At 59.7% G+C, this 43,785-nt stretch carries 44 protein-coding genes and 4 tRNA genes; 19 read left to right on the top strand and 29 right to left on the bottom strand.

Annotated elements, in window-relative coordinates; translation table 11 throughout:
- Both BI292_RS18110 and BI292_RS18105 read left to right on the top strand, forming a co-directional pair.
- A partial coding sequence (locus BI292_RS18110) for a DUF748 domain-containing protein (protein ID WP_157831277.1) occupies positions 1-1,887 on the top strand: 1,887 nt, incomplete at its 5' end.
- The gene (locus BI292_RS18105; protein ID WP_101208671.1) at positions 1,887-2,195 is read left to right on the top strand and encodes a DUF2845 domain-containing protein; all 309 of its coding nucleotides are present in this window, start codon (positions 1,887-1,889) and stop codon (positions 2,193-2,195) included. The genes BI292_RS18110 and BI292_RS18105, both read left to right, overlap by 1 nt.
- A gap of 322 nt (positions 2,196-2,517) precedes the next feature.
- Here the strand turns inward: BI292_RS18105 and BI292_RS18100 are convergent, their stop codons facing one another.
- Positions 2,518-2,865 carry a BON domain-containing protein gene (locus BI292_RS18100; RefSeq protein ID WP_092277889.1) on the bottom strand — a complete coding sequence of 116 codons (348 nt, stop codon included), beginning with the start codon at positions 2,863-2,865 and terminating at the stop codon, positions 2,518-2,520.
- A gap of 324 nt (positions 2,866-3,189) precedes the next feature.
- A complete protein-coding gene (locus tag BI292_RS18095; RefSeq protein WP_101208670.1) occupies positions 3,190-3,612 on the bottom strand; it encodes a pilin in 423 nt (140 codons plus the stop codon).
- A gap of 225 nt (positions 3,613-3,837) precedes the next feature.
- On the opposite strand from BI292_RS18095, the gene pilB reads away from it, so the two are divergent.
- Genes pilB through yacG form a run of 5 tightly spaced genes read left to right on the top strand, consistent with a single transcriptional unit; the run spans position 3,838 to position 8,449 of the window.
- A complete protein-coding gene (pilB, locus tag BI292_RS18090; RefSeq protein ID WP_092277885.1) occupies positions 3,838-5,538 on the top strand; it encodes a type IV-A pilus assembly ATPase PilB in 1,701 nt (566 codons plus the stop codon).
- 2 nt (positions 5,539-5,540) lie between these two features.
- Positions 5,541-6,758: a type II secretion system F family protein gene (locus BI292_RS18085; RefSeq protein ID WP_101208669.1), complete on the top strand. Its 1,218-nt coding sequence runs from the start codon at positions 5,541-5,543 to the stop codon at positions 6,756-6,758.
- 1 nt (position 6,759) lies between these two features.
- On the top strand, positions 6,760-7,632 hold the full coding sequence (locus BI292_RS18080) for an A24 family peptidase (RefSeq protein ID WP_101208668.1): 873 nt from the start codon (positions 6,760-6,762) through the stop codon (positions 7,630-7,632).
- Positions 7,629-8,252: a dephospho-CoA kinase gene (coaE, locus tag BI292_RS18075; RefSeq protein ID WP_101208667.1), complete on the top strand. Its 624-nt coding sequence runs from the start codon at positions 7,629-7,631 to the stop codon at positions 8,250-8,252. Before BI292_RS18080 ends, coaE begins: the two co-directional genes overlap by 4 nt.
- Positions 8,249-8,449 (top strand): DNA gyrase inhibitor YacG, encoded by a 201-nt coding sequence (gene yacG, locus BI292_RS18070; protein WP_092277877.1) that lies wholly within the window; start codon positions 8,249-8,251, stop codon positions 8,447-8,449. Before coaE ends, yacG begins: the two co-directional genes overlap by 4 nt.
- 21 nt (positions 8,450-8,470) lie before the next feature.
- On the opposite strand, the gene BI292_RS18065 is transcribed toward yacG, so the two are convergent.
- Both BI292_RS18065 and BI292_RS18060 read right to left on the bottom strand, forming a co-directional pair.
- On the bottom strand, positions 8,471-8,686 hold the full coding sequence (locus tag BI292_RS18065; protein ID WP_092277875.1) for a hypothetical protein: 216 nt from the start codon (positions 8,684-8,686) through the stop codon (positions 8,471-8,473).
- Between the two features lie 63 nt (positions 8,687-8,749).
- Positions 8,750-9,439, bottom strand: coding sequence for an energy-coupling factor ABC transporter permease (locus BI292_RS18060; RefSeq protein WP_101208666.1), 690 nt, complete (start codon positions 9,437-9,439; stop codon positions 8,750-8,752).
- Between the two features lie 133 nt (positions 9,440-9,572).
- Between BI292_RS18060 and BI292_RS18055 the strand changes: the two genes are divergently transcribed.
- From BI292_RS18055 to BI292_RS18035, 5 genes are all read left to right on the top strand, one after another.
- On the top strand, positions 9,573-10,199 hold the full coding sequence (locus BI292_RS18055; protein ID WP_008154887.1) for a DUF1780 domain-containing protein: 627 nt from the start codon (positions 9,573-9,575) through the stop codon (positions 10,197-10,199).
- The gene (locus tag BI292_RS18050) at positions 10,196-10,726 is read left to right on the top strand and encodes an MOSC domain-containing protein (protein WP_101208665.1); all 531 of its coding nucleotides are present in this window, start codon (positions 10,196-10,198) and stop codon (positions 10,724-10,726) included. The genes BI292_RS18055 and BI292_RS18050 overlap by 4 nt, the downstream gene beginning before the upstream one ends.
- Before the next feature lie 54 nt (positions 10,727-10,780).
- Entirely contained in the window at positions 10,781-10,954 is a 174-nt protein-coding gene (locus tag BI292_RS18045; protein WP_092277868.1) for a DUF3094 family protein, read from the top strand.
- A 60-nt stretch (positions 10,955-11,014) separates the two neighbouring features.
- Complete coding sequence (locus tag BI292_RS18040) at positions 11,015-12,313, top strand: NAD(P)/FAD-dependent oxidoreductase (RefSeq protein WP_092277866.1); 1,299 nt, start codon at positions 11,015-11,017, stop codon at positions 12,311-12,313.
- 319 nt (positions 12,314-12,632) lie between these two features.
- Positions 12,633-13,091, top strand: coding sequence for a hypothetical protein (locus BI292_RS18035; RefSeq protein ID WP_092277864.1), 459 nt, complete (start codon positions 12,633-12,635; stop codon positions 13,089-13,091).
- A 138-nt stretch (positions 13,092-13,229) separates the two neighbouring features.
- Here the strand turns inward: BI292_RS18035 and BI292_RS18030 are convergent.
- From BI292_RS18030 to rluD, 7 genes are all read right to left on the bottom strand, one after another.
- Positions 13,230-13,306: transfer RNA gene (locus BI292_RS18030), tRNA-Pro, on the bottom strand.
- Between the two features lie 97 nt (positions 13,307-13,403).
- Positions 13,404-13,479, bottom strand: a tRNA-Lys gene (locus tag BI292_RS18025).
- A gap of 5 nt (positions 13,480-13,484) precedes the next feature.
- Positions 13,485-13,561 (bottom strand) — tRNA-Pro (locus tag BI292_RS18020).
- Positions 13,562-13,570: 9 nt separating this feature from the next.
- A tRNA-Asn gene (locus tag BI292_RS18015) sits at positions 13,571-13,646 on the bottom strand.
- 300 nt (positions 13,647-13,946) lie between these two features.
- On the bottom strand, positions 13,947-16,511 hold the full coding sequence (gene clpB / locus BI292_RS18010; protein ID WP_092277862.1) for an ATP-dependent chaperone ClpB: 2,565 nt from the start codon (positions 16,509-16,511) through the stop codon (positions 13,947-13,949).
- Between the two features lie 131 nt (positions 16,512-16,642).
- Positions 16,643-17,368, bottom strand: a complete 726-nt coding sequence (gene pgeF, locus BI292_RS18005; protein ID WP_101208664.1) for a peptidoglycan editing factor PgeF — start codon at positions 17,366-17,368, stop codon at positions 16,643-16,645.
- On the bottom strand, positions 17,365-18,327 hold the full coding sequence (gene rluD / locus BI292_RS18000; RefSeq protein WP_092277858.1) for a 23S rRNA pseudouridine(1911/1915/1917) synthase RluD: 963 nt from the start codon (positions 18,325-18,327) through the stop codon (positions 17,365-17,367). The genes pgeF and rluD overlap by 4 nt, the downstream gene beginning before the upstream one ends.
- Positions 18,328-18,478: 151 nt before the next feature.
- Between rluD and BI292_RS17995 the strand changes: the two genes are divergently transcribed.
- The 4 genes from BI292_RS17995 (at position 18,479) to BI292_RS17980 (ending at position 22,789) form a co-directional block, all read left to right on the top strand.
- Positions 18,479-19,495, top strand: coding sequence for an outer membrane protein assembly factor BamD (locus BI292_RS17995; RefSeq protein ID WP_092277856.1), 1,017 nt, complete (start codon positions 18,479-18,481; stop codon positions 19,493-19,495).
- 123 nt (positions 19,496-19,618) lie between these two features.
- The gene (locus tag BI292_RS17990; RefSeq protein WP_092277854.1) at positions 19,619-19,852 is read left to right on the top strand and encodes a PP0621 family protein; all 234 of its coding nucleotides are present in this window, start codon (positions 19,619-19,621) and stop codon (positions 19,850-19,852) included.
- On the top strand, positions 19,842-21,446 hold the full coding sequence (locus BI292_RS17985) for a PAS domain-containing sensor histidine kinase (protein ID WP_101208663.1): 1,605 nt from the start codon (positions 19,842-19,844) through the stop codon (positions 21,444-21,446). Before BI292_RS17990 ends, BI292_RS17985 begins: the two co-directional genes overlap by 11 nt.
- Positions 21,447-21,448: 2 nt before the next feature.
- Positions 21,449-22,789, top strand: coding sequence for a sigma-54 dependent transcriptional regulator (locus BI292_RS17980; protein ID WP_101208662.1), 1,341 nt, complete (start codon positions 21,449-21,451; stop codon positions 22,787-22,789).
- Between the two features lie 129 nt (positions 22,790-22,918).
- On the opposite strand, the gene thiO is transcribed toward BI292_RS17980, so the two are convergent.
- From thiO to BI292_RS17945, 7 genes are read right to left on the bottom strand one after another with little or no spacing between them, the layout of a single operon-like run.
- Positions 22,919-24,019, bottom strand: a complete 1,101-nt coding sequence (gene thiO / locus BI292_RS17975; protein WP_101208661.1) for a glycine oxidase ThiO — start codon at positions 24,017-24,019, stop codon at positions 22,919-22,921.
- Between the two features lie 56 nt (positions 24,020-24,075).
- A complete protein-coding gene (locus tag BI292_RS17970) occupies positions 24,076-24,471 on the bottom strand; it encodes a type IV pilin protein (protein ID WP_092277846.1) in 396 nt (131 codons plus the stop codon).
- 14 nt (positions 24,472-24,485) lie between these two features.
- A complete protein-coding gene (locus tag BI292_RS17965) occupies positions 24,486-27,590 on the bottom strand; it encodes a pilus assembly protein (protein WP_101208660.1) in 3,105 nt (1,034 codons plus the stop codon).
- Positions 27,577-28,059, bottom strand: coding sequence for a PilX N-terminal domain-containing pilus assembly protein (locus BI292_RS17960; RefSeq protein WP_101208659.1), 483 nt, complete (start codon positions 28,057-28,059; stop codon positions 27,577-27,579). The genes BI292_RS17965 and BI292_RS17960 overlap by 14 nt, the downstream gene beginning before the upstream one ends.
- Positions 28,060-28,084: 25 nt before the next feature.
- The gene (locus BI292_RS17955; RefSeq protein WP_092277840.1) at positions 28,085-28,798 is read right to left on the bottom strand and encodes a PilW family protein; all 714 of its coding nucleotides are present in this window, start codon (positions 28,796-28,798) and stop codon (positions 28,085-28,087) included.
- On the bottom strand, positions 28,795-29,244 hold the full coding sequence (gene pilV, locus BI292_RS17950; protein WP_101208658.1) for a type IV pilus modification protein PilV: 450 nt from the start codon (positions 29,242-29,244) through the stop codon (positions 28,795-28,797). Before pilV ends, BI292_RS17955 begins: the two co-directional genes overlap by 4 nt.
- Positions 29,241-29,714: a GspH/FimT family pseudopilin gene (locus BI292_RS17945; protein WP_101208657.1), complete on the bottom strand. Its 474-nt coding sequence runs from the start codon at positions 29,712-29,714 to the stop codon at positions 29,241-29,243. Before BI292_RS17945 ends, pilV begins: the two co-directional genes overlap by 4 nt.
- 129 nt (positions 29,715-29,843) lie before the next feature.
- Here BI292_RS17945 and BI292_RS17940 point away from each other — a divergent pair, with 129 nt between their 5' ends.
- Positions 29,844-30,416, top strand: coding sequence for a GspH/FimT family pseudopilin (locus BI292_RS17940; RefSeq protein ID WP_101208656.1), 573 nt, complete (start codon positions 29,844-29,846; stop codon positions 30,414-30,416).
- On the opposite strand, the gene ispH is transcribed toward BI292_RS17940, so the two are convergent.
- From ispH to murJ, 6 genes are all read right to left on the bottom strand, one after another.
- Positions 30,370-31,317 (bottom strand): 4-hydroxy-3-methylbut-2-enyl diphosphate reductase, encoded by a 948-nt coding sequence (ispH, locus tag BI292_RS17935; protein WP_092277832.1) that lies wholly within the window; start codon positions 31,315-31,317, stop codon positions 30,370-30,372. The two genes, BI292_RS17940 and ispH, sit on opposite strands and share 47 nt — an antisense overlap.
- A gap of 234 nt (positions 31,318-31,551) precedes the next feature.
- Positions 31,552-31,989 carry an FKBP-type peptidyl-prolyl cis-trans isomerase gene (fkpB, locus tag BI292_RS17930; protein WP_178076596.1) on the bottom strand — a complete coding sequence of 146 codons (438 nt, stop codon included), beginning with the start codon at positions 31,987-31,989 and terminating at the stop codon, positions 31,552-31,554.
- Positions 31,990-31,996: 7 nt separating this feature from the next.
- On the bottom strand, positions 31,997-32,509 hold the full coding sequence (gene lspA / locus BI292_RS17925; protein WP_101208655.1) for a signal peptidase II: 513 nt from the start codon (positions 32,507-32,509) through the stop codon (positions 31,997-31,999).
- A complete protein-coding gene (gene ileS, locus BI292_RS17920) occupies positions 32,502-35,333 on the bottom strand; it encodes an isoleucine--tRNA ligase (protein WP_092277826.1) in 2,832 nt (943 codons plus the stop codon). Before ileS ends, lspA begins: the two co-directional genes overlap by 8 nt.
- On the bottom strand, positions 35,334-36,284 hold the full coding sequence (ribF, locus tag BI292_RS17915; protein ID WP_092277824.1) for a bifunctional riboflavin kinase/FAD synthetase: 951 nt from the start codon (positions 36,282-36,284) through the stop codon (positions 35,334-35,336).
- Positions 36,285-36,413: 129 nt separating this feature from the next.
- Positions 36,414-37,952: a murein biosynthesis integral membrane protein MurJ gene (murJ, locus tag BI292_RS17910; RefSeq protein WP_101208654.1), complete on the bottom strand. Its 1,539-nt coding sequence runs from the start codon at positions 37,950-37,952 to the stop codon at positions 36,414-36,416.
- Between the two features lie 252 nt (positions 37,953-38,204).
- On the opposite strand from murJ, the gene rpsT reads away from it, so the two are divergent.
- The gene (gene rpsT / locus BI292_RS17900) at positions 38,205-38,483 is read left to right on the top strand and encodes a 30S ribosomal protein S20 (protein ID WP_008154937.1); all 279 of its coding nucleotides are present in this window, start codon (positions 38,205-38,207) and stop codon (positions 38,481-38,483) included.
- A 185-nt stretch (positions 38,484-38,668) separates the two neighbouring features.
- On the opposite strand, the gene BI292_RS17895 is transcribed toward rpsT, so the two are convergent.
- From BI292_RS17895 to rplU, 5 genes are all read right to left on the bottom strand, one after another.
- Positions 38,669-39,133, bottom strand: coding sequence for a CreA family protein (locus BI292_RS17895; protein WP_092277820.1), 465 nt, complete (start codon positions 39,131-39,133; stop codon positions 38,669-38,671).
- Positions 39,134-39,144: 11 nt separating this feature from the next.
- The gene (gene proB / locus BI292_RS17890) at positions 39,145-40,263 is read right to left on the bottom strand and encodes a glutamate 5-kinase (RefSeq protein WP_101208653.1); all 1,119 of its coding nucleotides are present in this window, start codon (positions 40,261-40,263) and stop codon (positions 39,145-39,147) included.
- A gap of 137 nt (positions 40,264-40,400) precedes the next feature.
- Positions 40,401-41,624: an Obg family GTPase CgtA gene (gene cgtA, locus BI292_RS17885; protein ID WP_101208652.1), complete on the bottom strand. Its 1,224-nt coding sequence runs from the start codon at positions 41,622-41,624 to the stop codon at positions 40,401-40,403.
- A gap of 193 nt (positions 41,625-41,817) precedes the next feature.
- Positions 41,818-42,075, bottom strand: a complete 258-nt coding sequence (gene rpmA / locus BI292_RS17880) for a 50S ribosomal protein L27 (RefSeq protein WP_003176049.1) — start codon at positions 42,073-42,075, stop codon at positions 41,818-41,820.
- Between the two features lie 33 nt (positions 42,076-42,108).
- Positions 42,109-42,423 (bottom strand): 50S ribosomal protein L21, encoded by a 315-nt coding sequence (gene rplU, locus BI292_RS17875; protein ID WP_003176051.1) that lies wholly within the window; start codon positions 42,421-42,423, stop codon positions 42,109-42,111.
- Between the two features lie 240 nt (positions 42,424-42,663).
- Here rplU and BI292_RS17870 point away from each other — a divergent pair, with 240 nt between their 5' ends.
- Positions 42,664-43,632 (top strand): polyprenyl synthetase family protein, encoded by a 969-nt coding sequence (locus BI292_RS17870; RefSeq protein ID WP_092277814.1) that lies wholly within the window; start codon positions 42,664-42,666, stop codon positions 43,630-43,632.
- The last annotated feature ends 153 nt before the right edge of the window (positions 43,633-43,785 follow it).

Raw genomic sequence — 43,785 nt, 5'->3', positions numbered from 1 at the left:
GCCGATTCACCGCCGCCAGCCGCCGCCGCGCCGAGCAAACCGTGGCAAGTGCTGCTCAAAGATGTGCAACTGCGCAATTACCAGGTGCATCTGGAGGACCGCAAGGCGCAGCCGCCGGTGCCGTTGGAAGTCGGCCCGCTGAACCTCGACCTGCAAAATTTCGACAGCCTCAACGGCTCGCCTTTCAAGCTCAAGCTCGACACCGGCGTCGGCAAGCAAGGCAAGATCACCGCAGACGGCCAGGTCAATCTCGCACCGGTCAGCGCCAAGCTGAATGTGCAGACCAAAGACATCGACCTGCGCGTCGCGCAGTCCTACATCACCCCGTTCATTCGCCTGGAACTGCGCAGCGGCATGCTCGGCAGTGACCTCGCGGTCGATCTGAAAAGCACCGAGCCGCTGGCGTTCAGCGTGACCGGCCGTGCCCAGGTCGATCAATTGCACACGCTCGACACCCTGAAAACCCGCGACTTCCTGAAATGGCAGCAGTTGGTGCTCGAAGGCCTGAATTATCAGCACGGCGACAGCCTGTCGATCGACAAGGTCAACCTGTTCCAACCCTACGTACGCTTCATGATCAACGACGACCGCACCACCAACGTCGACGATTTGCTGGTGCCGCAACCGGCTGATTCCGCGGGCAAAACCGCTGCAGCGAAACCGGCGGCGGGCAAGGACAAAGCGCTGGCGATTCGCGTGGGCGGCGTGGCGATCAATGACGGTTCGGCGAACTTCGCCGACTTCAGCCTGACGCCGAACTTTGCCACGGCGGTGCAGCAGCTCAACGGTGCGATCGGCACCATCGACAGCCGTCAGGGGAAACCGGCCACGGTCGACATCAAAGGCAAGGTCGACCGCTACGCGCCGGTCACCATCAAAGGGGCGGTCAACCCGTTCGACCCGATGGCCAGCCTCGACATCGCGACCAGTTTCAAACGGGTCGAACTGACGACGCTCACGCCCTACTCCGGCAAGTTCGCCGGTTACCGCATCCGCAAGGGTCGACTCAATCTCGACCTGCATTACCTGATCACCAAAGGTCAGTTGAAGGCTGAAAACAAAGTAGTGGTCGAACAACTGCAACTCGGCGAAAAAGTCGACAGCCCGGACGCCGTGAGCCTGCCGCTGAAACTGGCAATCGCGTTGCTCAAGGATGTCGACGGCAAGATTTCCATCGAATTACCGGTAACCGGCGACCTCAACAACCCGCAGTTCAGCGTGATGCCGATTGTCTGGCAGACCCTGCGCAACCTGCTCGTCAAGGCTGCTGCGGCGCCGTTCAAGATGATTGGCGGATTGATCAGCGGCGGCGGTTCGCAAGACCTCGGCACTGTTTCGTTTGCGCCGGGTTCGAGCGAATTGAGCAAGGACGCCGAGGCCTCGCTGGTCAAACTCGCCAGCGCGCTCAAGGAACGTCCGGCGCTGCGCCTGGAGATCGAAGGCACCGCCGCGCAAAACAGCGACGGCCCATTGCTCGCCGAGCAACGCCTGGAACGCGAATACCAATACAACTATTACAAGATGCTCCAGCGTCGCGGCGATAAAGTCCCGGCTCAGGCTTCGCTGCTGGAAGTACCGGACGCCGAGAAAGCGCCGTTGCTGGAAGGCATTTACCGCACGCGCCTGAAGACTCAGCCGCCGGCGGAATGGAAGGATTTGGGCAAGGAAGAACGCACGACGAAAATGCGCGCCGAAGTGATCAAGTTCTGGAGCGGAAGCGAAGTGCTGTTGCGCCAGTTGGGTCAGGAACGTGCCAGCAGCATCAAGGATTTCCTGGTCGAGAAAGCGCAATTGGCTGACGAACGTGTGTACTTTATCGACGCGCAACTCGGTCAGGCGGAAAGCGATGGCCGGGTGATCACGCCCATGCATTTGGACGCCGAATGATGAGCGCGCGACGGCTGATGGGACCGGCGCTGAGTCTGGCGCTGGCGTTGCTAGCCAGTCAGGCTGCGGCGGCTGATACGCTGCGCTGTGGCAGCCAGTTGATCAGCGTCGGCGACCGCTCCAGCGAAGTGCTGCAGAAATGCGGCGAACCGGTTAGCCGCGACTTGCTGGGCTACAAGCGCAGCGCCAACCGCCGGGAAGAGTTTCAGGTCGAGGAATGGACCTACGGACCGAACGGCGGGATGTACCAATACCTGCGCTTCGAAGGCAATCGCCTCCGGCAGATCAACAGCAAGCGCGGTAACTGAATCCCCCCGTTACAACGGCAACACATCCCCACTGTAGGAACGCGATACCTGTAGGAGCGAGGCTTGCCCGCGAAGGCAATCTGTCAGTCAACCAGGTTTTGGATGTGCCGGCCCCTTCGCGGGCAAGCCTCGCTCCTACAGGGTTTTGCAGCGGTCCGATGTTTTTGCAGCGCCCACAATAGAACAGGCCCCCGTCACGAATGGCGGAGGCCTGTAATGACCACGTCCTTGTGGCCTTTCGCATGAACACTTCAGAGGTGGCAGACGTATTACCCGGCCCGTCTGCCGCACCCTTCTCCCGGTTCAGGCGAGAAGTCTTGCCTTACTCGGCTTTCAGGCCGTCAGCGGATACCGCTTTGACGCCTTTGATTTTCTTGGTGATGGCAACTGCAACGTCTTTCTGCGATTCAGTCACAGCGACGGTCGACGACAGGGACACAACACCTTTGTTGGTTTCGACTTTGATGTCGGAACCAGGAATGCCTTTCTCGGTTACCAGATCAGCTTTAACTTTGGTGGTGATCCAGGTATCGGAAGTTGCTTCTTTGGCTTGTGTCACTTCACCAGCCGCCAGAGTCATCGGGGCTTGGGTAGTAGTGGTTTGTGCAAAAGCTGCACCAGCCATGGTCAGGGTCAGCGCGGTAGCAGTAGCAATAGCGAACTTCTTCATACGAGTAACTCCTGTTTTTCTATAAAGTCTGCTGAGAGTCTCTTCAGCAGGGTTACTGGATATATTGCGAACGCTGTGCCAACTTTGAGACAGCCAATAAATCCTTAAAAAACAATGAGTTATAAATTGTTGTGAATTTCGAAATCATGCAAATTGCATGAGGTGGTGATTATCGACATGCAAGTTGCAGGCTTTGACGCAGGCCTAAGGCCATGAATTGTCGGGGTTTTCTATTTTTCAGCGAGCGCGGGACAGATAGCGGGTCATAGATCCAAAAAAATGCCCCGCTCTCGCGAGCGGGGCAGGTCAATTCAGCGTTTCAACTTACGGCGTTGCGGCAGCAGCCGTGCAGCCTGGTGGCGCATAGTCGGCAGTAACGCCGGTTGCGCAAGACCAACCAGTCGTAGCACTGCGGGTCAGCGTGATGGTTTTACCGGCTACCGGCGCCGGGGCTTTTTGCAATGTACAAACAATAGTGCCCGCGCCGGACGCCACTGTGCCGGTTACCGCGATGGCGCAGTTTTGCGTCGTCGTCCCGGCACCTTGCAGCGTGGTGGGTTCTGCAGTGCCGGCATTCATCAAATCTTCAAACGATACTTTCAGAGCCGAAATCTCGGCCAGCCCCGCCGTGACCTTCGCCCGAGCCTGATACTTGGAATACTGCGGAATCGCAAACGTCGCCAGAATCCCGATGATCGCCACCACGATCAGCAGCTCGATCAGGGTAAAACCTTTTTGGTTATTCATAGACAAGCTCCATGCATGAGTCGGAATCTCATGATCTGACATAGCCCCAGCATGCTCCATGCCAAGCCCCGCGCGCCCTGCCCACAGGGCGCGAGGTTATGGCCGCGACGTTTCCTACACCTTGTAACCGCACTATCTGACACTTTTTGTCACCTCCAAGCCGCTGGTTTGGTTCATTCCGTTGACTAGGCTATAAGTCATGAACTGTCTGCGTCCGGAATCCCAATGAACGACATCGCCCTCAGCGGCCTGGCCAAGCAATTGGTGCTGGCCGAACTGCTCACTGACAAAAGCGCGCAACAGGCGTATCTGCAGGCCCAACGCAATCGCATCTCGCTGGTCAGCTACCTGGTGCAAAACAAACTGGTGCGCAGTCGTCAGGTCGCGGAGATTGCCTCGGAGCATTTCGGCATGGCGCTGCTCGACCTTAATTGCCTCGACAAGGAAACCCAGCCCAAAGGCCTGGTCAGCGAGAAACTGGTGCGCCAGCACCACGCCCTGCCCCTCTGGCGGCGCGGCAATAAATTGTTCGTGGGGATTTCCGACCCGACCAACCATCAGGCGATCAACGACATCCAGTTCAGCACCGGCCTGAGCACCGAAGCGATTCTGGTCGAGGACGACAAGCTCAGCGACGCCATCGAGAAGTTCTTCGACAGCCACACCAGCGGCCTCGAGGAAATGGCCGACGTTGACCTCGATGGCCTCGACGTCGAATCGGTCGACGACAAACACCAGGACTCGATTGCCGGGCAGGACGCCGACGATGCGCCGGTGGTGCGTTTCGTCCACAAGATGCTGCTGGACGCGATCAAAAGCGGCTCGTCCGACTTGCACTTCGAACCTTACGAAAAGAATTACCGGGTACGCATGCGCACCGACGGCATCTTGCGCGAAGTCGCCAAACCGCCGATTCAACTGGCCGGGCGCATCGCTGCGCGGCTCAAGGTGATGGCCAGTCTCGACATCTCCGAACGCCGGCGCCCGCAGGACGGGCGGATCAAGATGCGCTTGTCGAAAAGCAAATCCATCGACTTCCGGGTCAACACCTTGCCGACCTTGTGGGGCGAGAAAGTGGTGATCCGGATCCTCGACCCGTCGAGCGCACAGATGGGCATCGACGCCCTCGGTTATGAACCGGACCAGAAAACCCTGTTCATGGCAGCGCTGAAACAACCGCAAGGGATGATCCTGGTCACCGGTCCCACCGGTTCGGGCAAAACCGTGTCGCTGTACACCGGGCTGAATATTCTCAACACCGTCGACATCAACATTTCCACCGCCGAAGATCCGGTGGAGATCAACATGGAAGGCATCAACCAGGTCAACGTCAATCCCAAGCAAGGGCTGGATTTCGCCCAGGCCTTGCGCTCGTTCCTGCGCCAGGATCCGGACGTGATCATGGTTGGCGAGATCCGCGACCTCGAAACCGCAGAAATTGCGATCAAAGCCGCGCAGACCGGGCACTTGGTGCTGTCGACGCTGCACACCAACAGCGCCGCGGAAACCCTGACGCGCCTGCACAACATGGGCATCCCCGGTTTCAACATCGCCACCTCGGTCAGCCTGATCATCGCCCAGCGCCTGGCGCGCAAATTGTGCAGCCACTGCAAGAAGCCGATCGACATCCCCCGCGAAGCGCTGGTCAAGGAAGGCTTCCCCGAGGAACGCATCGGCACATTCACGATCTATGAGCCCGTCGGTTGCGATCACTGCAACCACGGCTACAAAGGGCGGATCGGGATTTATGAAGTGGTGAAGAACACGCCGGACCTGCAACGGCTGATCATGGCCGAAGGCAACTCACTGGAAATCGAGATCCAGATGCGCAAGGACGGCTTCAACGATCTGCGTACCTCGGGTTTGCTCAAGGCCATGCAAGGCATCACCAGCCTTGAAGAAATCAACCGGGTCACCAAGGATTGAACATGGCGGTCAAGGCAGCAAAAATCAGCGTGTATGCCTGGGAAGGCACGGACAAGAAAGGCACGAAGATGACCGGCGAGCTCAGCGGTCAGAACCCGGCGCTGATCAAGGCACAGTTGCGCAAGCAAGGCATCAACCCCGGCAAGGTGCGCAAGAAAAGCGTGTCGATTTTCAACCTCGGCAAGCGCATCAAGGCCCAGGACATTTCCCTGTTCACGCGGCAAATGGCGACGATGATGAAGGCCGGCGTGCCGCTGCTGCAGTCGTTCGACATCATCGGCGAAGGCTTCGATAACCCGGCCATGCGCAAACTGGTGGACGAGGTCAAACAGGAAGTCGCGGCGGGTAACAGCTTCGCCGCGTCGTTGCGCAAGAAGCCGCAGTATTTCGATGAGCTGTACTGCAACCTCGTCGATGCCGGCGAACAGGCCGGTGCCCTCGATACCTTGCTGGACCGGGTGGCGACCTATAAGGAGAAGAGCGAAAAGCTCAAAGCCAAAATCAAGAAAGCCATGACCTATCCGCTGGCCGTGGTGTTTGTCGCGATGATCGTTACCGGGATTCTGCTGGTGAAAGTGGTGCCGCAATTCAAAACGGTATTCGCCGGGTTCGGCGCCGAGTTGCCGGGCTTCACGCTGATGGTGATCAGCCTTTCGGAATTCATGCAGGAATATTGGTGGATGATGCTCGGCGCACTGGTCGCGGCGATTTTCGGTTTGCGCCGTGCCTTCAAAAAGTCGCAAGCCTTTCGCGACAAACTCGACACCTGGCTGCTGAAACTGCCGCTGGTCGGCGCGCTGACCTACAAGTCCGCCGTCGCCCGTTACGCGCGCACGCTCTCGACGACGTTCGCCGCCGGGGTGCCGCTGGTCGATGCGCTGGAATCCGTGGCCGGCGCCACCGGCAATGTCGTGTTCAAGCGTGCGGTGCTGCGCATCCGCCAGGACGTGTCGACCGGCATGCAGCTGAATTTCGCCATGCGCACCTCGGGGGTGTTCCCGAACATGGCGATTCAGATGGCGGCGATTGGCGAGGAGTCCGGCGCGCTCGACGACATGCTCGACAAGGTCGCGAGTTTCTACGAGGACGACGTCGACAACATGGTCGACAACCTCACCAGCCTGATGGAGCCGTTCATCATGGTGGTGCTCGGCGTGGTCGTCGGCGGCCTCGTCGTGGCGATGTACCTGCCTATTTTCCAACTTGGCTCTGCGATCTGACATGCCCCTGAATGAATACCTGAGCCTGTATCCGCTGGCCTTCGTCATCACCGCGCTGGTGCTCGGGCTGCTGGTCGGCAGTTTCCTCAACGTGCTGGTCTGGCGCCTGCCGAAAATGCTCGAGCGCGAATGGCGCGTACAGGCCCGCGACGTGTTGGGTCTGCCGACCGAGACGCCGCTGCCGACGTACAACCTGCTGCTGCCGCACTCGCAATGCCCGAACTGCGCCCAGCCGATTCGCGCCTGGGAAAATATCCCGCTGCTGAGTTACCTGCTGTTGCGCGGGCGCTGTTCCAATTGCGCGGCGCCGATCAGCAAGCGGTATCCACTGACCGAACTGGCCTGCGGTGCGCTTTCGGCGTTCGTCGCGTGGCATTTCGGTTTCGGCTGGTCGGCGGCCATGCTGCTGTTGCTGACCTGGGGTTTGTTGGCGATGAGCCTGATCGACGCCGAGCATCAACTGTTGCCCGATGTGCTGGTGCTGCCGTTGTTGTGGCTGGGGCTGATCGTCAACAGTTTCGAACTGCTGGTGCCGCTGCTCGACGCGGTGTGGGGCGCGGTGGCGGGTTATCTGTTGCTGTGGTCTGTGTTCTGGTTATTCAAGTTGATCACCGGCAAGGACGGCATCGGTCATGGTGACTTCAAGCTGCTGGCGCTGCTCGGGGCGTGGGGCGGCTGGCAGATTTTGCCGCTGACGATTCTGTTGTCATCGCTGGTCGGCGCGATTATCGGGGTGATTCTGCTGCGCTTGCGCGACGCGAAAACCTCGACGCCGATCCCGTTTGGGCCGTTCCTGGCGATTGCCGGCTGGATTGCATTGCTCTGGGGTGGTCAAATAACCGGCTTCTATTGGCAGTTTGTCGGTTTGCAATGAATACCCCTGTGGAAAAACCCTGGATTCTCGGCCTCACCGGCGGCATCGGTAGCGGCAAAAGTGCCGCAGCGCAGCACTTCATCGACCTCGGCGTGCACGTGGTCGACGCCGATCATGCGGCGCGCTGGGTGGTGGAGCCGGGGCGTCCGGCGCTGGCGAGGATCGTCGAGCACTTCGGCCCCGGCGTGTTGCAAGCCGATGGCCAACTGGATCGTGGCGCGTTGCGCAAATTGATCTTCGAAGTGCCGGAGGAGCGCCGCTGGCTCGAAGCGTTGCTGCATCCGCTGATCGCCGAGGAAATCGTCGCGCACCTGGCCAAGGCACAATCGCCTTACGCGATTCTGGTGTCGCCGCTGTTGATCGAGTCCGGGCAGTACGCCATGACCCAACGCGTGCTGGTGATCGATGTGCCGCAACAACTACAGATCGAACGCACCCTGCAGCGTGACCAGACCAGCGAGCAACAGGTCCGGGCGATTCTCAAGGCCCAGTCCAGCCGCGAAGATCGCGTGAGCCATGCCGACGACGTGGTGGTCAACGACCGCGACCTCGCCTGGCTGCACAGCGAGGTCGAACGCCTGCATCACTTTTACCTTACTTTGCGTGGAGGCCAGTCATGAGCCCAATCTCAACCGTCGAATGCCCGACTTGCGGTGCACCCGTCGAATGGAAAACCGACAATGAATTCCGGCCGTTCTGCTCGGACCGCTGCAAACTGATCGACCTCGGCGCGTGGGCCTCGGAAGAACACAAGATCCCGGTCAGCCCGGACGCCGAAGACGATCTGTTCAGCGAAGACTTCGAACCGCGTCACTGATTCGCGTCTTCACTGAAAAAATCAGGGCCGCATGAAACCGTAGTCCTGAGTGTCATCGAGGTTCTCGGCGAGAAACTGCAGCTCGTCCGCCAGATCCTCGACACTGCGCACCGTCTTGCTCTGCTGCACCACCGCGCTGAGCAAGGCGCGCAGGCTCAACCCCGGATCAAACCCGACCTCCTGCGCCGCCTCCAGACTGTGACGCAACTCTTGCCTTGCCCATTCGTAGACACTCATGCCGATGCTCCTGAAGATTTCCCGAAGCATGGAATCGTCAGCGGTTGGCGGGTTTGATGTGGATCAAGACTTGGGATCGTCGTCGTTCCACGGCGCCGAAAGGTAACGGGTGCGGTTGAACGTCTCCAGCCATTCCGGGCTGAACACCACCAGCGCGCTGATGATCATGCCGTTGATAAACGCCTCGGGGAAAATGATCAGCCACAGGTAACCGATAAAATCCTCCAGCCAATAAGGCATGGCGAACAGTTCATCCCACCACAGCAACGTCAGCGCCAGCAGCAGGCACAGCAACGCCGACAGCGCTGCCGCAAAAAATCCGGAAACGAAGATATACACAAAGGGATTTCGCGGTTGCGCGCGCTCGACCAGAATCGCGCAGCATTCGGTGACCAGCACCGGCAGCAGAATGAACAACACCCCATTCACTCCGGCGGCGTCCAGATCCTGGCGACCGAGCAACACCAGCCCCGCTTGCGCGACCAGGCCGCCGACAATCGCCAGCGGCCAGTCGAGCAGCAAGGTCACCGCGGTCATGCCGATAAAGTGGTACGACACGCCGGTATCAAAATCGCGCCGCACCAGCCACAACATGAACAGCGCGAACACCGTGCCGAACAGCAAATGCTGGCGACGCCGGTCAGTGAACAGCTCGACCCACGGCGCACGGCAGATCGCCCAGATCACCACGGGCAGGTAAATCAGCCAGCCGAGCGTCAGGCTCTGCGGCGACAACACCTCGGCACCGATCATGACAACGTCCCCTCGAACACCACGACTCTCTCCTTGATGGCTACGGCTCCCCGCCAGCATACACCGGCGCAAAAGTCGCTCCGCTCCAAGCAAAGCTTTCTGCTTGTCGCATTTGAACGCTAAGCTTGGGCCTATGGATGACTCAGATTACTTACGCCTGCTGACCATCGCGGCCGAGCAAGCCAACGCGTTCCTGTCCAATGCCCGCAAATGGGAGCGTGAGCGTTGGGTCTGCCAACGCCTGCTGCAAGGCCTGAACATTCCTTATCGCGCTGACGAATTCGCCCCTGCCGGCGAGCCGCCGGACGTGCTGTTTCGCGACGCCAGTTTCGAGGTGTTCTTCGTGCTCGACGAAGGTCGGCGCCTCAACGACGAATGGCGCGACGAATTGCAGCGGCGGCGCAGCGCGTTTTCCCTGAGTTCGCTGGTGCGGCGTGAAGCCAAGCCACGGCGGATCCCGGCCAATGAATTCCTCCTGAGACTGGCGCCGACCTTGCGCAAAAAAGCCCACAACTACAAAGAACGCGGAATGGACCTCGGCGAGCTGGACATCATTGCCTTCGCCAGCCTCAAGCGCGAAGTGCTCGACCTCAACAGCCACTTTCCGCCGCCCACCGAGTACCTGCGCCAGGGCTGGCGCTCGCTGTCACTGGTCGGGCCAACCTTCGCCCGCGTGCTGTTCGCACACCCGGATGCGCCGGATTTCCTGCGCAGCAACCTCGGGCGCAGCATCGTTTTCGACGTCGGGATCAGCCTGTGAACTCACCCCTGCAGGAATTGATCGCCGAAGTGCCGCAGACCGGCCGCGTGCGCTGGATCGGCGTGCGCCCGGAGCGCCATGTACCGATGATCGAGCTGGACGCCGTGGAGGCGCGGCTAGAGGCCGGATTGACCGGCGACCGTGCGCGCCCCGGCGTGCGCAACGCGCGCCAAGTGACGTTGATTCAGTGGGAACACCTGGCGGTGATCAGCTCATTGATGGGCCGCGCCGATGATAATCCGGTCTTGCCTGAAGATTTGCGCCGCAACCTCGTCATCAGCGGTATCAACCTGTTCAGCCTCAAGGGTCGGCGCTTCAGGATTGGCCAGGCGATTTTCGAAACCACTGGCTGGTGCCAACCGTGCGCGCGCCTGCAAAACAACCTCGGGCCGGGGACTTTCCAGGCCCTTCGCGGACATGGCGGAATCACCGCACGGGTGTTACAAAGTGGAATTATTCGACTGGACGATACGGTCAGCGTCGAGCCGATTCCCGAGAGCGGCTATGCTCCGTTCAACGTTCGTTAAATCCGCCTGTAGCTTCTACACATTCAGCAACGTCTACTCCTGACGAGGCCCAATATGACCAGCCGCCTGAAACCAGACGACCAGAAGCATGTCGAAGAGTACCTGCACTTGTCCCAGCACCGAGTCGAGCGCCGGCCATTCCGGCCGTGGATGCTCCTTGTGCTGGTGCTGGCAGTGACCATTGGTTTGGGCCTGTTGAGCCGCCTTATCGGTTACCTGACGCTATGAGCTGCCTCGCGCTCGCTTGGGTAACCGCACCGATTTCTTTTAGCCTTGCGAGATATCCCCATGACTCATCGTATTATTATCGTCGGCGGCGGCGCCGGCGGTCTGGAGTTGGCTACCCGTCTGGGTAAGACTCTGGGCAAGCGCGGCACCGCCAGCGTGATGCTGGTCGACGCGAACCTGACGCACATCTGGAAACCGCTGTTGCACGAAGTGGCCGCCGGATCGCTGAACTCTTCCGAAGACGAACTCAATTATGTTGCCCAGGCCAAATGGAACCACTTCGAGTTTCAGCTGGGGCGCATGAGCGGGCTTGATCGCGCCGCGAAGAAAATCCAGCTGGCCGCCACTTATGACGAGGCCGGCGTAGAGCTGGTGCCGGCCCGCGAGCTCGGTTACGACTCGCTGGTGATCGCGGTCGGCAGCACCACCAACGATTTCGGCACTGAAGGCGCGGCGCAGCATTGCCTGTTCCTTGATACACGCAAACAGGCCGAGCGTTTCCATCAGCAATTGCTCAATCACTATCTGCGCGCCCATGCCGGGCAAACGGATACCGTCGAGCAAATCAGCGTGGCTATCGTCGGCGCTGGCGCCACAGGCGTCGAACTGGCCGCCGAACTGCACAACGCCGCGCACGAACTGGCTGCTTATGGGCTGGACCGAATCAAACCGGAAAACATGCACATCACTCTGATTGAGGCCGGGCCGCGCGTGTTGCCAGCCCTGCCGGAACGGATTGGCGGGCCTGTGCATAAAACCCTGGAGAAACTCGGGGTCAATGTGATGACCAACGCGGCGGTCAGCGAAGTGACGGCGGACAGCCTGATCACCGCCGACGGCAAGGTGATCAACGCCAGCCTGAAAGTCTGGGCCGCGGGGATTCGTGCACCGGGTTTTCTCAAGGACATCGATGGCCTGGAAACCAATCGGATCAATCAACTGCAAGTGCTGCCAACGCTGCAAACCACCCGCGACGAGAACATTTTCGCTTTCGGCGACTGCGCGGCATGTCCGCAACCGGGCACCGACCGCAATGTGCCGCCGCGTGCGCAAGCCGCGCATCAGCAGGCCTCGTTGCTGGCCAAATCGCTGAAGCTGCGGATCGAAGGCAAGGCGTTGCCGGAGTACAAATACACCGATTACGGCTCGCTGATCTCGCTGTCGCGTTTTTCCGCTGTGGGTAACTTGATGGGTAACCTGACCGGCAGCGTGATGCTCGAAGGCTGGCTGGCGCGGATGTTTTACGTGTCGCTGTATCGCATGCACCAGATGGCGCTCTATGGCGCGTTTCGCACGGCGATGCTGATGCTCGGCAGCAAGATCGGACGCGGGACCGAGCCGCGTCTCAAACTTCACTGACAAAACACAATCTACTGTGGGAGCGAGCTTGCTCGCGATAGCGGTGTATCAGTCGACATCATCGCTGATTGACACACCGCATCGCGAGCAAGCTCGCTCGCACATTTTTCACTCGCAAGCCTGTAGATCTGTGTCTCACTGTATCTCCCCCCCGTTTCATCCCTCTCGCTTACAAACTCCCCCTCGCGCGACACAGTAGCGATACACCCGCCCGGCTAAATGGCCACACCCGAGCAAGGCACTGCCTGCTGCGGGGCACGCCGCACTCACGCGGCATCCTTTATCGAGCGGTTGTGTCGTGCAACCCAGGAGAGTTGAAATGTCCCACACCAACAATACTATTGGTTTGCTCGGCGCTGTGCTGGCCGGTGGCATGATGTTGTCCGGCTCCGTATTCGCTGCACAGCCGCTGACCCAAGGCTACCTGCTGGCCTCGGCTGAGCAAGTGGTGAAAACGCCTGAAGGCAAGTGTGGCGAAGGTAAATGCGGTGAAGGCAAAGCCGAGCAATCGGCGAAGACCCCCGAAGGCAAGTGTGGCGAGGGTAAATGCGGCGACGCCTCGATGGCCAAGACTGATACCAATGGCGACGGCAAGGTCTCGCGCGCCGAGTTCAAGGCTGTCGCGCCAAAATCCGACTTCGACAAGATCGACAAAAACCACGATGGCTTCATCGACGAGCAAGAGGCTTACGACAACGTCAAAGCCAACTTCGAAGCCAATGGCAAAAAAATGCCGAAAGGCCTGTTCGAACACCTGAAAGATCAAGACGGCGTCTGATCCTCAAAGCTCCGATCTCGAACCGCCAAGCCCCGACTCTCCATGAAGAATCGGGGCTTTTTATTGGCCGCTGATTGAAGGCGCTTTCCTGAGGACAAAAAAAAATCCCCGTATCTTTCGATACGAGGATTTTTAATATGGTCGGGGTAAGGGGATTCGAACTCCTGACATCCTGCTCCCAAAGCAGGCGCGCTACCGGACTGCGCTATACCCCGGTAAAAAAAAGGCGACCTCTCAGTCGCCTTCTTCTTCGATCAGGGCTTTTGGCCGCTGATCTTAAGATCTGATCCCAGCGTTAACTGGTTTCAAAAATGGTGGGTCGTGTGGGATTCGAACCTACGACCAATTGGTTAAAAGCCAACTGCTCTACCAACTGAGCTAACGACCCAAAAATGGTCGGGGTAAGGGGATTCGAACTCCTGACATCCTGCTCCCAAAGCAGGCGCGCTACCGGACTGCGCTATACCCCGGTTTGAAATTGGCTCCGTGACCAGGACTCGAACCTGGGACCCAATGATTAACAGTCATTTGCTCTACCGACTGAGCTATCACGGAACTACATATTTCAATTACAACATTTGAAGCTTTGTAGCGTTCTCTTCGACCCGTTCGCATCGCTGCGTTCGTGTGTCTGAGGCGCGCTATTCTACAATCTTAAGCACCTCTGTCAACCCCCTAAATTGCATTCAAGTTAATGATTTGCAACTTAATTCAGATTTCCGCTTGGGGAGCAGAAACCCTTCCGGGTGACTTACTGCGGGGCGCACTTTACAAGCCTTTTCCTTTGAGTTCAACAGCCTGGCGAAAAAAAGGCCTCGCAATGCGAGGCCTTGTTTATTTCCGTGGCGTTACGACTCAGGAGAAAACGATTTCGTCGTTTTCGACTTTGCCCACCGCCGTCTCGCCCGGCATGAATTGCCCGGACAAAATCAACTGCGCCAACGGGTTCTCGATCCAGCGCTGGATTGCCCGTTTCAGCGGCCGCGCACCGTAGACCGGGTCGTAACCGACAGCGATCAATTTATCCATCGCCTCAGGGCTGAGCTCCAGTTTCAGTTCGCGCTCGGTCAGGCGACTGCGCAGACGACCCAATTGAATCTCGGTAATGCCTGCGATCTGATCCCGCGCCAGTGGCTCGAAAATCACCACTTCGTCGACCCGGTTGATGAACTCCGGCCGGAAGTGCGTGGAAATCGCGTCCATCACCGCCGCGCGCTGCGCTTCACGATCACCGACCAGTTCCTGGATCTGCACCGAGCCGAGGTTGGAGGTCATGACAATCACGGTGTTCTTGAAATCCACCGTACGCCCGTGGCTGTCGGTCAACCGGCCATCTTCGAGCACTTGCAGCAAGATGTTGAACACATCCGGGTGCGCCTTCTCGACCTCGTCCAGGAGGATTACCGAGTAAGGCTTGCGACGCACTGCCTCAGTCAGGTAACCGCCCTCTTCATAACCGACATAGCCTGGTGGCGCGCCGATCAGTCGGGCCACGGAGTGTTTCTCCATGAATTCGGACATGTCGATGCGCACCATCGCCTCTTCAGTATCAAAGAGGAATTCGGCCAGCGCCTTGCACAGCTCGGTTTTACCCACGCCGGTCGGGCCGAGGAACATGAACGAACCGCTCGGACGATTCGGGTCGGACAACCCGGCACGCGAACGGCGTACCGCGTTGGAGACGGCGATCACCGCTTCGTTCTGGCCGATCACACGTTGGTGCAACAGGCTTTCCATCTTCATCAGCTTGTCGCGCTCGCCTTCGAGCATTTTCGACACGGGAATGCCGGTCCACTTCGAAACCACTTCAGCGATTTCTTCCTCAGTCACTTTGCTGCGCAGCAACTGGTTTTCGCTTTTGCCGTGCTGATCGACCATTTGCAGGCTGCGCTCCAGGTCCGGGATCACCCCGTATTGCAGCTCGGCCATGCGGTTGAGGTCACCTTTGCGGCGAGCCGCTTCCAGTTCCTGACGCGACTGTTCGATTTTCTGCTGGATCTGCGCCGAACCCTGAACTTCGGCTTTCTCCGAATTCCAGATTTCTTCGAGGTCCGAATACTCGCGTTCGAGGCGGACGATTTCTTCCTGAAGTTTTTCCAGGCGTTTCTTCGCCGCGTCGTCGCTTTCTTTCTTCAGTGCCTGGGATTCAACTTTGAGCTGAATCAAGCGGCGCTCAAGACGGTCCAGCACTTCCGGTTTGGAGTCGATCTCCATGCGGATGCGGCTGGCGGCCTCGTCGATCAGGTCGATGGCTTTGTCCGGCAACTGCCGGTCAGTGATGTAGCGGTGGCTGAGCTTGGCCGCGGCAATGATCGCGCCATCGGTGATCGCCACTTTATGGTGGACCTCGTAACGCTCTTTGAGGCCACGCAGGATCGCGATGGTGTCTTCTTCGCTCGGCTCTTCTACCAATACTTTCTGGAAGCGCCGTTCGAGGGCCGCGTCCTTCTCTATATATTGGCGATATTCATTCAGCGTGGTCGCGCCGACGCAGTGCAACTCGCCGCGGGCCAATGCCGGTTTGAGCATGTTGCCGGCATCCATCGAGCCCTCGCCCTTGCCGGCGCCGACCATGGTGTGCAGTTCGTCGATGAACAGAATGATCTGCCCTTCCTGCTTCGACAGTTCGTTGAGCAGGGATTTGAGGCGTTCTTCGAACTCGCCACGGTACTTGGCGCCAGCGATCAGCGCGCCCATGTCCAGCGACAACAGGCGTTTGCCTTTGAGGCCATCCGGCACTTCACCATTGATGATGCGCTGCGCCAGACCTTCGGCAATCGCGGTTTTACCGACGCCAGGCTCACCGATCAGTACCGGGTTGTTCTTGGTGCGGCGTTGCAGCACCTGAATCGTCCGGCGAATTTCATCGTCACGGCCGATCACCGGATCGAGCTTGCCTTCTTCGGCGCGCTTGGTCAGGTCGACGGTGTACTTGTCCAGCGCTTGGCGCGACTCTTCGTGGTTGGCGTCGTTCACCGCTTCGCCGCCACGCAGGTTGTTGATCGCGTTTTCCAAAGCTTTTTTGCTGACGCCCTGGCCAAGCAGCAACTTGCCGATCTTGCTGTTCTCGTCCATGGCGGCGAGCAGCACCAGCTCGCTGGAGATGAACTGATCGCCCTTCTGCTGCGCCAGGCGATCGGCCTGGTTGAGCAGACGCGCCAGATCCTGCGACATGTTCACGTCGCCAGTGGGGTTCTGGATTTTTGGTAGTTGGTCGAGCTCTTTGGTCAGCTCTTTGCGCAAACTGTTGACGTCGAAACCGACTTGCATCAACAGGGGTTTGATCGAACCACCCTGTTGTTCAAGCATGGCTTGCATCAAGTGCGCCGGTTCAATGCCCGGATGATCGAGGCCGACGGCCAGAGATTGGGCGTCGGACAGGGCTAACTGTAATTTGCTGGTTAAACGGTCTATACGCATGGGTCACCTTCCTTTTGAGCAGGCCGGACCTAAGAAACCATCCTGAATAAAGAAACCTGCCAGATACCACTGTAGATGCGGTCGATTCTGGGAGTTTCAAGCGCCGGGCAGTTGATGCAGGTCAGGGAAGTCTAGCGTTCCAACCAAACGAGGGAGGCGAACCGACCAGTGCGCGGACTGCGGCGGTAAGAAAAGAAGCGCGGATCGCTTACGGTGCAGAAACCACCGCCATAAACCGCCGTGACACCGCGTGCCGCCAGACGCAGACGCGCCAGCGCATAGATGTCAGCCATGAACTTGCCGGGATTCTGGCTCGGTACAAAGGCGTTGGCGGCTTCCGGCAATTGCTGGATGAAGACTTCGCGCACTTCCGCGCCGACTTCAAAGGCTTGCGGGCCAATCGCCGGGCCGAGCCAGACCAGCAACTGGTCGGGCGCGACATCGAGGCTGTCGAGGGTCGCTTCAAGCACGCCTGCTGCCAATCCGCGCCAACCGGCATGGGCCGCCGCTACGCGCGTGCCGGCACGGTCGCAAAACAGTGCGGGCAGGCAATCGGCAGTCATCGCCGCGCAGGCGATACCGGGAGTTTGCGTCCAACTGGCGTCGGCAGTGACCACTCGGCTCGGGTCTGCTGCGGCCACGACGATGCCGTGAACCTGCTGCAACCAGGCCGGCTGGATCGAGAATTGATTGGTGAGGCGACGGCGATTTTCGGCCACCGCGTCGGGGCTGTCATCGACGTGATCGCCGAGGTTGAGGCTGTCGAACGGCGCCAGACTGACGCCGCCCGCACGGGTGGTAACGCAGGCTTTCACCCCGGCAGGCGCAGGCCAGTCGGGAATCAGCCAGTCACTCATCCGATGAACGCCTCGCGGTCCTGCTTGAGCAAGGTCAGCAACCAGACGAAATCGTCCGGCAACGGCGATTCCCAGCTCATGCGTTTACCGGTCGTCGGATGATCCAGCTCAAGGAACCGCGCATGCAGTGCCTGACGCGGGAACGCCTTCAACGATTCGACCATGGTCACACTTGCCGATGGCGGAATACGGAAACGACCGCCGTAGGCAGGGTCTCCGACCAACGGGAAGTTGATGTGCGCCATGTGCACGCGAATCTGGTGCGTACGCCCGGTTTCCAGCTTCACCCGCACGTGCGTGTGAGAGCGGAAACGCTCGAGCACGCGGTAGTGGCTGACGGCTTGCTTGCCACCTTCCATCACCGCCATGCGCTGGCGCTGCTGGCCGTGACGACCGATTGGCGCGTTGATCTTGCCGCCGGCCGTGACCACACCAATAACGATGCATTCATAGATGCGGCTGACGCTGCGGCTCTGCAACTGTGTTACCAGTTGCGTCTGCGCTTGAATGGTCTTGGCGACCACCATCAGGCCGGTGGTGTCCTTGTCGAGGCGATGCACGATACCGGCGCGGGGCACATTGATAATGTCCGGCACGTGGTGCAGCAAGGCGTTGAGCAAGGTGCCATCGGCGTGGCCAGCAGCCGGATGAACCACCAGACCCGCAGGTTTGTTGATCACCAGGATGTCGTCATCTTCGTAGACGATGTCCAGCTCGATGTCCTGAGCGATCCATTCGCCCTGAGCTTCCTGCTCGGCAGTGAGTTCAAGAATGGCACCACCATGAACGATGTCTCGCGGGCGGATAACCGCCCCATCCACAGTCAGGCGGCCGTCTTTGATCCAGGCGGAAAGGCGCGAGCGCGAGTGCTCAGCGAATAATTGTGCGGCGACTTGATCGAGGCGTTGGCCGCCCAATTCGGACGGCACCTCTGCGCGAAGTTCAATTTTATCGGACATGCTCAGACTAGGCGTCGGCACAGCCTTTGGTTTCGGCTGCGCGCTTGTGGTTAAATACGGCGTCTTTTGCCCCGAGGCTATTCAACGGGGCGCTCATCATAACAGGACGGCCCCGCCCAAGACAGCGGCCGTCATAGGGACGCAAGCCGCCATGCAAGTGAAACACCTGCTGCTGATCGCCATCCTCGCATTGACCGCTGCTTGCTCATCGAAGGAAGTCGTAGACGAAAACCTAAGCGAAGTCGAGCTGTACCAGCAGGCTCAGACCGACCTGGATAACAACAGCTACACCAGCGCCACTTCGAAACTGAAGGCCCTGGAGTCGCGTTATCCGTTCGGCCGCTACGCTGATCAGGCTCAACTCGAGCTTATCTACGCCAACTACAAAAACGCCGAGCCTGAGGCTGCGAAGTCTGCCGCCGAGCGTTTTATTCGTTTGCACCCACAGCATCCGAACGTGGATTACGCGTATTACCTGAAGGGTCTGACTTCCTTCGACCAGGACGTCGGCATTCTCGCGCGCTTCCTGCCGCTGGACATGACCAAGCGTGACCCGGGCGCTGCCCGCGACTCGTACAACGAGTTCGCCCAGCTCACCAGCCGCTTCCCGAACAGCCGCTACTCGCCGGACGCCAAGCAGCGCATGATTTACCTGCGCAACCTGCTGGCGGCCTACGAGATTCACGTTGCCGACTACTACCTGACCCGTCAGGCCTACGTCGCCGCCGCGAACCGTGGTCGTTACGTGGTGGAAAACTTCCAGGAAACCCCTGCGGTCGGTGACGGCCTGGCGGTGATGGTCGAGTCCTACCAGCGTCTGCACCTGGACGAACTGGCGACCACCAGCCTCGAAACCCTGAAGCTGAACTACCCGAACCACCCAAGCCTGGTGGACGGTGAGTTCCGTCCTTCGGTCGACGAAGCGGACAACCGTTCGTGGCTGAGCAAGGCCACCCTGGGCCTGATCGAATCGCGTCCACCGCTGCCGCCGGGCGAAACCCGCGCCAACCAGGACGTGCAGAAGCAGTTCCAGGACGCGAAGGATTCGATCCCGAACGATCTCAAGCCTAAAGATGAAAACGGCGATGTGATCGAGCCGGAAGAACCGGAAACTCCGGAAAACGATCGTTCGTGGTTCAGCTACATGACCTTTGGCATGTTCGACTGACACCTCGGGTGACAGAAAAAGGGAGACTCTCGAGTCTCCCTTTTTTATTGCCGCGATTTTGCGCTGTGCGCCTGTCATGTCCTTGGCTAAACTGCCTGATCATCATTGCCAAAGCAGCCCGCCATGCTTCGTTTATTGTTCTGGATCGCCCTGATCGCCGCCGCCATTTGGTTCTGGCGCAAGTTCAAGGGTCAGGTCGCAGCACCCAAATCCTCCGCTGAACTGGACGCTGCACCAATGGTGCGTTGCGCCCATTGCGGCGTGCACTTGCCGCGCGACCGTGCGCTGAACCTTCAACAACAGTGGTATTGCAGCCAGGCTCACCTTGAGCAAGGCCCGGGTTCCAGTGATCGCTGAGGCGACCAGCCCCGGCAGCAAACAGGCGCAGCGGCTGCTGCGCCTCTATCATCTCTACCGTTTAAGCGTCGGCATCACCCTGGTGTTGCTGATCTCCAGCAACATGGACAACCAGTTGCTGACGCTCGCCAACAACGACCTGCTGCGCAGTGGCAGTTGGTTGTATCTGGTGCTGAACATCCTGCTGGTGGTGTTCCTCGAAAACACCCGGCGCCCGGCGCAACTGTTCAGCCTGACCCTCGTTGATGTGTTGCTGCTCTGCGGCCTGTTCTACGCTGCCGGCGGTGTCGCCAGCGCCATCGGCAACTTGCTGATCGTCTCGGTGGCGATCGGCAACACCTTGTTGCGACGACGGATCGGCCTGCTGATCGCAGCGATCGCCGCCCTCGGCATCGTCGGATTGAGCTTCCTGCTCAGCTTCAGCCACCCCGCTACGCCCAGTGATTACCTGCAAGCAGGCACTCTCGGCGCGCTGTGTTTTGCCGCCGCGTTGCTGGTGCAAGGTTTGATCCAGCGCCTGGAAGTCAGCGAGCACCTTGCCGAGCAGCGCGCCAGCGAAGTCGTCGGCCTCGAAGCCCTCAATGCGCTGATCCTGCAACGCATGCGCACCGGCATTCTGGTGCTCGACGACCAGCGGCGCGTGCAACTGGCCAATCACAGCGCGTTGTCGTTGCTGGGTCAGGAACGCCTTGTCGGCGAACTGATCGATGATTATTCGCCGGCCCTGGTCGAGCGCCTGCAACTGTGGCTCAACAACCCGACCCTGCGCCCGCAAAGCCTGAAAATCGCCAGTTCCGGACTGGAGCTGCAGCCCAGTTTTATCGCCCTCGACCAAAGTCCGCACCATCAGAGCCTGCATCATCAAACCCTGGTTTTTCTCGAAGACCTCGCGCAGATCGCCCAGCAGGCCCAGCAACTGAAACTGGCCGCCCTCGGACGCCTGACTGCGGGGATCGCCCACGAGATCCGCAACCCGTTGGGCGCCATCAGTCATGCCGCGCAGCTGCTGCAGGAATCCGAGGAACTGAATGGCGCCGATCGGCGTCTGACGCAGATTGTTCAAGACCACTCTCAGAGAATGAATCGGGTTATCGAAAACGTCCTGCAATTGTCCCGTCGCCAGCAAACCGCGCCGCAACGCCTGGATCTCAAGCCGTGGCTGACGCAGTTCGTCGCCGACACTCTTGAGGCCGCGACGGAGCGCCAACGCATTCATCTGCAGATCGGCGCAGGTAACCTCACCACGTTGATGGACCCGAATCAGCTCAACCAGATTCTCGACAACCTGTTACGCAATGCCTGGCGCCACAGTGCCTTGCGCCATGACACGGCCGAGGTGTGGCTGCAGTTGTTTGTCGATGCCGACAGCCAGTTGCCGGTCCTCGAAGTGCTCGACAACGGTCCCGGCGTGGCACCGGAGCAGCAGGCGCATCTGTTCGAACCGTTCTTCACCACCAGCACCCAAGGCACAGGCCTGGGGCTTTATCTGTCCCGTGAGCTGTGCGAAAGCAACCAGGCCCGCCTAGACTTCAAACCACGCCAAGGCGGCGGCTGCTTTCGCATCACCTTTGCACACGGACGGAAACAAAGTTGAACATGAGCCCACGGCAAAAAGTCCTGATCGTTGACGACGAACCCGATATTCGCGAACTCCTGGAGATCACTCTGGGACGAATGAAACTCGACACCTTCAGCGCCCGTAATCTCAGCGAAGCCCAGTCTTTGCTCGGTCGGGAGACATTCGACCTGTGCCTGACCGACATGCGCCTGCCCGATGGCACGGGCCTCGAACTGGTGCAACACATCCAGCAACGTTATCCCTTGCTGCCGGTGGCGATGATCACCGCGTACGGCAGCCTCGAAACCGCGATCAACGCCTTGAAGGCTGGCGCGTTCGACTTCCTGACCAAACCGGTTGACCTCACGCGCCTGCGTGAACTGGTCACCAGCGCCCTGCGCCTGCCCGCGCCGGGTGGCGCCAGCACCGCCATCGACCGCCGTTTGCTCGGCGATTCGCTGCCGATGCGCGCCTTGCGCAAACAGATCGACAAACTCGCGCGCAGCCAGGCGCCGGTGTACATCAGCGGCGAATCCGGCAGCGGCAAAGAGTTGGTCGCGCGTCTGATCCACGAACAAGGCCCGCGCGCCAACGGCCCGTTTATTCCGGTCAACTGCGGGGCGATTCCTTCAGAGCTGATGGAAAGCGAATTCTTCGGCCATCGCAAAGGCAGTTTCAGCGGCGCCATCGAAGATAACCCCGGACTGTTTCTCGCGGCGCACGGTGGCACGCTGTTCCTCGACGAAGTGGCTGACTTGCCGTTGGCGATGCAGGTCAAACTGCTGCGGGCGATTCAGGAAAAAGCCGTGCGCAGCGTCGGCGGCCAACAGGAAACCGTGGTCGATGTGCGCATCCTCTGCGCGACCCACAAAGACCTCGACGCCGAAGTCAGCGCCGAACGGTTTCGCCAGGATTTGTACTATCGGCTGAACGTCATCGAGCTACGCGTGCCGCCATTGCGCGAACGTCGCGACGACATCGAAACATTGGCGAGCCATGTGCTCAAACGCCTGGCGGCGGGCACCGGGCAACCGCCAGCCAAACTGCATCCGCAAGCGGTTGAAGCGCTGAAGGGTTATCGGTTTCCGGGCAATGTGCGCGAACTGGAGAACATGCTCGAGCGCGCTCATACCTTGTGTGAGAACAAGCAAATCGAGGCCGGTGATTTGCGTCTGGCGGAGGGCAATTGCACGGCCGATGCTGGCGTCGCAGACCTGACGCAGATCGATAACCTGGAACATTATCTGGAAAACGTCGAGCGCAAACTTATCCTCCAGGCGCTGGAAGAGACGCGCTGGAACCGCACAGCGGCGGCGCAACGGTTGAATTTGTCGTTTCGGTCGATGCGTTATCGGTTGAAGAAATTGGGGTTGGATTGAGAGCCCTATCGCGAGCAAGCTCGCTCCCACAGTGATCTTCTATGAACACATATCTGTGCGCGCTAAAGACCCACTGTGGGAGCGAGCTTGCTCGCGATAGCAATCCCCCAGACAACCTATACCCAGCAGTCAAATCCGCCCAACCGGCGAGTACGGCGCCGGATCAATAATCGGCGCCCGCCCCAACATCACATCCGCAAACAACTGGCACGACGCCGGCGCCAGCACCAACCCATTGCGGTAATGCCCGCAATTGAGCCACAGCCCGGTAAACCCCGGCACTTGCCCAATGTACGGAATCCCTTCCGGCGAACCCGGGCGCAACCCCGCCCAATGCCCCACCACCTCGGCATCGGCCAGCGCCGGAATCAGTTCCTCGGCCGAAGCCTTGAGGCTCTCCAGCGCCAATTCGGTAGGCGTCTTGTCGAATCCTTCATGCTCCAGCGTGCTGCCGATCAGGATATGCCCGTCACGCCGCGGAATCGCATAGCGTCCCTTGGCCAGGACCATGCTCGGCAGAAAATCCGCCGCGCATTTGTAGAGAATCATCTGCCCTTTGACCGGCTCGACCGGCAGGTGCAGACCGAGACTTTTCAGCAAGTCACCGCTCCAGGCGCCGGCCGTCAGCACCACCTGATCACCATGAATTGCGCCGTTGGACGTTTGCACGCCGACTACGCTGTCGCCTTCGCGGATAAATCCGCTGACTTCGCAATGCTCGTGGATGGTCACGTTCGGCAGCGCCAGCAGCGCCGCTTTCAGCGATTTCACCAGTCGCGGATTGCGCACATTGGCCACATCCGCCATGTAGATCGCCCGCGAAAATCCGCCGCCGAGCACCGGCACCGCATCGTGAGCCGCCGAAATATCCACCGCGCGCAACGGACGGTTTTCCCGTTTGGCCCAGGCCAGCGCCTCGGCTTCGTCATCCAGATCCAGCCAGTACAGGCCGGTGGTGTGCACTTCGGGATCGACGCCGGTCGCTGCGAACAGGCGCTCGCCGAGCTGTGGATAAAAATCCTGCGACCAGTGCGCCAGCGCCGTGACCGCCGGGCTGAAGCGCCACGGGTACAGCGGCGAAACAATTCCGCCACCCGCCCAGGATGATTCCTGGCCGAGGTTGGCGCGATCCAGCAACACCACACTTTGCACTTCGGACGCGAGATTGAATGCGGTCAACAGGCCAATCACGCCGCCGCCGACAATCACCACTTGCTGTTGCCTGGTCATGTTCTGATCCAACCGTTAATAGACAGAGGGCGCAAATCGGCGCCCGAAAGAGAAATCTAGCGGCCCCAGCAATCCTTGACGGTGGCGGTGTTGTTGACCAGGCCTCGGGCGCCGGTGTTGCTGATGGTGAAATCGCCACACTTGTCGGTCGCCATGCTCGAGCCTGGCTTGCGGATCGCCGTCAGGGTGAACGTCTGATCGGCGATGGTCGGGGTGATGGTGTAGAAGTCATTGCCCGTACTCAGGCCCGTCGCGCCGGTGTAAAGGTTGCTCTTGGAGTAGAAGCGCTCAAGGATCTGCGCCTGCTCGGTCAGCAGACCGGCGGCGTCGGCGCGACGGCCCTTTTTCATGTATTCGGTCAGGCTCGGGTAGCCAATGGTGATGACGATCCCGATGATCGCAATCACGATCATGATTTCGATCAGGGTAAAACCTCGGTTGGATCTGCGCATGCCTCAACTCTCACTTACTGTATTTGTCGCCACATGATGCGACGGCTGCCGCCACCGCCGGGTTTTTCCACCAGCGAGCTGATGCCGCCGCTGGAGTCGTTGACGATTTTGCGCGATGCATTGTTGACGATCGCATTCAGCGTCGGAATCCCCCCGGTGAAAATCACCCCGCTGGAAATCGAGTCCGTGCTGTCGACCAGCCCGTCGCCGTTGGTGTCGAGCACCGCGTAGTTGAGCATCTTACCGCTGAACGCATCGAGTTCGACCAGTTTGCCGGTACCAAAACTGGCACAAGGGTCAGTGGTGTCGACGCTGGCCGTGGTGAAGACAATGCGCCCGGCCACCAGACTGGCCTGGTTGATCACCCGTTCACCCGTCAGCACGTTGTTGTACACCAGTGGCAGGTACCAGCCCTTCTCTGCCGGATACGTCGTTTCGTTCTGCGTGGTGGTGATGAACTGTCCGCCGGTGCTGCTGGTCACGCCGGTTATGGACTGGGATTGCAAGTTGGCCACGGTCAGTTGGCCACCGCCGCCGTCGGCATCCCATATCGAGTAGAAACCCTGCAGATCCTTGTTGATCTTGTCCGGGGTTTCGTTGAATTTGCCCGTGCCGAAGAATATCTGTTTGCCACCCTGGGCATTGTCCGCCAGCAACGGTTGCGCGGTGATTGGCTGGGTGGCGCCGCCCGGCGTGGTGAACAGAGGTTTGCCGGCGAACGCCACGCCCCAGGTTTCCGGCGCCGTGGCGCTCAAATCGAACTTCCACAGGCGCCCTTTCAAGTCGCCGCCATACGCCGCTTGCACGACGTTCTGCGAATTGACCCTGAGTTCTACCGAGGACAAACCGTTGGTGGTTTCCGTGCTGTCGATGACGATTTTCTTGATCAGCGAGCCGTCGCGCACATCCACCACGTACAACGCTGCCACCCCGGAATTGCTCCCGTAACCGTTGGAAATGAACGCCGCCCAGCGCCCATCGGCCAAGCGTGCCACTTCGGGGCGGGCGTAGGCGTAACCCAGGTCATTAAAAACGTTGGTCGGGATCGACGTCGCCGGTGCGCTGATTTCCCACAGCGCCCGGAAGGCATTACCCGCCGAGGCGTCGAACAACTGCACCGCATAAAACGTCTTGCCACCCGCCCCGGTGCCGCCCAGCGCCAATGTTTTCCAGGCAGTGCCAAGCTGCGCATCAAATATGCCGACCTGCCCGTCGACCAGAAACTTGTGGCTGACGCCGTTGATGTAATTCGGGTCCGCGATGTAGCGCAACGACGGCAGCACACTGGACGGCATGTAGGCATAACGGCGGGTGCCATTGCCGGCATTGATCACGTTGAGAAAACCGTCGTTGGCGTTGACCACCAGGCTGGCGCTCATGTTTGCCGCTTTGGTCGCCAGATAAGTGGTGTAGGCCGGATCGCCGACCAGATCCGCTGCGGTCTGAGCGGTTGGCGAGGCCAGCGCCAGCGGCGAGTTGATGATGTCGCCGAGCAGAACCGTGCGCACTTTCAGTCCGACTTTGTTGACGCCTTTGCTCCACTCCACCAAATCGTTGCCGACAATCCCGGTCGGCAGGTTCTGGTTGAGCGTCGTTTGCTGGGCCGGGGAAAAGTTGCCGTAGGCCAGGGTGACCGGCGCATTGTTCAGGGTGTTCCACGATTGATAAGTGGGCGCCGCCGCGCCGGGGACGATCACGTTGTCGGTGTTCCATTGCACGACGGCGGTATTCACCGAGCCGCTGGCGGTGACGCCGAACGCCTTGATCGTGCCGCGCCAATCCTTGGGATCGTAAGTGGTCTGGTAATAACTCGAACCGCTGGACAGCGTACTGCTGCTGGTCACGCCGCTGCCGCCGGAGCCGGCCTTGGACGTGATGTTGCTCAGCGCCGAGGACAGCGCCGCGTTCAAACCGGCGGCATCGTTGGCCTGGTAATACAGGCCCTGACCGTAAGCGGCGGCGTCGGACAGCATCTGGTTGGCGGCGGTGAAACCGACGGTGTAGGTGTTCATGTTCTGCTTGGGGAAATCTGCGGCGTTCCAGGCTTTACCCGCGAGGTCGGTGCCGGTCGAACGCATGTCGATGTCGAAGGCGAACTTGGCGATGTCATCCAGATACAGCGTGTCGCCCTCGTCGTCGCCATTCGGGTCGTTGCCGTCGTTGTTGATCCCGTCCCAATTCGGCAAGCGGCTGCCCCCCAACGGATCGGTGGTCGGGAACGTCCGGTCGTAAGTCGGCAAACCGTCGGTGATAACCACGCCGTAGTTTTTCTGGCAACGGTACTGGATCGGGCTGGTGTAGGTGCTCGGCGTGGTGTTGTAGAACGGCGCCAGACCGCGAAAGTAACGGCTGATTTCGTAATAGGTCTCGGCCAGCGGCGTGTTGGCCACTGCTGACAGGCCATTGATCCCGTTGATCAGGGTGTTGTAGTTGGTATCCGCCTGCGCCTGGGTCACGCTGCCGCTGACCGCCGTCAGATCGGCGACCGAGCGGGCAATGTAGCCACCATTGCCGGAGTTGTTGCTGGTAGGTGCGTTGAATGAAGCCAGGCCTATACGCAAGCCGCGGTTGCTGGTGACCAATGATGTCGAGACGTTGCGCGCGACGTTGATCCGGTAGTCAGTGGGAATCGAGCCGTTGGTGAAGTCGCGGTTACTGCCGGCGGCCAATCCCACCAGATACGAGATGTAATCATCGGTGTAACGCGTGTTGCCGTTGCCGACCGGGTCGGGCAGCTTGATGCATTGCGGCGCCAGGCTGTTGTTGTAGAACGCGTAGGCCCCGCCGGAACACCCGGACGTCGGCAGGCTGGAGAGGAAAATCGAGCTGCCGACGATGTCCGACGAACCCAGACACAAACCGAGAAACGCGTTGCACTGCTTCGCCGGTGTGCGATTGACGGTCGGATCGAACCCCGGCGCGAAGATGATGGTGTTCATGCTCCCCGAGTTGTCGATCAGCAGCATCACGTTCGGCGGCACCGCTGCCGCGCTCAACAGCGGTGAGTCCGACGGCGTGAAAGCGTAGACCGGCGCCGTCAGGTACAGGCTCAACAAGAACCCAAAAAGCACCTGCGCCCATCGTCGGCGCATGCCTGCGCGAGCATCAATATTTGGCATAGATGCTCTCCACTACGCTGCGAATGTTGTTGCCGACAATGCCTACGGCCGTGACCCGGTACAGGGTCGCCGAGGTGTTGCTGGGGATATTGATCGCGCCTGTGGTCGTGCCGATGTTCTGCACACCATAAAAACCGCCGCCCACGGCAATCCAGTTGACCCCCGAGGATCCGTTGACCCCGGGCGCGGTCAGCGTTGCCGATTCCGCTGGCGGTGCGCATTGCGCGGTGCTGCCGCAGACCGCCTGGGTATAAGTTGGCAATTGCACCGCGCTTTCGCCGATACGCAATGTCGCCTCGGCCAATTGGAACGACTGATTGCGCAGGCTCACGCTGCCGGCCATTTTTTCCTGCAACGTCGCGTTCTGCATCGATGAAGTGCCGATCAGCGTCAGCAACAACAGAAACACCAGACTGACCAGCAAGGCCATTCCGCGTTGGCGCTTCGGCAGGCTTGAACACGCTTTCATAGTGAAAAAGCTCTCATGCGTTCACCTACTGCAGCCGGTTGCGCAAAGCGGCAACCACGTTGAAGGTCTGATTGCGCACACGTTGCTTGGGATCGGCCAGCGTCAGGCTCAGGCGCACACTGCGAATCAGCGCGGGGTTGCTCGGGTTGGTGGTGTAACTGGTCGCCGCCACATCGCTGGTACTGGTGGCCATGCCGAAAGATACGTTGAACGCACTGACGTTATTGATCAGCACCGCTTGGGCCGGCGTGCCGTGCCCGCTGCCCATCAACAGTTGGTTGTTGCTGAAGCTGTAGATCAATCGACGTATCGGAAAAGCCATTTGCCCGGACGCCGGCGCGCGTAAATCCGTGTAGGCCGTGGCGCCGGTTTTACAGTCCGACAGCACGGTCCAGGTTGGCGTGCCGCCGCCACTGCCGACATCGGCGGTGACCAATGTCAGCTTGAGATTGGCGTTGTCCCAACTGATCGGCGCGATCTGGCTGGCGTTGAAATCCCCGATGGTACTGGCGTCGATCACCGTGCCCAGGCATCCGAACATGCCGACCATGCGAATTTCCTGAATCATCTTGCTCAGCACGAACCGCGCGTCCTCCTGCATGGCCGCAGCGGTGTTCTGGCTGACGTAAGTGTTCTTCGCCGAGATGAACACCTGCGCCACGCCGAGCACCACAATCAGGCTCAATGCCAGGGCAATCAGCAATTCGATCAGGCCAAAACCTTTGCTTGAATGCTTCATGGCGACGTCACCGGATCAACGGCGGCACGGCTGGTCAGGACGAAGCTGCGGCGCGAGTTGGCAACGTTGGCGGCGCGCGAGTCGTCCCAGGTGATGGTGATGGTGTACACGCGTTGATTCAGGGCCACGCTGCCGGTAGCGGTCGGGCCGCCGAAACTGACGATGTTGCTGATGAAATCGTAGAGGTCCTGATCCCGTGCGACGCTGAGGTTGCCTGAGGTCGGCGGCGCGACGGTGTAATCGGCGCCGGAGTTGGCGCGAATGCGGTCCATCATGTCGTAGGCGATAAAACTCGCCTGGCTGGTCATCCGCGCACTGTCGGTGTACTTCAGCGCATTGACCTGAATCGCCGCCGCCCCCAACAGCCCGACGGTCAAAATCACCAACGCGACCAAGACTTCGATCAGCGTCATGCCTTCCTGTGCGCGCCTGCTCCGTTCCCTCATCCGCAAATTCCACCTGAAAAAATCCGTCCGTTCAAACACACCATCAGCGTCCTGCTCTGCGCGCCCAACACATAACTGATCGGCACCGCCGTGGACGGTGCCGACAAACCGCCGAGATTGTTGAAATCAATCGCGGTCACTCCAGAGGGTAGCGTCAGAGTGGCGCCGCTGCTCACCGCTGGAACAACCCGCAATACATTGGCCGGATTGCCAGTACTGTCGTAGACCGAGAGTTCGCCGGTCCAGACGCTGCCACCGGCAGTCGGGCGCAGGCGCGTGGTCACTCCGCGATCGATGGCTTCCAGGCGCGCGAAATTGAGCGCGCGTTGCAGGTCGCCGACCTCGGTGTCGGCACGGGTGCCCTGGATCGAACGGGTAAACATGGGCACCGCCATGGTGATCAGGATCAGAAACACCGCGAGCGCGATCAGCAACTCGACCAGCGTGAAACCTTTTGTACGATGATCCATCGGTGCCCTCCGTTGCCGTCGGCTATACCTGCTTCTACACGCTAGAACATTCAACCGGCACGCGTTCGGTTGTTTCGCCTTTTATCGCGCACGGATTGCGCGAACCGCAGCACTCCAGGGAGGAAAAACATGCATCAGCACGGCTTCAGCCTGATCGAACTGCTTATGGGACTGGCAATTGCCGGGATTGTTCTGCTGCTGGTCAGTCCGGCATTTGCCGCGCTGACCCAGGCCAATTATCGCGAGGTCGCGGCGCAGTCGCTGATCAGTGGAATTCGCCACGCCAGGACGATTGCCCTGACGCACAATCAGAACACGGTGATCTACGCCATTAACGGCGATTGGGCTCAGGGCTGGCGGATCATTCTGGACGTCAGTGGCCGAGGACCGCAGGACAGCAGCAACCCGCTGTTGGTCGAGCACGCGAATGGTGATCGGGTGCCGATTGTCGGCAACTGGAGTGTCAGGAGTTTTGTGCGGTTCAGCCATCTCGGCCAACCGCTGATGCCAGGGCGGGCCTTTCAGGCGGGGACGTTGCACCTCTGCGCGGCGCGCGAGCCGGTCAGTCACCTGCAAGTGGTGCTGGCGCCGTCCGGTCGCGTGCGCCTGGACAACCGCAAGGCTGAACAGGCGCTGTGTGCCGAGGAGAAACGACTTAAAGCAGCGACTTCACGCGCAGCTCTTTCGGCATCGAGAACGTGATGTTCTCTTCGCGACCGGCCAATTCGTCGGCGCCGGTAGCGCCCCAGGCCTGCAATTGCTGGATCACGCCACGCACCAGCACTTCCGGTGCGGAGGCGCCAGCGGTGATGCCGATACGCTCGACACCGTCGAACCAGCTCTTTTGCATGTCTTCGGCGCCGTCGATCAGGTAGGCCGGGGTGGCCATGCGTTCGGCGAGTTCGCGCAAGCGATTGGAGTTGGAGCTGTTCGGGCTGCCGACCACCAGCACCACGTCGCACTCGTCGGCCAGTTGCTTGACGGCGTCCTGACGGTTTTGCGTGGCGTAGCAGATGTCGTCCTTGCGCGGACCGCCGATGGCCGGGAAGCGTGAACGCAGCGCATCAATGACGCGACTGGTGTCGTCCATCGACAGCGTGGTCTGGGTCACGAACGCCAGGCGGTCAGGGTTTTGCACTTGCAGCGTGGCGACGTCTTTTTCGTCTTCGACCAGGTAGATCGCGCCACCATTGCTGCCATCGTACTGGCCCATGGTGCCTTCGACTTCCGGGTGCCCGGCGTGGCCGATGAGGATGCATTCACGCCCGTCGCGGCTGTAACGCGCGACTTCGATGTGCACTTTGGTGACCAGTGGGCAGGTCGCGTCGAACACTTTCAAGCCACGACCCGCCGCTTCGGTGCGCACAGCCTGGGAAACGCCGTGGGCACTGAAGATCACGATGACGTCGTCCGGCACCTGATCGAGTTCTTCAACGAAGATTGCACCGCGCGAACGCAGGTCTTCGACGACGAATTTGTTGTGGACCACTTCGTGGCGCACGTAGATCGGTGGCCCGAAGACTTCCAGGGCGCGGTTGACGATTTCGATCGCCCGGTCCACACCGGCGCAGAAGCCACGGGGGTTGGCGAGTTTGATTTGCATGCTGTGCCTCGTGTCTTGCGCGCAAGAAATAGCGAAAACGATGAAAAACTACTGTGGGAGCAAGCTTTTGTGGCGAGGGGGCTTGCCCCCGTCGGGGGGCGAAGCGCCCCTGAATCAGTCACCGCAATTTTTCAATGATATACGGTGACTGCCTACGATTGCTGCGCAATCGAACGGGGGCAAGCCCCCTCGCCACAACAAGCTTCGCTCCTACAGTTGACCGTATTCGGTCAGTTACAGCGATTTGACGCTGATGATTTCGACATCAAAGGTCAGCGTCTTGCCGGCCAGCGGGTGGTTGAAGTCGATGGTGACTTGGTCATCATCGAATTCTTTCACGATACCCGGCAGCTCAGTATTGGCCGCATCGTTGAAGATCACCAGCAAGCCCGGCGACAGGTCCATGTCCTTGAACTGCGAACGCGGAATAACCTGCACGTTCTGCGGGTTAGGCTGGCCGAAAGCTTTTTCCGGAGCAATGCTCAGGGTGCGCTTGTCGCCCGCCTTGAAACCGAACAGCGCGGCTTCGAAACCTGGTAACAGGTTGCCGTCGCCGACCTGAAAGGTCGCCGGGGCTTTGTCGAAGGTGCTGTCGACCGTGTCGCCGTTCTCCAGGCGCAATGCAAAGTGCAGAGTGACTTCCGTGTTCTGGCGGATGCGTTGCTCAGCCAATACCTGTTCAGTCATGAACGGCTTCTCCGGTTTTCTTACTTTTGAACATATCCAGTGCCAGCATTACAGCACCCACCGTAATCGCACTGTCGGCGAAGTTGAACGCCGGGAAGTGCCACTGGTTCTGCCAATGCACCAGAATGAAATCGATCACATGGCCCAGGGCAATGCGGTCATACAGATTGCCCAGCGCGCCACCCAGCACCAGCGCCAAGGCGATGGCCAGCCAGGTTTCGTTGCGCCCGAGGCGCTTGAGCCAGACCACCAGCACCGCACTGACAACAATCGCGATCAGCGCAAACAGCCAGCGCTGCCAACCGGAACTGTCGGCCAGGAAGCTGAACGCCGCGCCGGTGTTGTAGGCCAGCGTCCAACTGAACAGATCGGGGATCACCACGATCTGCTGGAACATTTCGAGCTTGCCTTCAAAGTAAAACTTGCTGGCCTGGTCAATGACCAGAACCAGCAAGCTCAACCAGAGCCAGCTCAGCCGTCCGAAACGGCCAGCCGAGTTAGGCATAGTGACGTACCTCGCCAGCGCCGCTGATGTTGTCGACGCAACGACCGCAGATTTCCGGATGCTCCGGGTTCACGCCGACGTCTTCACGGCAGTGCCAGCAACGGGCGCACTTGGCGAAGGCGGACTTGACGATTTTCAACTTCAAACCGCTGACTTCGGTCACCACCGCATCGGCCGGAGCCTGAACGAATGGAGCGACGCTGGCAGTCGAAGTGATCAGAACAAAGCGCAACTCGTTGCTCAGCTTGGCAAGGTCGGCGCTCAGCGCCTCTTCGGCGAACAGCGTCACTTCGGCTTGCAGGTTGCCACCGACAGCCTTGGCCGCGCGCTGGATTTCCATTTCCTTGTTGACCGCGACTTTCACCGCCATGATCCGCTCCCAGTAGGCGCGGCCCAGTTCGACGTTGTCCGGCAGTTCGCTCAGGCCTTCGTACCAGGTGTTGAGCATCACCGATTCGTTGCGCTCGCCCGGCAGGTATTGCCACAGTTCGTCAGCGGTGAACGCGAGGATCGGCGCGATCCAGCGCACCAGCGCTTCACTGATGTGGTACAGCGCGGTTTGCGCCGAGCGGCGCGCCTTGCTGTTGGCGCCAGTGGTGTACTGACGGTCCTTGATGATGTCGAGGTAGAAACCGCCCAATTCCTGCACGCAGAAATTGTGGATCTTCGAGTAGACGTTCCAGAAGCGGTATTCGCCGTAATGCTCTTGCAACTCGCGTTGCAGCAGCAGGGTCCGGTCCACGGCCCAACGGTCCAGCGCCAGCATGTCTTCGGCCGGCAGGATGTCGGTGGCCGGGTTGAAACCGGTCAGGTTCGAGAGCAGGAAGCGCGCGGTGTTACGGATCCGCCGGTAGGCGTCCGCACTGCGTTGCAGGATCTGCTCGGAAACCGCCATTTCACCCGAGTAATCGGTGGACGCCACCCACAGACGCATGATGTCGGCGCCCAGCGTGTCGTTGACCTTCTGCGGCGCAATCACGTTACCCAGCGACTTGGACATCTTGCGCCCGGACTCGTCGACGGTGAAGCCGTGAGTCAGCAGTTCGCGGTAAGGCGCGTGGTTGTCGATGGCGCAACCGGTCAGCAACGACGAGTGGAACCAGCCACGGTGTTGGTCCGAGCCTTCCAGGTACAGGTCGGCGCGCGGGCCGCTCTCGTGGCCCATCGGGTGTGAACCGCGCAGGACGTGCCAGTGCGTGGTGCCCGAATCGAACCAGACGTCGAGGGTGTCGCTGATCTTGTCGTACAGCGGCGCTTCATCGCCGAGCAACTCGGCCGCGTCCATTTTGAACCAGGCTTCGATGCCTTCGACTTCAACGCGTTGGGCGACTTGTTCCATCAACTCGACGGTGCGTGGGTGCAGCTCGCCGCTTTCCTTGTTGAGGAAAAACGGGATCGGCACGCCCCAGTTGCGCTGACGCGAGATGCACCAGTCCGGACGGTTGGCGATCATCGAGTGCAGGCGCGCCTGGCCCCAGGCCGGGACGAACTTGGTTTCTTCGATGGCTTTGATCGCGCGTTTGCGCAGGGTTTCGCCGGTTGCAGGCTCTTTGTCCATGCCGATGAACCACTGCGCGGTGGCGCGATAGATCAGCGGAGTCTTGTGACGCCAGCAGTGCATGTAGCTGTGTTCGATGATCGCGGTGTGCAGCAGCGCACCGACTTCGGTCAGTTTGTCGACGATCGCCGGGTTGGCTTTCCAGATGAACTGGCCGCCAAAAAATTCCAGCGACGGCACGTACACGCCGTTGCTTTGCACCGGGTTGATGATGTCGTCGTTGACCATGCCGTATTTCTTGCAGGTCACGAAGTCGTCCACGCCATAGGCCGGCGCGGAGTGAACCACGCCAGTGCCAGCGCCCAGTTCGACGTAGTCGGCCAGGTAAACCGGCGACAGACGATCGTAGAACGGGTGACGGAAGTTGATCAGTTCGAGTTCTTTACCGGTGGTGGTCGCGATGACCGAGCCTTGCAGGTTGTAACGAACCAGGCACGACTCGACCAGCTCTTCAGCCAATACCAGCAGTTTGTCGCCGACATCGACCAGCGCGTAGTTGAATTCCGGGTGAACGTTCAGCGCCTGGTTGGCCGGGATGGTCCACGGGGTGGTGGTCCAGATCACGATCGAAGCCGGTTTGGCCAGCGACGACAGACCGAACGCAGTCGCCAGTTTGCCTTCGTCGGCAATCGGGAACGCAACGTCGATGGTCGAGGACTTTTTGTTCTCGTACTCGACTTCCGCTTCAGCCAGCGCCGAACCGCAATCGAAGCACCAGTTCACCGGCTTCAGGCCCTTGAAGACGAAACCGCCCTTGACGATTTCGGCCAAGGCACGGATTTCACCGGCCTCGTTTTTGAAGTCCATGGTCTTGTACGGGTTGGCGAAGTCGCCCAACACGCCGAGACGGATGAATTCGGACTTCTGCCCTTCGATCTGCTCGGTGGCGTAGGCACGGCACAGTTCGCGGGTCTTGTCCGCGCCCAGGTTCTTGCCGTGGGTCACTTCGACTTTGTGTTCGATCGGCAGGCCATGGCAGTCCCAGCCCGGAACATAAGGCGCGTCGAAACCCGACAGGGTCTTCGAGCGAATGATCATGTCCTTGAGAATCTTGTTCAGTGCGTGACCGATGTGAATCGTGCCGTTGGCGTACGGAGGGCCGTCGTGCAGGACGAACTTCGGACGATCCTTGCCAATTTCGCGCAACTTACCGTACAGGCCAATACTGTCCCAGCGCTGCAGGATCTGCGGTTCGCGCTGTGGCAGGCCGGCCTTCATTGGGAAGGCGGTGTCCGGAAGGTTTAGCGTGGCTTTATAGTCGGTCATTTAAGGCTCTTCATTAGCGATTGGCGCTAGGTGCGACAGGGCACGGGCGGCGGCGACATCCGCATTGATCGCCGTCTTAAGCGCCTCCAGAGAGGCGAAACGCTGCTCTTCACGCAGCTTTTGGTGGAAAACCACCGTCAAACGCCGGTCATATAGATCGCCGGCAAAATCTAAAAGATGTACTTCGAGGTGGGCCTTGCCGTCACCCTGGACCGTTGGCCGCACGCCGATATTGGCGACGCCGGGCCAGCTCTTGCCGTCGATATCAACGCTGACCAGATACACCCCGGACAACGGCACGCGACGACGCTTGAGTTGGATGTTGGCGGTGGGCGTACCCAATTGCCGCGCCAGTTTCTGGCCGTGCAACACACGCCCGGCGATCCGGTACGGGCGGCCGAGCAAGCGTTCGGCGAGGGCAAAATCGGCAGCGGCCAGGGCATTACGCACTTGCGTGCTGCTGACGCGAATCCCGTCGAGCTCGACGGTTTGCGCCGCTTCCACGGTAAAACCCTGCATCACGCCGGCCTGCTGCAGGAAATCGAAATCGCCTACCCGGTCACAGCCGAAACGGAAGTCGTCACCGACCTCCAGGTGCTGCACGCCCAAGCCGTCGACCAGAATCGTATCGACGAATTCGCTGGCGCTGAGTTTGCTCAGCCGCTGGTTGAAGGCCAGGCACAAGACCCGGTCAACGCCTTCATCGGCGAGCAATTGAAGTTTGTCACGCAAGCGCGCCAGACGCGCCGGAGCGGTGTCGGGGGCAAAAAATTCCCGCGGCTGTGGCTCGAAAATCACCACGCAGCTGGGCACGCCCAACTCGAGCGCACGTTCACGCAGCCTGACCAGGATTGCCTGGTGACCACGGTGAACACCGTCAAAGTTGCCAATAGTGGCGACACAGCCCCGATGCTGGGGGCGCAGATTGTGGAGGCCTCGAACCAGCTGCATAACGCGCTTCTTGCTCATAAAGTGGTCGATTATAACCACACCCGGCGGCCGACGACAGGCAACACCGTAACCCAAAGTGATCGAGCCGACAAAACTGCCGCCCCGCCCGTGTCTATCGCAGCGAACGCCTCAGCTCAACGCCTTGCGATTGAAGTCGCGCAAACGGAAACCCATCAACAGCAGCATGCCGAAATAGGCGACCACGCCAGCCGCGACCAGCGCGCCCAGGCGCAGGAAGCGTTCAAGCATGTGCCCCTGCTCCCACGCCGGCATGAAATGCATGCCGCACAGCAATACCGCGGACATCACCAACACAGCAATCACCAGTTTGAGTCCAAACTTTGCCCAGCCCGGTTGCGGTTGGTACATCTGCTGTTTGCGCAGTTGATAGAACAGCAGCCCGGCGTTGATGCAGGCGCCAATGCTGATGGCCAGCGCCAGCCCGGCGTGGGCCAGCGGGCCGATCAAGACCAGGTTGAACAGTTGCGTAACGATCAGTGTGAATATCGCGATTTTCACCGGCGTGCGGATGTTTTGTTGCGCATAGAAACCCGGGGCCAGCACCTTGATCACGATGATGCCGAGCAAACCGACCGAATAAGCGATCAGCGCGCGCTGGGTCATCAACGCATCAAAGCCGCTGAATGCGCCGTACTGGAACAGCGAAACGGTCAGCGGTTCGGCCAGAATCGCCAGCGCCAGTGAGCATGGCAACACCAGCACAAAGCACAGGCGCAGGCCCCAATCGAGGATGCGCGAATATTCCTGGCGGTCTTTGCTGGCGTAAGTCTTGGCCAGCGTTGGCAGCAAAATTGTGCCCAGGGCCACGCCCAGCACGCCGGACGGCAATTCCATCAGGCGATCAGCGTAATACATCCACGACACCGAGCCCGCTACCAGGAACGAGGCGAAAATCGTGTTGATGATCAGCGAAATCTGGCTGACGGAAACCCCGAGGATCGCCGGCAGCATTTGTTTCAGCACGCGCCAGACGCCGCTGTCACGCAGGTTCAGGCGCGGCAATACCAACATGCCGATTTTTTTCAGGTGCGGCAGTTGATAAAGCAATTGCGCCAGGCCACCGACCAGTACCGCCCAGCCCAACGCCATGACCGGCGGATCGAAATACGGCGTCAGGAACACCGAAAAGATGATCATGCTGACGTTCAGCAGGGTCGGCACGAACGCCGGCACCGAGAATCGGTTGTAGGTATTGAGGATTGCCCCGGCCAATGAAGACAGGGAAATCAGCAATATATAGGGGAAGGTCACGCGCAGCAGATCGGACGTGAGCTGGAATTTTTCCGGGGTATCGGTGAAACCCGGCGCGGTCGCCCAGATGACCCACGGCGCGGCGAGCATGCCCAGCGCGGTCACCAGCGCCAATACCAGCGTCAGCAGGCCCGAGACGTAGGCAATGAACGTTCGCGTCGCCTCCTCGCCCTTTTGGCTCTTGTATTCGGCGAGAATCGGCACGAAGGCTTGGGAAAATGCGCCTTCGGCAAAGATCCGGCGCAGCAGATTGGGCAGTTTGAAGGCGATAAAGAAGGCGTCCGTCGCCATCCCGGCACCAAATGTACGTGCGATAAGAGTGTCACGAACGAACCCCAGAACCCGGGAAAGCATCGTGATAGAGCTGACGGCGGCCAACGATTTGAGCAGATTCATTGAAAGAGTTTGTGCCTGTCGATAAACAGCAGGCGAACAAAGCGCCTACTTATGCGATACTCCGCGCCGCAGCAGCACAGAGCCAAAGCTCGCGAGTTTACAGGTCAAGCGCCGGAAATAAATATCCCGCCTCTTTATACCTACCACTTAGCGGAACGTCTCAACCGCCCTTGACAAGACATCAACTCATCGGCATGATTCGCGGCCTATTTTGTTTGCTATTTCCTAAAAAGTCTTTCGAGGAGCTCGACGGTGGCCAACACACCTTCCGCCAAAAAACGTGCAAAACAGGCTGAGAAGCGTCGCAGCCACAACGCCAGCCTGCGTTCCATGGTTCGTACCTACATCAAGAATGTAGTTAAAGCCATCGACGCAAAAGACGCTGAAAAAGCTCAAGCTGCTTACGTTCTGGCCGTGCCAGTTATCGACCGTATGGCCGATAAAGGCATCATCCACAAGAACAAGGCTGCTCGTCATAAGAGCCGCCTGAACGGTCACGTCAAGGCTCTGAACCTTGCTGTAGCCGCATAAGCGATAAGCTTGTTGAAAAACCGACCTCAGGGTCGGTTTTTTATTGCCTGCGATTTGGTGAATTCAATACAAAAAAATGTAGGAGTGGGCCTGCTCGCGATAGCGGACTTTCAGCCAACAGAGATGTTGAATGTTAGTCAGTCATCGCGAGCAAGCTCGCTCCCACATTTGGTTTTACGTATGACTTATTGCGCGTGCGGCCACGGCAGGATTGGAATCGCCGTTACCGCATTCTGCGGGCTGCCTTCGATCAGACGATCGCTGTACACCAGATACACCAGCGTATTGCGCTTCTTGTCGAGGAAACGCACGACCTGCATCGACTTGAATACCAGCGATGTGCGCTCTTTGAACACCTCATCGCCATCCTTCAGTTCGCCTTTAAAGCTGATCGGGCCAACCTGACGACAGGCCAGCGACGCCTCGGCACGATCTTCCGCCAGACCCAAACCACCCTTCACGCCGCCAGTCTTGGCGCGCGACAGGTAGCAGGTCACGCCTTCTACCTTGGGATCATCAAACGCTTCGACGACGATCCGATCATTCGGGCCGACGAATTTGAACACCGTCGACACCTGGGCAATCTCTTCTGCTGACGCCAGCAACGGCATCGCCAACAGCAAACCCAACAACCCTTTTGCTACGCGCATTCAATATTCCTTCAGACCAGGATCAGATTATCGCGGTGAACCAGTTCCGGTTCAGCCATGTAACCCAACAGACCGACAATCGCTTCAGACGACTGACCAATGATTTTTTGTGCTTCGAGAGCGCTGTAATTGGCGAGGCCACGGGCGATTTCTCGGCCGTCGGGCGCCACGCAAACAACCATTTCGCCACGTCGAAAACTGCCTTGAACCAGTTTGACGCCGACCGGCAGCAAACTTTTATTGCCTTGCGACAACGCCGTCACCGCGCCAGCATCGAGCACCAGCGTGCCGCGCGTTTGCAGATGCCCGGCCAGCCATTGCTTGCGCGCCGCGAGCATGCCGCGCTCCGGCGACAGCAACGTGCCGATGCGCTCGCCAGCCTTCAGGCGATCAAGCACGCGCTCAATCCGCCCGCCAACAATAATGGTGTGCGCCCCCGAACGCGCAGCCAGCCTTGCGGCGCGCAATTTGGTTTGCATGCCGCCACGACCCAACGCGCCACCGGTGCCGCCCGCCACCGCGTCGAGCGCCGGATCATCGGCGCGCGCTTCGTAAATCAGGCTGGCGTCAGGGTTATTGCGCGGGTCGGCGTCGAACATGCCGTCGCGATCGGTAAGGATCACCAGCAAATCAGCCTCGACCAGATTCGCCACCAGCGCCGCCAACGTGTCGTTGTCGCCGAAACGGATTTCGTCGGTGACCACGGTGTCGTTCTCGTTGATCACCGGGATGACCTTGAGTTCGACCAACGCGCGCAGGGTGCTGCGGGCGTTAAGGTAGCGCTTGCGGTCGGACAGGTCGTCATGGGTCAGGAGAATCTGCGCGGTATGCCGGGCGTGCTCGGCAAAGCTCGATTCCCAAGCCTGCACCAGACCCATCTGACCGATTGCCGCAGCGGCCTGCAATTCGTGCATTGCACTGGGTCGCACGGTCCAGCCCAGACGGCTCATGCCGGCCGCCACCGCCCCGGAGGACACCAGCACCAACTCGACGCCCGCCTCATGCAAGGCCACCATCTGTTCAACCCAGACAGCCATTGCCGCGCGATCCAGGCCTTTGCCATCCGCCGTCAGCAAAGCGCTGCCGATCTTCACGACCCAACGCTGCGCACCTGTCACCTTGCTCCGCATCATCTTCAACCTTAGCTTGAGGACAGCGCGACCCAGCGCTGCCCGTGACGTTATTCGTGGTTATTCGTGACCAACTATCGATTTGCAGATACTAAAACGCCGCTCGATTGAGCGGCGTTCAAGTTTACTGCAACGAATCAGTCACGCACGTAAATGATTTCCGGACCGTCTTCGTCATCCACATCTTCTTCGTCCCAATCATCGTCGCCGATGTCGTGGACCGACTTCACGCCGCTACGGCGCAGGGCACGCTGGTCATCCAGGGCCTGCAACTGGGCACGGGCTTCGTCTTCGATGCGCTGATCGAGGTCGGCCAGTTCTTCCTTGTACGCCGGGTCATTGGCCAGGCGATCGGCACGGTCTTCCATGTAACGCATGATGTCGTGGCACAGACGCTCGGTGCCGAGCTTGGAGATGGCCGAGATCACGTAGACCGGACCGGTCCATTCCAGGCGATCAACGATCTCCTTGACGCGCTCTTCGTGCTCTTCTTCAAGGATCTGGTCGCATTTGTTCAGCACCAGCCAACGATCACGCTCAGCCAGGGACGGGCTGAACTTGGTCAGTTCGCTGACGATCACTTCGGCAGCATCCGGGGCGCTGGCGTCGTCGAGCGGCGCCATGTCCACGAGGTGCAACAGCAGACGCGTCCGCGACAAGTGCTTGAGGAAACGAATCCCCAGGCCCGCGCCGTCGGAAGCACCTTCGATCAGACCCGGAATGTCCGCGACCACGAAGCTTTTCCAGCGATCGACGCTGACCACACCGAGGTTAGGCACCAGCGTGGTGAACGGATAATCGGCGACTTTCGGCTTGGCGGCCGACACCGAACGAATGAAAGTACTTTTGCCAGCGTTCGGCAAGCCCAGCAGACCGACGTCGGCAAGGACTTTCATTTCCAGCTTGAGATCACGCGCCTCACCCGGTTTGCCCGGAGTGGTCTGGCGCGGAGCACGGTTGGTACTGGATTTGAAACGGGTGTTGCCCAGACCGTGCCAGCCGCCATGCGCAACCAGCAAACGCTGGCCAGCCTTGGTCAGGTCGCCGATAACTTCCTGAGTGGCGGCGTCGATCACGGTAGTGCCGACCGGTACGCGCAGCACCAGCTCTTCACCTTTTTTACCGGTGCAGTCAGTGCTGCCGCCGTTGGAACCGCGCTCGGCATCGAAGTGACGGGTGTAACGGTAGTCAACCAGGGTGTTGAGGTTTTCGTCGGCGAGCATGTACACCGAACCGCCATCACCACCGTCGCCGCCGTTAGGGCCGCCGTTTTCAATAAATTTCTCGCGACGGAAGCTCATGCAACCGTTGCCGCCGTCACCGGCCTTTACTCGAATCGATACTTCATCAACAAACTTCATAACAAAACGCCTCTCGTCATACGGACGAGCCAAGAAAATCCAGACATAAGACTCTTGCAAAAATGAGCGCAGCGACCTCAAGCAACTACCGCAATCCAGCTGCTTTCGCCCATTACAAACAGCTTTGCAAGAGACTCACCCCATAAACGAAAAAGCCCCGTCGCGAGACAGGGCTTTTCCAGCGATCGCGCAATTAAGCGGCGACAACGCTCACGTAACGGCGGTTGAAAGCGCCCTTTACTTCAAACTTGATCACGCCTTCGATTTTCGCGAAGAGGGTGTGATCCTTACCCATGCCAACACCGTAACCGGCGTGGAATTGGGTGCCGCGCTGACGCACGATGATGTTGCCCGGAATGATCTTCTGGCCGCCATACATCTTCACGCCAAGGCGTTTGGCTTCTGAGTCGCGACCGTTACGGGTACTACCACCAGCTTTTTTGTGTGCCATGAGTCAATTCTCCTAGTGAGGATTAGGCTGAAATTAAGCCTGAATACCGGTGATTTTGATCTCGGTGTACCACTGGCGGTGGCCCATACGCTTCATGTGGTGCTTACGACGACGGAACTTGATGATGCGGACTTTATCGTGACGACCTTGGGAGATCACTTCAGCCACAACGGTAGCGCCAGCAACAACCGGGGCGCCGATGTTCACGTCATCGCCATTGGCGACCAACAGAACGCGATCAAAAGTAACGGATTCGCCGGTAGCGATTTCCAGTTTTTCGATCTTCAGGTATTCACCTGGGGCGACCTTGTATTGCTTGCCACCAGTAACAATTACTGCGTACGACATGGTATTTCTCCGATAATCCTGCTCACCCAGCTCTTTATAAGAAGAGATATTGGCTGGCATGGCTGCATTGGGCTGGAAGGCCCGATTGCAATTGCGTAAGGCAGGTGCTGCCCAGGAAGTTCAGGGTGCGCGATTGTACGCAAGCTGCTTGAGCGATGCAAGAGGCCGTCCATCGCGCCTTGACAGGTCCGGACGCGGGTCCTAGCATGCCGCGCAACCCTTCTGGAGCAACTGTCGCTGATGCAACCCCAAGCTTTCTACCGCGCGGTGGCGGACGATTTTAACGCCGTCGACGGCATCATCAAGAAGCAGCTGACTTCCCGAGTGCCGCTGGTATCGAAAATCGGCGACTACATCACTTCGGCCGGCGGTAAACGCCTGCGTCCTCTATTAGTGTTGCTGTGTGGCAAGGCCCTGGGTCGCGAAGGCGATGACTTGCGCCTGCTGGCCGCCACAATCGAGTTCCTGCACACCGCCACCCTGCTGCATGACGACGTCGTCGACATGTCCGGCATGCGCCGTGGCCGCTCGACCGCCAACGCCATGTGGGGCAACGCGCCCAGCGTGCTGGTCGGCGACTTCCTGTATTCGCGTTCTTTCGAAATGATGGTCGAACTGGGCTCGATGCCGGTGATGAAGATCCTTTCGCAAGCCACGCGCATCATCGCTGAAGGCGAAGTGCTGCAGTTGTCGAAGGTGCGCGACGCGAGCACCACCGAAGAGACCTACATGGAAGTCATCCGCGGCAAAACCGCGATGCTGTTCGAGGCCTCGACCCACAGCGCCGCGGCCCTGTGTGAAGCCACTGCGGAGCAAAGCGAAGCGCTGCGCACCTTTGGCGATCACCTGGGCGTGGCCTTCCAGCTGGTCGACGACCTGCTGGATTACAAGGGCGACGCGGAAACCCTGGGCAAGAACGTCGGTGACGACCTGGCCGAAGGCAAGCCGACCCTGCCGCTGATCTACACCATGCGCGAAGGGACCCCGGAACAGGCCGCACTGGTACGCCAGGCGATCCAGAAGGGTGGCATCGAAGACCTGGAAAGCATCCGCGAGGCCGTTGAGGCGTCCGGTTCGCTGGAATACACCGCGCAACTGGCCCGCGATTACGTGGCCCGCGCGATCAAGTGCCTCGACGCCCTGCCAGCCAGCGAATATCGCGATGCGCTGGTGGAACTGAGCGAGTTCGCGGTAGCCCGCACGCACTAAAGCCAATCCCATGTGGGGCGAACACTGTGGCGAGGGGGCTTGCCCCCGTTGGGTCGCGAAGCGGACCCAGGCATTTCACAGTCAGACTGATTTTACGACTGCTGCGCAGCCGAACGGGGGCAAGCCCCCTCGCCACAGTGTTCGCCCCACATG

The sequence above is a fragment of the Pseudomonas sp. 43NM1 genome, assembly GCF_002836905.1.
Lineage (GTDB): Bacteria > Pseudomonadota > Gammaproteobacteria > Pseudomonadales > Pseudomonadaceae > Aquipseudomonas > Aquipseudomonas prosekii.
This window is presented reverse-complemented; position numbering and strand designations above follow the sequence as displayed.

Bases quoted from the DNA above. Each gene is read 5' to 3' on its own strand.
- BI292_RS17940 (WP_101208656.1), top strand. From the start codon at position 29,844: ATGCATCAGCACGGCTTCAGCCTGATCGAACTGCTTATGGGACTGGCA.
- ileS (WP_092277826.1), bottom strand. From the start codon at position 35,333: ATGACCGACTATAAAGCCACGCTAAACCTTCCGGACACCGCCTTCCCA.
- BI292_RS18035 (WP_092277864.1), top strand. From the start codon at position 12,633: ATGTCCCACACCAACAATACTATTGGTTTGCTCGGCGCTGTGCTGGCC.
- BI292_RS18085 (WP_101208669.1), top strand. From the start codon at position 5,541: ATGGCGGTCAAGGCAGCAAAAATCAGCGTGTATGCCTGGGAAGGCACG.
- BI292_RS18060 (WP_101208666.1), bottom strand. From the start codon at position 9,439: ATGATCGGTGCCGAGGTGTTGTCGCCGCAGAGCCTGACGCTCGGCTGG.
- BI292_RS18105 (WP_101208671.1), top strand. From the start codon at position 1,887: ATGAGCGCGCGACGGCTGATGGGACCGGCGCTGAGTCTGGCGCTGGCG.
- BI292_RS17960 (WP_101208659.1), bottom strand. From the start codon at position 28,059: ATGAAAGCGTGTTCAAGCCTGCCGAAGCGCCAACGCGGAATGGCCTTG.
- rpmA (WP_003176049.1), bottom strand. From the start codon at position 42,075: ATGGCACACAAAAAAGCTGGTGGTAGTACCCGTAACGGTCGCGACTCA.
- clpB (WP_092277862.1), bottom strand. From the start codon at position 16,511: ATGCGTATAGACCGTTTAACCAGCAAATTACAGTTAGCCCTGTCCGAC.
- BI292_RS17895 (WP_092277820.1), bottom strand. From the start codon at position 39,133: ATGCGCGTAGCAAAAGGGTTGTTGGGTTTGCTGTTGGCGATGCCGTTG.
- BI292_RS17870 (WP_092277814.1), top strand. From the start codon at position 42,664: ATGCAACCCCAAGCTTTCTACCGCGCGGTGGCGGACGATTTTAACGCC.
- coaE (WP_101208667.1), top strand. From the start codon at position 7,629: ATGAATACCCCTGTGGAAAAACCCTGGATTCTCGGCCTCACCGGCGGC.
- proB (WP_101208653.1), bottom strand. From the start codon at position 40,263: ATGCGGAGCAAGGTGACAGGTGCGCAGCGTTGGGTCGTGAAGATCGGC.
- BI292_RS18045 (WP_092277868.1), top strand. From the start codon at position 10,781: ATGACCAGCCGCCTGAAACCAGACGACCAGAAGCATGTCGAAGAGTAC.
- murJ (WP_101208654.1), bottom strand. From the start codon at position 37,952: ATGAATCTGCTCAAATCGTTGGCCGCCGTCAGCTCTATCACGATGCTT.
- pilB (WP_092277885.1), top strand. From the start codon at position 3,838: ATGAACGACATCGCCCTCAGCGGCCTGGCCAAGCAATTGGTGCTGGCC.
- cgtA (WP_101208652.1), bottom strand. From the start codon at position 41,624: ATGAAGTTTGTTGATGAAGTATCGATTCGAGTAAAGGCCGGTGACGGC.
- BI292_RS18095 (WP_101208670.1), bottom strand. From the start codon at position 3,612: ATGAATAACCAAAAAGGTTTTACCCTGATCGAGCTGCTGATCGTGGTG.
- ispH (WP_092277832.1), bottom strand. From the start codon at position 31,317: ATGCAAATCAAACTCGCCAACCCCCGTGGCTTCTGCGCCGGTGTGGAC.
- BI292_RS17945 (WP_101208657.1), bottom strand. From the start codon at position 29,714: ATGGATCATCGTACAAAAGGTTTCACGCTGGTCGAGTTGCTGATCGCG.
- yacG (WP_092277877.1), top strand. From the start codon at position 8,249: ATGAGCCCAATCTCAACCGTCGAATGCCCGACTTGCGGTGCACCCGTC.
- BI292_RS17980 (WP_101208662.1), top strand. From the start codon at position 21,449: ATGAGCCCACGGCAAAAAGTCCTGATCGTTGACGACGAACCCGATATT.
- BI292_RS18080 (WP_101208668.1), top strand. From the start codon at position 6,760: ATGCCCCTGAATGAATACCTGAGCCTGTATCCGCTGGCCTTCGTCATC.
- BI292_RS17995 (WP_092277856.1), top strand. From the start codon at position 18,479: ATGCAAGTGAAACACCTGCTGCTGATCGCCATCCTCGCATTGACCGCT.
- lspA (WP_101208655.1), bottom strand. From the start codon at position 32,509: ATGCCTAACTCGGCTGGCCGTTTCGGACGGCTGAGCTGGCTCTGGTTG.
- BI292_RS18040 (WP_092277866.1), top strand. From the start codon at position 11,015: ATGACTCATCGTATTATTATCGTCGGCGGCGGCGCCGGCGGTCTGGAG.
- pgeF (WP_101208664.1), bottom strand. From the start codon at position 17,368: ATGAGTGACTGGCTGATTCCCGACTGGCCTGCGCCTGCCGGGGTGAAA.
- BI292_RS17965 (WP_101208660.1), bottom strand. From the start codon at position 27,590: ATGCCAAATATTGATGCTCGCGCAGGCATGCGCCGACGATGGGCGCAG.
- BI292_RS17990 (WP_092277854.1), top strand. From the start codon at position 19,619: ATGCTTCGTTTATTGTTCTGGATCGCCCTGATCGCCGCCGCCATTTGG.
- BI292_RS17970 (WP_092277846.1), bottom strand. From the start codon at position 24,471: ATGCGCAGATCCAACCGAGGTTTTACCCTGATCGAAATCATGATCGTG.
- BI292_RS18100 (WP_092277889.1), bottom strand. From the start codon at position 2,865: ATGAAGAAGTTCGCTATTGCTACTGCTACCGCGCTGACCCTGACCATG.
- BI292_RS18055 (WP_008154887.1), top strand. From the start codon at position 9,573: ATGGATGACTCAGATTACTTACGCCTGCTGACCATCGCGGCCGAGCAA.
- thiO (WP_101208661.1), bottom strand. From the start codon at position 24,019: ATGACCAGGCAACAGCAAGTGGTGATTGTCGGCGGCGGCGTGATTGGC.
- BI292_RS18065 (WP_092277875.1), bottom strand. From the start codon at position 8,686: ATGAGTGTCTACGAATGGGCAAGGCAAGAGTTGCGTCACAGTCTGGAG.
- ribF (WP_092277824.1), bottom strand. From the start codon at position 36,284: ATGCAGCTGGTTCGAGGCCTCCACAATCTGCGCCCCCAGCATCGGGGC.
- pilV (WP_101208658.1), bottom strand. From the start codon at position 29,244: ATGAGGGAACGGAGCAGGCGCGCACAGGAAGGCATGACGCTGATCGAA.
- BI292_RS17955 (WP_092277840.1), bottom strand. From the start codon at position 28,798: ATGAAGCATTCAAGCAAAGGTTTTGGCCTGATCGAATTGCTGATTGCC.
- rluD (WP_092277858.1), bottom strand. From the start codon at position 18,327: ATGTCCGATAAAATTGAACTTCGCGCAGAGGTGCCGTCCGAATTGGGC.
- rplU (WP_003176051.1), bottom strand. From the start codon at position 42,423: ATGTCGTACGCAGTAATTGTTACTGGTGGCAAGCAATACAAGGTCGCC.